Annotated in this window: 51 protein-coding genes (1 of these 51 only partly in view); 37 read left to right on the forward strand and 14 right to left on the reverse strand. The window is 71.1% G+C overall.

Annotated elements, in window-relative coordinates; genetic code table 11:
* The first annotated feature begins 184 nt into the window (after positions 1–184).
* Positions 185–586: a hypothetical protein gene (locus ABGB18_RS42775; protein WP_347701419.1), complete on the forward strand. Its 402-nt coding sequence runs from the start codon at positions 185–187 to the stop codon at positions 584–586.
* Between the two features lie 76 nt (positions 587–662).
* The gene (locus ABGB18_RS42780) at positions 663–932 is read left to right on the forward strand and encodes a transposase (protein WP_347701489.1); all 270 of its coding nucleotides are present in this window, start codon (positions 663–665) and stop codon (positions 930–932) included.
* A 517-nt stretch (positions 933–1,449) separates the two neighbouring features.
* On the opposite strand, the gene ABGB18_RS42785 is transcribed toward ABGB18_RS42780, so the two are convergent.
* Positions 1,450–2,016: a helix-turn-helix domain-containing protein gene (locus ABGB18_RS42785; RefSeq protein ID WP_347701420.1), complete on the reverse strand. Its 567-nt coding sequence runs from the start codon at positions 2,014–2,016 to the stop codon at positions 1,450–1,452.
* A 556-nt stretch (positions 2,017–2,572) separates the two neighbouring features.
* Between ABGB18_RS42785 and ABGB18_RS42790 the strand changes: the two genes are divergently transcribed.
* The 5 genes from ABGB18_RS42790 to ABGB18_RS42810 all read left to right on the forward strand — a co-directional run bounded on the left by ABGB18_RS42790 (position 2,573) and on the right by ABGB18_RS42810 (position 6,321).
* Complete coding sequence (locus ABGB18_RS42790) at positions 2,573–3,190, forward strand: helix-turn-helix domain-containing protein (RefSeq protein ID WP_347701421.1); 618 nt, start codon at positions 2,573–2,575, stop codon at positions 3,188–3,190.
* Positions 3,187–3,387: a ferredoxin gene (locus tag ABGB18_RS42795; protein ID WP_347701422.1), complete on the forward strand. Its 201-nt coding sequence runs from the start codon at positions 3,187–3,189 to the stop codon at positions 3,385–3,387. The genes ABGB18_RS42790 and ABGB18_RS42795 overlap by 4 nt, the downstream gene beginning before the upstream one ends.
* 1 nt (position 3,388) lies before the next feature.
* Positions 3,389–4,660, forward strand: coding sequence for a cytochrome P450 (locus ABGB18_RS42800; protein WP_347701423.1), 1,272 nt, complete (start codon positions 3,389–3,391; stop codon positions 4,658–4,660).
* A 17-nt stretch (positions 4,661–4,677) separates the two neighbouring features.
* Positions 4,678–5,388: a ThuA domain-containing protein gene (locus ABGB18_RS42805; RefSeq protein ID WP_347701424.1), complete on the forward strand. Its 711-nt coding sequence runs from the start codon at positions 4,678–4,680 to the stop codon at positions 5,386–5,388.
* 192 nt (positions 5,389–5,580) lie between these two features.
* A complete protein-coding gene (locus tag ABGB18_RS42810) occupies positions 5,581–6,321 on the forward strand; it encodes a maleylpyruvate isomerase family mycothiol-dependent enzyme (RefSeq protein WP_347701425.1) in 741 nt (246 codons plus the stop codon).
* Positions 6,322–6,365: 44 nt separating this feature from the next.
* On the opposite strand, the gene ABGB18_RS42815 is transcribed toward ABGB18_RS42810, so the two are convergent.
* The gene (locus ABGB18_RS42815; protein WP_347701426.1) at positions 6,366–6,491 is read right to left on the reverse strand and encodes a hypothetical protein; all 126 of its coding nucleotides are present in this window, start codon (positions 6,489–6,491) and stop codon (positions 6,366–6,368) included.
* 74 nt (positions 6,492–6,565) lie between these two features.
* Here ABGB18_RS42815 and ABGB18_RS42820 point away from each other — a divergent pair, with 74 nt between their 5' ends.
* The 4 genes from ABGB18_RS42820 to ABGB18_RS42835 all read left to right on the forward strand — a co-directional run bounded on the left by ABGB18_RS42820 (position 6,566) and on the right by ABGB18_RS42835 (position 11,189).
* Complete coding sequence (locus ABGB18_RS42820) at positions 6,566–7,792, forward strand: cytochrome P450 (RefSeq protein WP_347701427.1); 1,227 nt, start codon at positions 6,566–6,568, stop codon at positions 7,790–7,792.
* A 40-nt stretch (positions 7,793–7,832) separates the two neighbouring features.
* Entirely contained in the window at positions 7,833–9,308 is a 1,476-nt protein-coding gene (locus tag ABGB18_RS42825; protein WP_347701428.1) for an MFS transporter, read from the forward strand.
* Positions 9,305–9,973 carry a helix-turn-helix domain-containing protein gene (locus ABGB18_RS42830; protein WP_347701429.1) on the forward strand — a complete coding sequence of 223 codons (669 nt, stop codon included), beginning with the start codon at positions 9,305–9,307 and terminating at the stop codon, positions 9,971–9,973. Before ABGB18_RS42825 ends, ABGB18_RS42830 begins: the two co-directional genes overlap by 4 nt.
* Positions 9,974–10,070: 97 nt before the next feature.
* Positions 10,071–11,189, forward strand: a complete 1,119-nt coding sequence (locus ABGB18_RS42835; RefSeq protein ID WP_347701430.1) for a serine hydrolase domain-containing protein — start codon at positions 10,071–10,073, stop codon at positions 11,187–11,189.
* A 9-nt stretch (positions 11,190–11,198) separates the two neighbouring features.
* Here ABGB18_RS42835 and ABGB18_RS42840 read toward each other — a convergent pair whose 3' ends face one another.
* A complete protein-coding gene (locus tag ABGB18_RS42840; RefSeq protein WP_347701431.1) occupies positions 11,199–11,519 on the reverse strand; it encodes a peptidoglycan-binding protein in 321 nt (106 codons plus the stop codon).
* Positions 11,520–11,761: 242 nt separating this feature from the next.
* On the opposite strand from ABGB18_RS42840, the gene dnaK reads away from it, so the two are divergent.
* From dnaK to ABGB18_RS42880, 8 genes are all read left to right on the forward strand, one after another.
* Entirely contained in the window at positions 11,762–13,648 is a 1,887-nt protein-coding gene (gene dnaK / locus ABGB18_RS42845; protein WP_347701432.1) for a molecular chaperone DnaK, read from the forward strand.
* Position 13,649: 1 nt separating this feature from the next.
* On the forward strand, positions 13,650–14,219 hold the full coding sequence (locus ABGB18_RS42850) for a nucleotide exchange factor GrpE (RefSeq protein WP_347701433.1): 570 nt from the start codon (positions 13,650–13,652) through the stop codon (positions 14,217–14,219).
* Positions 14,220–14,221: 2 nt separating this feature from the next.
* Positions 14,222–15,136 carry a DnaJ C-terminal domain-containing protein gene (locus ABGB18_RS42855; RefSeq protein ID WP_347701434.1) on the forward strand — a complete coding sequence of 305 codons (915 nt, stop codon included), beginning with the start codon at positions 14,222–14,224 and terminating at the stop codon, positions 15,134–15,136.
* The gene (locus ABGB18_RS42860; RefSeq protein WP_347701435.1) at positions 15,136–15,423 is read left to right on the forward strand and encodes a chaperone modulator CbpM; all 288 of its coding nucleotides are present in this window, start codon (positions 15,136–15,138) and stop codon (positions 15,421–15,423) included. Before ABGB18_RS42855 ends, ABGB18_RS42860 begins: the two co-directional genes overlap by 1 nt.
* Before the next feature lie 16 nt (positions 15,424–15,439).
* The gene (gene clpB / locus ABGB18_RS42865; RefSeq protein WP_347701436.1) at positions 15,440–18,064 is read left to right on the forward strand and encodes an ATP-dependent chaperone ClpB; all 2,625 of its coding nucleotides are present in this window, start codon (positions 15,440–15,442) and stop codon (positions 18,062–18,064) included.
* Positions 18,065–18,120: 56 nt separating this feature from the next.
* Positions 18,121–18,723 carry a DinB family protein gene (locus ABGB18_RS42870; RefSeq protein WP_347701437.1) on the forward strand — a complete coding sequence of 201 codons (603 nt, stop codon included), beginning with the start codon at positions 18,121–18,123 and terminating at the stop codon, positions 18,721–18,723.
* 184 nt (positions 18,724–18,907) lie between these two features.
* Positions 18,908–19,459, forward strand: a complete 552-nt coding sequence (locus ABGB18_RS42875) for an RNA polymerase sigma factor (RefSeq protein ID WP_347701438.1) — start codon at positions 18,908–18,910, stop codon at positions 19,457–19,459.
* The gene (locus ABGB18_RS42880) at positions 19,452–20,615 is read left to right on the forward strand and encodes a hypothetical protein (protein ID WP_347701439.1); all 1,164 of its coding nucleotides are present in this window, start codon (positions 19,452–19,454) and stop codon (positions 20,613–20,615) included. The genes ABGB18_RS42875 and ABGB18_RS42880 overlap by 8 nt, the downstream gene beginning before the upstream one ends.
* A 92-nt stretch (positions 20,616–20,707) precedes the next feature.
* On the opposite strand, the gene ABGB18_RS42885 is transcribed toward ABGB18_RS42880, so the two are convergent.
* The 4 genes from ABGB18_RS42885 to ABGB18_RS42900 form a co-directional block, all read right to left on the reverse strand.
* Entirely contained in the window at positions 20,708–21,178 is a 471-nt protein-coding gene (locus ABGB18_RS42885; RefSeq protein ID WP_347701440.1) for a luciferase family protein, read from the reverse strand.
* A 31-nt stretch (positions 21,179–21,209) separates the two neighbouring features.
* Entirely contained in the window at positions 21,210–22,487 is a 1,278-nt protein-coding gene (locus tag ABGB18_RS42890; protein WP_347701441.1) for a flavin-dependent oxidoreductase, read from the reverse strand.
* Between the two features lie 251 nt (positions 22,488–22,738).
* Positions 22,739–24,844: a M64 family metallopeptidase gene (locus ABGB18_RS42895; RefSeq protein ID WP_347701442.1), complete on the reverse strand. Its 2,106-nt coding sequence runs from the start codon at positions 24,842–24,844 to the stop codon at positions 22,739–22,741.
* Positions 24,845–25,019: 175 nt separating this feature from the next.
* Positions 25,020–26,264 (reverse strand): MFS transporter, encoded by a 1,245-nt coding sequence (locus tag ABGB18_RS42900; RefSeq protein ID WP_347701443.1) that lies wholly within the window; start codon positions 26,262–26,264, stop codon positions 25,020–25,022.
* Between the two features lie 301 nt (positions 26,265–26,565).
* On the opposite strand from ABGB18_RS42900, the gene ABGB18_RS42905 reads away from it, so the two are divergent.
* The 8 genes from ABGB18_RS42905 to ABGB18_RS42940 all read left to right on the forward strand — a co-directional run bounded on the left by ABGB18_RS42905 (position 26,566) and on the right by ABGB18_RS42940 (position 37,983).
* Positions 26,566–28,497, forward strand: a complete 1,932-nt coding sequence (locus tag ABGB18_RS42905; protein ID WP_347701444.1) for a S9 family peptidase — start codon at positions 26,566–26,568, stop codon at positions 28,495–28,497.
* Complete coding sequence (locus ABGB18_RS42910) at positions 28,461–29,774, forward strand: serine hydrolase domain-containing protein (protein ID WP_347701445.1); 1,314 nt, start codon at positions 28,461–28,463, stop codon at positions 29,772–29,774. The genes ABGB18_RS42905 and ABGB18_RS42910 overlap by 37 nt, the downstream gene beginning before the upstream one ends.
* A gap of 10 nt (positions 29,775–29,784) precedes the next feature.
* Positions 29,785–31,098 carry a serine hydrolase domain-containing protein gene (locus ABGB18_RS42915; protein ID WP_347701446.1) on the forward strand — a complete coding sequence of 438 codons (1,314 nt, stop codon included), beginning with the start codon at positions 29,785–29,787 and terminating at the stop codon, positions 31,096–31,098.
* A 78-nt stretch (positions 31,099–31,176) separates the two neighbouring features.
* On the forward strand, positions 31,177–32,766 hold the full coding sequence (locus tag ABGB18_RS42920; protein WP_347701447.1) for a helix-turn-helix domain-containing protein: 1,590 nt from the start codon (positions 31,177–31,179) through the stop codon (positions 32,764–32,766).
* Positions 32,767–32,862: 96 nt separating this feature from the next.
* The gene (locus ABGB18_RS42925) at positions 32,863–34,446 is read left to right on the forward strand and encodes an ABC transporter substrate-binding protein (RefSeq protein ID WP_347701448.1); all 1,584 of its coding nucleotides are present in this window, start codon (positions 32,863–32,865) and stop codon (positions 34,444–34,446) included.
* On the forward strand, positions 34,443–35,435 hold the full coding sequence (locus tag ABGB18_RS42930; RefSeq protein WP_347701449.1) for an ABC transporter permease: 993 nt from the start codon (positions 34,443–34,445) through the stop codon (positions 35,433–35,435). Before ABGB18_RS42925 ends, ABGB18_RS42930 begins: the two co-directional genes overlap by 4 nt.
* The gene (locus ABGB18_RS42935; RefSeq protein WP_347701450.1) at positions 35,435–37,309 is read left to right on the forward strand and encodes a dipeptide/oligopeptide/nickel ABC transporter permease/ATP-binding protein; all 1,875 of its coding nucleotides are present in this window, start codon (positions 35,435–35,437) and stop codon (positions 37,307–37,309) included. Before ABGB18_RS42930 ends, ABGB18_RS42935 begins: the two co-directional genes overlap by 1 nt.
* Positions 37,306–37,983: an ATP-binding cassette domain-containing protein gene (locus tag ABGB18_RS42940; protein ID WP_347701451.1), complete on the forward strand. Its 678-nt coding sequence runs from the start codon at positions 37,306–37,308 to the stop codon at positions 37,981–37,983. Before ABGB18_RS42935 ends, ABGB18_RS42940 begins: the two co-directional genes overlap by 4 nt.
* Here the strand turns inward: ABGB18_RS42940 and menC are convergent.
* Positions 37,973–39,073, reverse strand: a complete 1,101-nt coding sequence (gene menC, locus ABGB18_RS42945; RefSeq protein ID WP_347701452.1) for an o-succinylbenzoate synthase — start codon at positions 39,071–39,073, stop codon at positions 37,973–37,975. The genes ABGB18_RS42940 and menC overlap by 11 nt on opposite strands.
* Positions 39,074–39,182: 109 nt before the next feature.
* On the opposite strand from menC, the gene ABGB18_RS42950 reads away from it, so the two are divergent.
* Positions 39,183–40,379, forward strand: coding sequence for a transposase (locus ABGB18_RS42950; RefSeq protein ID WP_347701487.1), 1,197 nt, complete (start codon positions 39,183–39,185; stop codon positions 40,377–40,379).
* 43 nt (positions 40,380–40,422) lie between these two features.
* On the opposite strand, the gene ABGB18_RS42955 is transcribed toward ABGB18_RS42950, so the two are convergent.
* Positions 40,423–41,187 (reverse strand): GNAT family N-acetyltransferase, encoded by a 765-nt coding sequence (locus ABGB18_RS42955; protein WP_347701453.1) that lies wholly within the window; start codon positions 41,185–41,187, stop codon positions 40,423–40,425.
* A gap of 389 nt (positions 41,188–41,576) precedes the next feature.
* Positions 41,577–42,725, reverse strand: a complete 1,149-nt coding sequence (locus ABGB18_RS42960; RefSeq protein ID WP_347701454.1) for a serine hydrolase domain-containing protein — start codon at positions 42,723–42,725, stop codon at positions 41,577–41,579.
* A gap of 123 nt (positions 42,726–42,848) precedes the next feature.
* Between ABGB18_RS42960 and ABGB18_RS42965 the strand changes: the two genes are divergently transcribed.
* The 3 genes from ABGB18_RS42965 (at position 42,849) to ABGB18_RS42975 (ending at position 48,405) form a co-directional block, all read left to right on the forward strand.
* Positions 42,849–45,977, forward strand: a complete 3,129-nt coding sequence (locus ABGB18_RS42965) for a BTAD domain-containing putative transcriptional regulator (protein WP_347701455.1) — start codon at positions 42,849–42,851, stop codon at positions 45,975–45,977.
* A gap of 475 nt (positions 45,978–46,452) precedes the next feature.
* A complete protein-coding gene (locus ABGB18_RS42970) occupies positions 46,453–47,697 on the forward strand; it encodes an MFS transporter (RefSeq protein ID WP_347701456.1) in 1,245 nt (414 codons plus the stop codon).
* Between the two features lie 81 nt (positions 47,698–47,778).
* Positions 47,779–48,405 carry a helix-turn-helix domain-containing protein gene (locus ABGB18_RS42975; protein WP_347701457.1) on the forward strand — a complete coding sequence of 209 codons (627 nt, stop codon included), beginning with the start codon at positions 47,779–47,781 and terminating at the stop codon, positions 48,403–48,405.
* Positions 48,406–48,424: 19 nt separating this feature from the next.
* On the opposite strand, the gene ABGB18_RS42980 is transcribed toward ABGB18_RS42975, so the two are convergent.
* The gene (locus ABGB18_RS42980; protein ID WP_347701458.1) at positions 48,425–49,402 is read right to left on the reverse strand and encodes a helix-turn-helix domain-containing protein; all 978 of its coding nucleotides are present in this window, start codon (positions 49,400–49,402) and stop codon (positions 48,425–48,427) included.
* A gap of 554 nt (positions 49,403–49,956) precedes the next feature.
* Between ABGB18_RS42980 and ABGB18_RS42985 the strand changes: the two genes are divergently transcribed.
* The gene (locus ABGB18_RS42985) at positions 49,957–50,442 is read left to right on the forward strand and encodes a carboxymuconolactone decarboxylase family protein (protein WP_347701459.1); all 486 of its coding nucleotides are present in this window, start codon (positions 49,957–49,959) and stop codon (positions 50,440–50,442) included.
* Between the two features lie 107 nt (positions 50,443–50,549).
* Here ABGB18_RS42985 and ABGB18_RS42990 read toward each other — a convergent pair whose 3' ends face one another.
* Complete coding sequence (locus ABGB18_RS42990) at positions 50,550–51,149, reverse strand: TetR/AcrR family transcriptional regulator (protein WP_347701460.1); 600 nt, start codon at positions 51,147–51,149, stop codon at positions 50,550–50,552.
* Between the two features lie 78 nt (positions 51,150–51,227).
* Here ABGB18_RS42990 and ABGB18_RS42995 point away from each other — a divergent pair, with 78 nt between their 5' ends.
* From ABGB18_RS42995 to ABGB18_RS43005, 3 genes are read left to right on the forward strand one after another with little or no spacing between them, the layout of a single operon-like run.
* On the forward strand, positions 51,228–52,058 hold the full coding sequence (locus tag ABGB18_RS42995; RefSeq protein WP_347701461.1) for an alpha/beta fold hydrolase: 831 nt from the start codon (positions 51,228–51,230) through the stop codon (positions 52,056–52,058).
* Positions 52,055–52,306, forward strand: coding sequence for a helix-turn-helix transcriptional regulator (locus ABGB18_RS43000; protein WP_347701462.1), 252 nt, complete (start codon positions 52,055–52,057; stop codon positions 52,304–52,306). Before ABGB18_RS42995 ends, ABGB18_RS43000 begins: the two co-directional genes overlap by 4 nt.
* A 2-nt stretch (positions 52,307–52,308) precedes the next feature.
* On the forward strand, positions 52,309–53,190 hold the full coding sequence (locus tag ABGB18_RS43005) for an alpha/beta fold hydrolase (protein ID WP_347701463.1): 882 nt from the start codon (positions 52,309–52,311) through the stop codon (positions 53,188–53,190).
* Between the two features lie 84 nt (positions 53,191–53,274).
* On the opposite strand, the gene ABGB18_RS43010 is transcribed toward ABGB18_RS43005, so the two are convergent.
* Positions 53,275–53,658, reverse strand: a complete 384-nt coding sequence (locus tag ABGB18_RS43010) for an ArsR family transcriptional regulator (RefSeq protein ID WP_347701488.1) — start codon at positions 53,656–53,658, stop codon at positions 53,275–53,277.
* 103 nt (positions 53,659–53,761) lie between these two features.
* On the opposite strand from ABGB18_RS43010, the gene ABGB18_RS43015 reads away from it, so the two are divergent.
* Complete coding sequence (locus ABGB18_RS43015) at positions 53,762–55,012, forward strand: MFS transporter (protein ID WP_347701464.1); 1,251 nt, start codon at positions 53,762–53,764, stop codon at positions 55,010–55,012.
* Between the two features lie 232 nt (positions 55,013–55,244).
* On the opposite strand, the gene ABGB18_RS43020 is transcribed toward ABGB18_RS43015, so the two are convergent.
* Positions 55,245–56,171 (reverse strand): aldolase/citrate lyase family protein, encoded by a 927-nt coding sequence (locus ABGB18_RS43020; protein WP_347701465.1) that lies wholly within the window; start codon positions 56,169–56,171, stop codon positions 55,245–55,247.
* A gap of 331 nt (positions 56,172–56,502) precedes the next feature.
* On the opposite strand from ABGB18_RS43020, the gene ABGB18_RS43025 reads away from it, so the two are divergent.
* Positions 56,503–56,622, forward strand: the 5' portion of a protein-coding gene (locus ABGB18_RS43025; protein ID WP_347701466.1) for a family 20 glycosylhydrolase. It continues 2,838 nt past the right edge of the window; the window shows 120 of its 2,958 coding nt (coding positions 1–120); it begins with the start codon at positions 56,503–56,505; the stop codon falls past the right edge of the window.

Here is a 56,622-nt window from a genome sequence, read left to right on the forward strand (position 1 = left end):
AGCACGGATGGTCGCACATCCGCTTCTATCGAGGGCTCCATGCTCTTGTCAGGCGATCGACGACACCTCCACATCCATGGTCATCCGATCGCTATCACCCGGTTTGCCTGCTGAGAAAACTTCAGTGAATATAAATTTAGGGACCTTAAATTGGTCCGTCGCCACGAGTAAGGAAAGGTGCGTCATGCGCCGGCTCATCAATACCTGCGTCGTAGCCATGGTAACCGCCACACCTATTCTAGGCTTCTCCAGTGCGGCATCGGCCACAAGCTGTATTACTCAACGCATCCCGCAAGACGGCGATCTCGGCGGCGTGTCTGGTAAGATTTTCTATGCCTACGGCTCCCATCCCACCGAAGGGCGGCAAGTCAATGCCACGTTCATGGCAAGGGGTGAAACGCTAAGCGCTGACGTTCGGCTAGAGAAATACGAGTATGTAGTACTACTTGAGGCAGATGGGACAATTATAGAGCAGCTCGAAAAGGGGCAGAAGTATAAGAATCTAGACTTGCCAGAGAATATGAATGTATATCTAGAATTCAAGGGCGGTATCCCTACGTGTAAACGGAAGAAGCTCCGCACATAATGCAGGGCCCGGCGTTGATTCGCTCTGTCCGAGTCCGTCCTGTTGATCAGATGTTGTAGACGCCACGACCACCTCGATGATCATGCCCGTCATGCGCGCGACGCCGGCGAAGTGGAGTTGGACTGGTTTGGTGGACACCTGGTCTCTGGGGAACCCCGGTTCCCGGAAGAAGGCGTTTGCTGTGCCGGACAACTATCCGCCGGAGTTTCGCCGCCAGATGGTGGAGTTGGTGCGTGCGAGACGGACGCCGCAGGAACTGGCCAAGGAGTTCCAGCCCTCCGCGCAGTCGATCCGTGTCTGGGTGCGTCAGGCCGACCTCGATGGTGGCCGCCGCCAGGACGGCTGACCAGCGTCGGCCATCAGGAGACATCGCCTCCAGCCGCGGCAGAGCCTCCGGCACCTCTAGACGGACCAGCATCACCACCGCCTTCAAGGCCGCGAACCACTGCCTGGCACTCGCTGTCTGGACGCAGCGAAGATGACAATTGGACCTGCTCCCGACCTGGGCACCGTCACTTCGATGGGCGTCGAAATATCGGCGCTCGCGTCATCGAAGTTGACAGTATTCGGCCGAAGATCGCTAGCTTCAGCCCGTGCAGGGAGCATGCGACGGTCAGATGCCCTCGGCTGGGCCGGCCGGGGCATCTCGGCGTCGATGGGCCAGCTGGCGACCTCAGGACTATCAGGCAGGTTCGAGGTGATCGGCGAGGCGGCGGAGAGCGATTGCGAACCGACCGCGGAGGCGCGGAAGAACACGTCGGCGCGAGCGCGGCGGGATCATGCGTAATCGTGCGGCCTCGGCTCGCTGTTCATCGAGGTAGGCGCGGCCCCACTCCTCATGCATGAAATACATGGAAGGTTCCTCAGGGGTCTTCGGGGAATGCGTGGTAGAAGATGAAGACCGGGCGTGTATCCGGCGGAGCCTCGCTCGATTCGACGCGCGACTTGGCCAGCTCGCGCCACGGCTGCAACACGGCATAGAGCTGCTCGGCGAGCTGCGTCAACTCATCCTTGGTGAGCCGTAGGTGGTGGCTGCCTCCAAAGGCCGCGTCCTGCCAGTCCTCGGGAAGCGTCATGTGAGTGCGTTCGAAGTCGCGCAGCCGCTCGAACTGGTCGATCACCCACTGTGAATTCCACGCCCGCACCACGGCTCTGGCTTCCGGGGTTTTGAGATCCACCACTGCCCACCCGCCCATAGCCGCCCGCACCCAACGTTCCCGGCTGTCCCGGGCGAGCTCCGGCACGTCCTCGATCCATCCATGTTTCTGTATTTGCCGCAGGTGGTAGCTCACCTGGCCGGGGTCGGCATCCATCCGTCTGGCGAGCTCGCTAACTGTGACCGGGCCAATCTGGGAGAGGAGGCTGAAGAGCTTCATCCGAAACCGGCTGGTCATGACCTTGAGCACGTCCGGGTCATCGATCTGTCGCATGGCCACGACGGTAAGACCGGCAGGTGAGGATGCTCAACACGTCTACTGGATCTTGAAACCGCGCGTTGGTGGCGTAGCCGAGCGAGATCCTCCTGGATGCGCAGCAGCCGCTCGCTTCCGACCGGCTGGCAGGGGAGCCGGGCGAGTTGCTGCCGGCAGTTGCGGGCGCCGACGATGCGCCCCTGCGGGCCGCACGGTCCGTTGCATTCGCGCCGGTAGCGTGGGGTGTCGCCGACGCTGATCCGGGTGTGGCAGCTCGGACACCAGCCGGTCAGATAGACGCGATGCTGGGGGCAGACCACACAGGGCAGCAGATGCCAGGAGATGCGCCAGATCGGGTCGGGTCCGGCCAGACAGCGGGGGCAGATGGCGGCGGTGTCGGCGCACCAGGGCCAGGGCCGGGTGCGGGTGTTGCCGGTCCAACTGTAGGTGATGAACTGGCCGCCCTGGCTCATCAGCGCCATGCGGCGCATCATGGCGCGGGCGCGCAGACCGGTGGCGCCAAAGCCAGGAAGGTTTCCTTGACCAATCAAATGAATGCGTTTTTAATTCCGACATGGGTCGTATTGCGGGCGTAACGGCTGCCGAGACGCGGGAGCGGTTGTTGCGGGCCGCCGCTGACATCTTCGCGCAGCGTGGATACGACGGCACCCGCGTGGCCGACATCGCCGCGACCGCGGGCGTGAGCAACGGCGCGCTCTACGCGCACTTCGGGTCGAAGGCCGAGTTGCTCGTGGCCGCGCTGCGGGCGCACGGGCGGCGGTTGCTCGCCGACCTGTTCGCCGACGATCCCGACCGGTCCGTGGCCGAGTCGCTGGTGGCGGCCGGCCGCCGGTTGCCCCGCCGGCGCGACGCCCGTGGCCACCTGCTCGTCGAGGCGCTCGTGGCGGCCCGGCGCGACGCGGACGTGGCCGGGCCGATGCGTGACTACGTGGGTGAGCGCGCCGGCCACATCGCCCAGCTCGTACGCGCCGCGCAAGCCGGAGGAGAGCTGGACCGCGCGCTCTCGCCCGACGCGTTCGCCCACTTCTGCCTCCTGCTGGCGATGGGCAGCGCGCTCGTCACCCCGGACCTGCACCCGGTCGACGACGAGGAGTGGACCGCGTTGCTCACCCGCGTCGTGACCTCCCTCGCCCCCACCGACCTCACCTCACCCCAGGAGACCACTCAGTGAAAGTTCGGATCGACCCGGAGCGGTGCCAGGGGCATGGCCGCTGCTACACCCTGGCGCCGGAGGTGTTCGGGGAGGACGAGGAAGGTTACGGGCAGGTCGCCGGCGACGGCGTCGTGCCGTCCGCCGGGGAGCGCGCGGCGCGCCTGGCGGTGTCCAACTGCCCGGAGAGGGCGATCGACCTCATCGAGGAGGCATGACATGAGCGTTGATGATCGCTTCGCCGAGGGCTTCCGGCGGGGGGAAGGAGAGTTGCCTCCCGGCACGCGCAGCGAGATCATCACCGGCCCGGTGACGGACTGGGCGACCGACTTCTCGCATGTCGAGCCCGAATGGGCGGCCGACCCGTACTCCATCCAGGACGACCTGCGGCAACGCTGCCCGATCGCGCGCACCGAGCGGTTCGGCGGCGGGTGGCTGCCGACGCGCTACGAGGACGTCGCGGCCATCGCCTACGACACCGAGCACTTCTCGTCCCGGTCGATCGTCATGAGCAACTTCCGGCCGCCCCGCGACCTTGCCCCCGTGGGCAGCACGCCGCCGATCTCCTCCGACCCGCCGTTCCACCGGGACGCGCGTAAGCTGCTGCTCCCGGCGTTCACCAAGACCGCGGTCGCGCGGCGGGCGGCGGCGACGCGGGACTACTGCCACTCGCTGATCGACGCGTTCGAGGGCCGGGGCGTCGTCGATGGCGCCCGCGACTACGCGCAACACATCCCGATCAGGGTCATCGCCGACATGCTGGGCTTCCCGCCCGAGGACGGGCCGCGGTTCGGCGAGTTCATCGAGAACGTGCTGGAGGGCATCAACCTCCCGTCGGAAGAGCGCCAGGCCCGGATGGCGACGCTGTTCGACTACCTGCTCGCGCAGATACGCGACCACGTGGACCAGCCACGTGACGACCTCACGACGTATCTGATCGACGCCGAGCTCTACGGCCGCAAGCTGGAGCCGACGCACGTGGCCGGCACGATGGCCCTGCTGCTCATCGCCGGTATCGACACGACGTGGAGCGCGATCGGCGCGTCGTTGTGGCACCTCGCCAAGACCCCGGCCGACCGCGAGCGGCTGGTCGCCGAGCCCGGCCTGCTGCCGACCGCGATGGAGGAGTTCCTGCGGATGTACGCGCCGGTCACGATGGCGCGGCTGGTGAAGGACGACATGAGCTGGAACGGCGTCGACATGAAGGCCGACGACTGGGTCCTGCTGTCGTTCCCGGCGGCCAACCGCGACCCGGCGCAGTTCGACCGGGCGGGGGAGGTGGTCATCGATCGGGAGGTCAACCGGCACGCCGCGTTCGGCCTGGGCATCCACCGGTGCGTAGGCTCGCACCTGGCGCGCATGGAGCTGCAGGCCGCCCTGGAGGTGTGGCTGGAGCGGATCCCGAGGTTCGGCCTCGCCGAGCCGGCGGCGGTGACCTGGGCTCTGGGCCAGGTACGCGGGCCGCGTACCCTCCCGTTGAGCATTGGGTGAGCGATTGGGGATGGCGCATGGCAAGTGACAACGGGCGTAGAGCCCTTGTGGTGCGGGGCGGCTGGGAAGGGCATGTGCCGGTGGAGGCCACCGAGCTCTTCGTTCCCTTCCTTGAGAAGGAGGGGTTCGAGGTGGTCCGGGCGGATTCGCCGGCGCCGTACGCGGACGCCGCGTTCATGTCCGGGGTCGATCTGGTCGTGCAGTGCTACACCATGGGCACGATCGAGAGCGCGGAGCTGCGCGGGCTGGAGGCGGCGATCCGCGCCGGCACCGGGATGGCGGGCTGGCACGGCGGCATCGCCGACTCCTTCCGCAACTCTTCCGACTACCTGCACCTCATCGGCGGCCAGTTCGCCTGCCATCCGGGCAAGGATCCGGCCGAGTGGTACGAGGGGTCGCCTGACCACAACTTCGTGCCCTACACCGTGAACATGCTGCCCGCGGCGAGCTCCCATCCCATCACGGCGGGCATCGCGGACTTCGACCTGGTCACCGAGCAGTACTGGGTGCTGGTGGACGACTACATCGACGTGCTGGCGACGACGACGCAGCGGGTCCGCCCGTGGGACCCCTGGCACCGGGAGGTCACCTCCCCGGCCGTCTGGACCCGGAACTGGGGGGACGGGCGGATCTTCGTCACGACCCCCGGGCACAGCCTCGACGTCCTGCGGAACGACAGCGTGCGCACCATCATCGAGCGAGGGATGTTGTGGGCGGCGCGGCGGTGACACATGAGTGAGCCCCGGCGGCGCTGCCGGGGCCCCTCGTACGTTGGCGCTCCAGTCGTGTGCCGACTGGAGCGATGTCGAGATTATTCCTTTTAGTCCATTTTGTATAGGTTTTTCGGGCGAGGAATTGACATGCGCCTCGACTGCGGTGCGATTCCGAGATGACCGAATATTATTCGGTATGGTGGAGGGATGACGGATGTCTTTGACGATCTCGCCGCCGAATATCGCCAGTTGGACGCGGTGCTGGCCGCTCTGACGCCGGATCAGTGGTCGAGGCCGTCCGCCGCCGCGGGGTGGACCGTCGCCGATGTCGTCCTGCACCTCGCCCAGACCGAGGAGGCGATCGGCACCCGGCCGGCCGAGGAGGCCAGGGCCTTCCTCGACGCGTCCGCCGAGGTCACCGTTGACGGGCTGGCCGACGAGATGGTCGCCGCCGAGCGGGGGATGCCGGCGGAGGAGTTGCTGGCGCGCTGGCGCAGGGCCGCCTTCGCCACTCCCGGCACGCTGCGCGCCTGCCCCGCGGGCCACCGGCTCGCCTGGGTGCGCACCTCGCTGTCCCCGCGTACGCTGGCCACGACCAGGATCGCCGAGCACTGGGCGCACGCCCAGGACATCACCGTGCCGCTGGGCATCGACTATCCCGACGCGGCCCGGTTGCGTCACGTGGCCTGGCTGGCCCACCGTACGCTGCCCTACGCCTTCGCCGTCGCCGGGCTCGCGGACGCCCCGGTCGTCTTCTGCGAGCTGACCGCACCGGACGGGACCCGGTGGACCTTCGGCGACCCCACCGCCCCGGCCCGGATCACCGGCTCCGCGGCGGAGTTCTGCCGGGTCGGCGCCCGCCGCCTCACACCCGGGCAGACCGGCCTCATCGCCGAGGGGCCGCACGCCGCCGACGCCCTGCGCCTCCTGCGGAACTACGCCGCCTGAGCCGGAGGCCGGAGCTGCCCCGGCTGGGCGGGACGTGTCCTGTCTCAAGCGCTCATCGGCGTCGTGGCCGGGTCGGGCGGGGTGACGAAGGCCGCGGTCAGGGCCAGCGCCCCGGCCAGGGCGAAGGCGGTGACGAATCCGGCATCCGTACCATCTCGGCTGCTTGACACCTTGCGTGACGATTGCCGCACTAAGGCGGTCGCCTTATATTCGGAAAGTCGGGCTGCCGAGCTGGAGGACAAAGATGACTGCTGACGCGGCGATTCCAGATTTCCCCTTCGACCGACCCACGGCCCTGGAGCCGCCACCGCAGTTCGCGGAGCTGCGCGAGAAATGCCCGGTGGCCCACGTACGGCTGCCGAGCGGTGACACCGCCACCGTGGTGACCAGGTACGACGACGCCCGCGCCGTGCTGGCGGACCCCCGGTTCAGCCGCAACCTCGCCAGAGAGGGCGCCGCCCGGTTGTCCACGACCGAGGACGGCGGGCTGTTCAGCCGGCGCAGGGAGGGCTCCGCGAGCATCGGCGAGGGGCAGGACCACATGCGCTGGCGCCGGTTGCTCAGCGGCTGGTTCACGGCGCGGAAGATGGAGGTGTGGCGGCCCAGGGTCCAGGCGATGACCGACGGCCTGCTGGACGCCATGCTGGCCAAGGGATCCCCGGGAAACCTGTCGGCCGGGCTCGGCCTGCCGCTCCCGGTGCGCGTCATCTGCGCGCTGATCGGCGCGCCGAGCGAGGACCAGGACAAGTTCGCGCACTGGTCCCGCGTCATGCTGACGCTGACGCGCTACACGCAGGACGAGGTCGACCAGGCCTACCGCGAGTTCACCGCGTACGTGTCGGACCTGGTCGACCGTAACCGGGCCGACCCGGGCGACGACCTGCTCAGCGAGCTGACCCAGATCACCGACGCCGAGGACGGCCGGCTCAGCCAGGCCGAACTCATCGCCACCGTGCGCGGGCTGCTGCTGGCCGGCCACGAGACGACCTCCAACATGATCGCCATCATGGTCGCGATGCTGCTCGCGGACCGCGAGCGCTACGAGGCCGTGATCGACGACCCCGAGCTGATCCAGGGCACCGTCGAGGAGGTGCTGCGGCTGGACAGCACGCTGTCGGCGATCGGCGGGGTGCCCAGGTTCCTGACCGAGGACATCGAGCTCAGCGGGACCAAGTGCCCGGCCGGCAGCACCATGATCCCGATCGTCCCCGCCGCCAACCGCGACCCGGACAAGTTCGCCGACCCCGACCGCTTCGACCCGCGCCGGGGCAACAGCGCCCAGCACCTCACCTTCGGCGCGGGGAAGCACTACTGCCTCGGACAGCCGCTGGCCAGAGTGGAGCTCCAGGTCGTCCTGGGCACCCTGATCAGGCGGCTGCCCGGCCTGCGACTGCGGGATCCCGCGGACCGCCTGAAACTGCGTACCGGCGGGATGTCCGGCGGGCTCCAGGACGTATGGGTCACCTGGTGACTCCGGGACACCATCGGCGGCCGCTCCGCGAAGGGCGTCGATGACGACAGCGGTCCCCGGCGCCGCGAAACCGGCGCCGGGCGGCGGCATGACCGTGGCGGTGCTGGCCCTGGCCGGCATCATGGTGGCGCTCATGCAGACGCTGGTGATCCCGCTGGTCCCGCAGTTGCCGGCGCTGCTGCACGCCTCGCCCTCGGACACCTCGTGGGCCATCACCGCGACCCTGCTGGCGGGCGCGGTGGCCACCCCGGTGTTCGGGCGTCTGGGCGACATGTACGGCAAGCGGAGGATCCTGCTGATCTGCCTGTGCCTGCTGGTGGCCGGGTCGGTCGTCTGCGCCGTCAGCGGCTCGCTGATCCCGATGATCGTGGGCCGTACGCTGCAGGGCGCGGCGGCCGGGGTGATCCCGCTGGGCATCAGCATCATGCGGGACGAGCTGCCCGCCGACCGGCTCGGCTCGGCCATGGGGCTGATGAGCTCCTCCCTGGGCGTGGGCAGCGCGCTGGGCCTGCCCGGGGCCGCGGTGCTGGCCGAGATCGCCGACTGGCACGCGTTGTTCTGGGTCTCGGCGGGGTTCGGGGCGGTGGTGGCCGTCGTCGTGCTGATCGTGGTGCCGGAATCGCGGGTGCGCACCGGCGGCAGGTTCGACGTGGCCGGCGCCGCCGGGTTGTCGGCCGGGCTGGTCTGCCTGCTGCTGGCGATCTCCAAGGGCGGCGACTGGGGTTGGACGAGCCCCACCACCTCGGGGCTGTTCGCCGCCGCCGCGGTGATCCTGCTGGTGTGGGGCTGGTGGGAGCTGCGCTCGCCACGGCCGCTTGTGGACCTGCGGATCTCCGCGCGCCGCCGGGTGCTGCTGACGAACGTCGCCTCCGTCATGCTGGGCTTCGCGATGTTCGCCATGTCGCTGGTGCTGCCGCAACTGCTCGCGCTGCCGACCGCCACGGGGTACGGTCTCGGCCAGTCGTTACTGGTGATCGGCCTGTGCCTGGCTCCCGGCGGGCTGGTGATGATGGCGATGTCGCCGCTGTCGGCGCGGCTGTCGGCCGGGTGGGGGCCGAAGGTGTCGCTGATGGCCGGGGCCGTCGTGATCGCCGCGGGCTACGGCCTGGGCACGGTGCTGATGGGCGGCGTCTGGCAGATCGTCGTGTTCGGGTGCGTCGTCAGTGCCGGGGTGGGCATCACCTACTCCGCGATGCCCGCGCTGATCATGTCGTCGGTGCCGAGGTCGGAGACCGGCGCGGCCAACGGCCTGAACGCTCTCATGCGCTCCATCGGCACCTCGACCTCCAGCGCCGTGGTCTCCGTCGTGCTGGCCGACATGGTCGTCCGGTTCGGGGCCGGGACCGTGACCTCCTTCGACGGGTTCCGGGCCGCGCTCCTCATCGGTGGTGGCGCGGCGCTGGTCTCGTTTCTGATCGCGGTTTTCATTCCGGGCCGGCGGGGAGCGTACGGTGGGGATGTGCCGCCCGGCGAGGCCGGCGCGGCGCGGAAAGACGAGATCAAGGATCGTTCATGAAAGCCAGCGCGGCGATCGCCACGCCGTCCACCCGCTCGACGCGCGCCAGGGACAAGCTGATGCACACAGCGGAGCGGCTCTACGCTGAACACGGGTTCGCGAACGTCTCGATCAGGATGATCGGCGAGGCGGCGGGCCAGCGCAACAAATCCGCCGTGCAATACCACTTCAGCACCCGCGACGAGCTGATCCAGGCCATTTTGACGCGCCACGCGGACGCGATCGAGCGGCACCGCGCCCCGATGGCGGCCGACCTGGAGGCGTCGGGTGAGGTCTCGCTGCGCGACTGGATCGCCTGCGTCATCGTGCCGAGCATCGAGCACCACATCGAGCTCGGCACCCCCTCCTGGTACGGGCGGTTCCTCGCCCAGGCGGTGGTGGAGCCGTCGCTGCGCGAATACGTGATCCAGGCGCATCTGCGCACGCCCTCGTTCCGCCGCCTGGAACAGCTCCGGCCGCCACGCGGGCAGGACCGCGACCCCGAGCTCGCCGCCCGCAACGCGGCCATGACCCGCCTGCTCATCGTGCACATGAGCGCCGAGCTGGAGGCCGACCTGGCCGCCGGGCGGATCGCGGCGGCCGACGCCGAGCAGTCCTGGCGCCGGCTGGGCGATACCCTGATCACCGCCATCTGCGGGCTGAGCTCCGCTCTCCTGGAGACCTAGGGGGACCCTGCACCTCTCGCGCCGGTAGGGATAACCCCACCACGAGAGGCATGCATGCGTGACTGACCTTGGAAGAGCTTCCCGTCAGATTTGAGACATGACGAAATTGCTCGCCGCCGCAGTCGCCGGCACCCTGGTCATCGCCCCTGTCGCTCCCGCCTTCGCCGCCGCCGCGACGCCGCCGCCGTCCAGCCTTGACCGCCTCACCGCCGGACCGCAGACCCGCCTTGAGCGTCTCACCGCCGGGGACGGCATGGCGGGCGCGTTGAGCCAGGTGCGGACCCCGGGCGGCGCGACCCTGACCCTGCGCTCCGGCACCGCGGAGCGGGGCACCGGGCAGCCGATGATCGGCCCCGAGGGCCGGTTCAGGATCGCCAGCATGAGCAAGCCGATCATGGCAGCCGTCGTGCTGCGGCTGATCGATCAGGGGAAGATCGACCTGAACGCGCCGGTGGAGCGTTATTTGCCAGGTGTGCTGCGCGGAAAGGGGGACGGCGCCGGGATCGACGGGCGGAAGATCACTGTCCGGATGTTGCTGCAGCAGACCAGCGGCCTGCCCGAGTTCGTCAACGCGATCGCGTGGAAGGAGCCGTTCCCCGACTATCTGCAGGTGGCGCTGAGGCTCAAGCCCACGACCCGTGGCTCGTTCGCCTACGCCAACACCAACTACCTGGTTCTCGGCATGATCGTGACCAAGGTGACCGGCAAGGACTTCCGGCAGGCCAGCCGGGACCTGATCCTTCAGCCGTACGGGATGCGGGACACGTACTGGCCGGCCAAGGGCGACCTCGGCATCCACGGCCCGCACGCGCACACCTACGGGGTGATCCCGGGCCGCCCGCGGGACCGCGAGACGGACCTGACCGACCGGTTGCCCACCTATGAGTTCGGGTCCAGCGGCGGCCTGGTCTCCACCCCCGAGGACCTCAACCGGTTCTGGCGCGAGGCCCCGCTGGGCAAGATGACCGCCACGATGGTGCCGGTCAAGCAGGCAGGCTGGCCCGAGGGCGCCCGTTACGGCTACGGGGTGGCCTGGATGGAGTCGGGCTGCGGCCAGGCCTACTTCGGCGCCGGTGACATGCCGGGCGCCTCGGTGTTCAGCGGGCAGGACCAGGCCGGGCGCACCGGCACCGTCTACGTCACCGGCGTTGCCGACACCCCCGAGAAGCGGCAGCACCTGATCGACGCCTTCATCGCGGGGATGTGCGACCGCTGAGGCCCCCGGTCACACCCGTAGCAACGGCGGCCAGGTCTTCGGCCCGACGATGCCGTCCTCGCCGAGGCCCTCGGCCCGCTGGAAGGTGCGTACCAGCTCGATGAGGCCGGGGTCGCAGACGGTGGACTCCAGCCAGCCCGCCAGGCCGGTCTCGGTCGCCGCGTAGGCGGCCGGCGGGACACGCCCGCGCGCGAACAGACAACCCCTGACGGTCTTGACGTCGTGGCTGTCGTCACCGGGCCGGATCATCGGCAGTGGCGGTGATGACCGGGGCCGGGACCGCTGGGCGACCGTCACATCGAGATCAGGTCCTTCGGCGATCTCCAGCATGCCTCATTCGCGGATGGGGCATGCCCAAAACGGTGGAAATGTCGTCCGTAATGCACCCCCACGGTGTCTGCAAAACCTGCTTGACCAGGGGAAAGATATTTGTCCGAGTGGGTTCGCCCTACATCGTCCGGGTTAGCGGGTCAGAGAGAGGCGGCTAGGGACGTAGGGACGCGAAGCAGGGGTGGAGTCACGTCCACGCGAGCCCCGGCGCCTCGCCATGCGAACCGGTAGGGGGCGGAGCAATGGCCAAGGCAGTCGGCATCGATCTGGGCACCACCAACTCGGTGATCGCCGCCACGGAGGACGGCCACCCCACCGTGCTGCCCAACGCGGAGGGATCGCGCACGACACCGTCGGTGGTGGCCTTCACCGACCAGGGGGAACGGCTGGTGGGTCAGCTCGCGCGGCGCCAGGCCATCCTCAACCCCAAGGGCACGATCTATTCCGCCAAGCGCTTCATCGGCCGGCGCTACGACGAGGTCGCCAGCGAGATCCACGCCGTCTCCTTCGACGTGGTGGAGGGGCCGCAGGGAGCCGTCCGGTTCCAGGTCGGCGACAAGCAGTACGCGCCGGAGGAGGTCTCGGCCCTCGTGCTGCGCAAGCTCGTCGCGGACGCGGCCAAGCACCTCGGCGAGAAGGTGACCGAGGCGGTCATCACCGTGCCCGCCTACTTCAACGACGCCCAGCGCCAGGCCACCAAGGACGCGGGGCGCATCGCGGGGCTGGAGGTTCTGCGGATCATCAACGAGCCCACCGCCGCCGCGCTGGCGTACGGGCTGGACAAGAAGGCCAACGAGACCGTACTGGTCTTCGACCTGGGCGGCGGCACGTTCGACGTCAGCATCCTGGACATCGGCGAGGGGGTCGTGGAGGTCCGCGCCACCTCCGGGGACGGGCACCTGGGCGGCGACGACTTCGACCGCAGGATCGTCGACCACCTGGCCGAGGAGTTCCAGCGGCAGCAGGGCATCGACCTGCGCAACGACCCGCAGGCCCTGCAGCGGCTGTTCGAGGCGGCCGAGAAGGCTAAGACGGAGCTCTCGGCGGTGACCCAGACCACGATCAGCCTGCCGTTCATCACGGCGGACGCGGCCGGGCCGAAGCATCTCAACACCACGCTCATGCGCTCCACGTTCGAGCAGATCACGGCCGACCTGGTGGAGCGCTGCACGGCGCCCGTCAAGCAGGCGCTGGAGGACGCCAAGCTCAGACCGGCGGACATCGACGAGGTGATCCTCGTCGGCGGCTCGACCCGGATGCCGGCCGTACAGAACCTCGTACGCAGGCTCACCGACGGCAAGGACCCGAACATGACGGTGAACCCGGACGAGGTGGTCGCCATCGGCGCGGCGGCCCAGGCCGCCATCATCAAGGGCGAGGTGCAGGACGTCGTGCTGCTCGACGTCACGCCGCTCTCGCTGGGCGTCGAGACCCTCGGCGGGCTTATGACCAAGGTCATCGAGCGGAACACCACGATCCCGGCCCGCCGTACGGAGGTCTTCAGCACGGCCGAGGACAACCAGGGCGCCGTGGACATCGTCGTCCTGCAGGGCGAGCGGGAGCGCGCCGCCGACAACCGGGTGCTGGGACGCTTCCGGCTGGAGAACATCCGGCCCGCGCCGCGCGGAGCGCCGCAGATCGAGGTCACCTTCGACATCGACGCCAACGGCATACTGAACGTCTCGGCCCGGGACAAGGACACCGGCGCCGAGCAGCGGATCACCATCAGCGAGAGCTCCAACCTGGACAAGCCGGAGATCGAGCGGATGGTCGCCGACGCCGAGCGGCACCGTGACGAGGACGCCGGGCTGCGCGCGGCCATCGACGCGCGCAACGAGCTGGACTCCGTCGCCTACCAGGTGGAACGCCGCCTGGACGAGCTCGGTGAGGCGGTCCCGGTGCACGAGAAGGCCCGGGCCGGGCAGCTCGCCGAGGACGCCAGGCAGGCGATCGAGGAAGAGGCGCCGGTCGACCGGCTGCGCGCGCTCAGCGGCGAGCTGCAGCAGGTCTATCACGCGCTCGGAGCCGCCGGCGGGCCCAGCGTGCCGCCGCAGGGCAGGAAGGAAGGCGCCCCGGGCGGTGCGGACGACGTGATCGACGCCGAGTTCACCACGTCGGAGCCCGAGTGACATGAACGAGAACGCACCCGAACCTCCGGTGGAGCCGCCCCAGGCCGAAACCGCGGAGCCGGTGTCCCCGAAACCCGCTTCCCCAGGACCCGCCCCCGCGGGGCGTGCCGCGCCCGCGGCTCCCGCGTCCGTGGAGACGGATGCGAAGCTGGCGGAGCTTGAGGATCGCTGGTTGCGCGCCGTCGCGGACCTGGACAACCTTCGCAAGCGCATCGCCCGGGAGTCCGAGCGGGTCAGGGCCGAGGAGCGGGCCGCGGTGGCCGCCGAATGGCTGCCCGTCCTGGACAACCTGGAGCTCGCGCTGAGCCACGCGCCGGACGGCGCGGACGCCGTCCTCGACGGGGTACGCGCGGTGCGGGACCAGGCCGTCAACGTCCTGGCCAGGCTCGGCTACCCCCGCCACGACGAGACGGGCGTGCCCTTCGACCCCAGCCGCCACGACGCGGTGATGACCGTCGAACTGGCCGACGCCGAGCCGGGCACCGTCGTGGAGGTGCTCCGGCCCGGTTACGGCGACGCCGAGCGGCAGCTCCGGCCGGCGACCGTGGCGGTCGCGAAGAAGGTGGAGTAGCGATGGCCGCCCGCCGGGACTTCTACGAGGTGCTCGGCGTCGGCAGGAATGCCGGCGCCGACGAGATCCAGCGGGCGTACCGCAAGCTCGTGCGGGCCTACCATCCCGACGTCAACAAGGACCCCGGCGCGGAGGACCGGTTCAAGGAGATCGCGGAGGCGTACTCCGTGCTGTCCGACCCCGAGGCGCGGCGCCGCTACGACGCGTTCGGGCCCGACTTCCGCCAGGTGCCGCCCGACGTCGATCCCGCCGAGTGGGCGCGGGCCGGCGCGGGAGCGGGGACGAGTGGAGGACGGCGGCCGGCGCGGCCGGAGGACTACGGCTTCGGCCCGGGAATCGACGTGGAGGACCTGTTCGGCGGCATGTTCGGCGGACGGCGGTGGGGTCCCGTGCCCGGCGCCGACCAGGAGGCGGAGCTGACGCTGACGGTCGAGGAGGCCTACCACGGCGGGCGCCGCGGCCTCACGCTCCCCGGCGGCCGGCGGCTGGACGTGACGATCCCGGCCGGGGTCACGAACGGGCAGCGCATCAGGCTGGCCGGCCAGGGCGGGCACGGGAGCCAGGGGGCGCGGCCGGGCGACCTCCATCTGATCGTCCGGATCGCCGGCCATCCCCGCTACCGCGTGGAGGGGCGCGACCTCCACGCCGCCCTGCCGCTCACCCCCTGGGAGGCGGCGCTGGGGGCCACGGTCGCGGTCGGCACGCCGGGCGGCGAGGCGAAGGTCAAGGTGCCGCCGGGTACCTCCACGGGCCGCCGCCTGCGCTTGAGAGGGCGCGGTATGCCCAACCCCCGCGGGGCCGCCGGCGACTTCTTCGCCGAGGTCCGCATCGTGGTGCCGGCCGGGCTGACGGAGGAGGAGCGGCGCCTGTTCCAGCGGCTCGCCGGCGAGTCGCACTTCGACCCGAGGGGGCGCTGATGACGTACGCGCTCGTCCGCGTGGAACGGCTCGACCTCGACTCCTACGCCCGCGTCACCGGCCTGCACCCGCAGGCCGTCCGCCGGCTGGTGGCGCTCGGCCTGCTGGACCCGGGCACGGACGCCAGGGGCGAGTGGCGCTTCGCCCCTTCTCAGGTGGCGGCGGCGGCCCGCATCCAGCGCCTGCACGAGGGCCTGGCGCTCAACTACGCCGCGATCGGCGTGGTGATCGACCTACTCGACCGGATCGACGAGCTGGAGGCCGCGCTGCGCGACCTCGCACGATGAGGCCAGGGGGCTGGACGTGGACCCGAACAGGATGACGCAGAAGACGCAGGAAGCCCTGCACGACGCCCAGACCAGGGCGCTGCGCCACGGGCACACCGAGGTGGACGGCGAGCACCTCCTGCTGGCCCTGCTCGAACAGCCGGAAGGGCTGATCCCCCGGCTGCTGGAACAGGCGGGCGCCGACCCGGGGGGACTGCGCGACGACCTGGAACAGGAGCTGGCGCGCCGGCCCAAAGTGAGCGGCCCCGGCGCCGCGCCCGGCCAGGTGTTCCTCACCCAGCGCCTGTCGCGGCTGCTCGACGCCGCCGACCGGGAGGCGCGCCGGCTGAAGGACGAGTACGTCTCGGTCGAGCACCTGCTGCTGGCCCTGATCGAGGAGGGGCCCACGACCGGATCCGGGCGGCTGCTGCACGGCCGGGGGCTGACCAGGGACCGGTTCCTGCAGGCGCTCACCGCCGTACGCGGCCACCAGCGCGTCACCTCGGCCATGCCCGAGGTGGCCTACGAGGCGCTGGAGAAGTACGGGCGCGACCTGGTGGCCGACGCCCGGGCGGACCGGCTGGACCCGGTGGTCGGGCGTGACACGGAGATCCGGCGGGTGATCCAGATCCTCTCCCGCAAGACCAAGAACAACCCCGTCCTGGTCGGCGATCCCGGCGTCGGCAAGACGGCCGTGGTCGAGGGGCTCGCGCAGCGGATCGCACACGGCGACGTGCCCGAGGGGCTACGTGACAAGAGCGTCTTCAGCCTGGACCTGGGCGCCCTGGTGGCGGGCGCCAAGTATCGGGGGGAGTTCGAGGAGCGGCTCAAGGCCGTGCTGAACGAGGTGGCCGCGGCGGAGGGGCGGATCCTGCTGTTCGTGGACGAGCTGCACAACGTGGTCGGGGCCGGGGCGACCGAGGGCGCCATGGACGCCGGCAACATGCTCAAGCCGATGCTCGCCCGGGGCGAGCTGCACATGATCGGCGCGACCACGCTGGAGGAGTACCGCAAGCGCATCGAGAAGGACGCCGCCCTGGAGCGGCGGTTCCAGCCGGTGCTGATCGACGAGCCCTCGGTCGAGGACACCGTGTCGATCCTGCGTGGCCTGCGCGAGCGGCTGGAGGTCTTCCACGGCGTGAAGATCCAGGACGGCGCCCTCGTCGCGGCGGTGCGGCTGAGCCACCGTTACATCTCCGACCGGTTCCTCCCGGACAAGGCGATCGACCTGGTCGACGAGGCGTGCGCGATGGTGCGTACCGAGATCGACTCCATGCCGGCCGAGCTCGACGAGCTGACCAGGAGGGTACGGCGGCTGGAGATCGAGGAGGCCGCGCTGGCCAAGGAGGACGACCCGGCCGGGCGTTCCCGTCTCGCCGAGCTGCGCGAGGAGCTGGCCGCGCTGCGCACGCAGGCCGAGGCGATGCGGGCCCAGTGGGAGGCCGAGCGCTCGGCCCTGCGCAAGGTCCAGGGCCTGCGCCGGCGACTGGAGAGCGTACGGCGGGAGGCCGAGCAGGCCGAGCGCGACTACGACCTCAACCTGGCGGCCGAGCTGCGGCACGGCAGGATCCCCGAGCTGGAGCGCCGGCTGCGGGGCGAGGAGGAGCGGCTGGGCACCCGGCAGAACGGTCACCGGCTGCTGCGCGAGGTGGTGACCGAGAACGAGATCGCCGACATCGTCTCCCGCTGGACCGGCATCCCCGTGGCCCGGCTGCAGCAGGGAGAGCGCGACAAGCTGCTCAAACTCGACGAGATCCTGCACGAGCGCGTCGTCGGCCAGGAGGAGGCGGTGCGGCTCGTGGCCGACGCCATCATCCGCGCCCGCTCCGGCATCAAGGACCCGCGCCGCCCCATCGGGTCGTTCCTCTTCCTCGGGCCGACCGGGGTGGGGAAGACCGAGCTCGCCAGGTCCCTGGCGGAGGCGCTGTTCGACACCGAGGACAACATGGTGCGCATCGACATGAGCGAGTACCAGGAGCGGCACACGGTCAGCCGGCTCGTCGGCGCGCCGCCCGGTTACGTCGGCTACGAGGAGGGCGGCCAGCTCACCGAGGCCGTGCGGCGCAAGCCGTACTCGGTGGTGCTGTTCGACGAGATCGAGAAGGCGCACGCGGACGTGTTCAACACACTGCTGCAGGTGCTCGACGACGGGCGGCTGACCGACGCGCAGGGCCGTACGGTCGACTTCCGCAACACCGTGATCATCATGACCTCGAACATCGGCTCGCACCACCTGCTCGACGGGATCACCGCCGACGGGGAGATCAAGCCCGCGGCGCGCGAGGGGGTCATGGGGGAGCTGCGCCGGCACTTCCGGCCCGAGTTCCTCAACAGGATCGACGACATCGTGCTGTTCAAGCCGCTGACCGAGCCGGAGATCGAGCGGATCGTGGACCTGATGTTCGCCGACATCCGGCGGCGCCTGGCCGACCGGCGGCTCACCCTGGACGTCTCGGAGGAGGCGCGCCGGCTCATCGCCAACGAGGGCTACGACCCGGTCTACGGCGCCCGGCCGCTGCGCCGGTTCATCTCGCGCGAGGTCGAGACCAGGATCGGCCGCGCCCTGCTGGCGGGCGACGTGCCCGACGGCTCGACGATCGTCGTCGGCGCCGACAAGGGCGAGCTGAACGTCACCTTCTACCCGCCGCGCGAAGGGGCCTGATCCCGCCGGGCTTTATTCCGTGTCGCGTTGTCGGACCGTGATGCGAGGATGTCCGCATGATGACATGGGACGCGAAATCGGTTCTGCGACATTACCTGCGGCAGGCCAGGGAAGCGCTGCTGTGGAAGCTCGAAGGGCTGTCGGAATACGACGTCCGCCGCCCGCTGACGCCCACCGGCACCAACCTGCTGGGCCTGGTGAAACACATGTCGGGAGTGGAGGCCGGCTACTTCGGCGAGGTCTTCGGCCGGCCGTTCGCCGAGCCGCGGCCGTGGATGGGCATGGACGCCGAGCCCAACTCCGACATGTGGGCGACCGCCGACGAGTCCCGGGAGGACATCGTCGGGTTCTACCGCCGGGTGTGGGCGCACGCGGACGCGACGATCGACGAGCTGGAGCTGGACACCATCGGCGAGGTGCAGTGGTGGTCGCCGGAGCGGCGCCAGGTCCCCCTCCACCTGATCGTGGTGCACGTGATCGCCGAGCTCAACCGGCACGCCGGCCACGCCGACATCGTCAGGGAGCTCATCGACGGGGCCGCCGGGCTGCGGCGGGACAACGACAACCTGCCGCAGGGCGACCAGGAGTGGTGGGCCGACTACCGGAGCCGCCTGGAAGCAGCGGCCCACAAAGCCGCCCAGAGCCCCTCCCACCCCTGACCTGGTGGGCTGAGGCGCCCGGCCGCCCCGGCTACAGGCCGCCCACCAACTGCCCGACCCCCCAAGATCGACGCCCGCCTCTCGCCTTCCAGCCCCGGGTGGGTTCGGTGGAGTGGGATGGAGCGATGGATGAGAATCCGGAGGAAGAGCGGTAATTTGTGGCCGTTCGGAGGGACTACTGGGTGTGGACGATCCCGAAGAGCGCTTCACCGACCTCTACGACCGGCACTACCGCAGCGTGCTGGGCTACGCGTTGCTGCGGGCAGAGCGGGACGTGGCCGAGGACGTGTCCAGTGAGACGTTCCTGGTGGCGTGGCGGCGGTTGGCGGAACTACCCGAGCCGCCGCTGCCGTGGCTGCTGGGGGTGGCACGCAACCTGCTGGCCAAGCAGCGAGCCTCGCGCCACCGCCGTCAGGCCCTGGTCGATCGGATCGCGGCTCTGACCACCGCTCGCGACCAGGCCGGCTGGGATGTGGCCGAGCACGTCGTCGACCGGGAGGCAGCCCTGGCCGCGCTCGCGGCACTGCCCGAGCGGGACGTGGAGGCGCTGGTCTTCGCCACCTGGTACGGCCTGCCGCCCGAGCAGGCCGCCACCGTCATGGGCTGTTCGGTCCGCACGTACAACGTCCGGCTGCACCGCGCCCGCAAGCGCCTCGGCCAGGCGCTCCGCCTGGGTGACGGGCCCCGCCCGCGGCCGCGACTCCTGACCACACCCTTGGAGGACTCTCATGACTGACCGGCTCTTCGCCCAGCTCAGGCCGGGCGAGCTGGACGACCTGGCCGACGACGGCTACCGGCGGCGCCGCTCGGCCGACCTGGCCCGCGCCTTCGCCACGCCCCAGGTCACGCCCCGTTCGCGGCGGCGGCCGTACCTGCTGATGGCGGGCACGGCGGTGGGCACGGCGGTGGCCGGTCTCGCGGCCGCCGCCGTGGTCGTCGTCTCCGGCGAGCCCGCACAGCCACCGGCCCGCCCGCCGGCCGCCGCCGTGCCCGCGGACGCCCGCTCGTTCCTGCTCGCGGCGGCCTCGACGGCGCTGCGCGAGCCGGCCGCGACGGGCCGCTACTGGTACGTCCGCGAGCGCACGTACATGAGGGTGCACACCGCGCCGGGCGAGTACGCGGCCAGGATCAAGGCCCTCGTCGACGCGCAGAAGCGGACGGAGGAGCAGCTCAAAGGCGACCCGGGACGGCTGGCCGCGGCCCAGGAGGAGTTCCGGCGGAAGGTCACGGAGCTGAAGATGAATGAGCTGCCCTACACGGCGTTCAGCGCCGACACCCGCGAGACCTGGCGCCCGATGCGAGCCGGTGAGGTCGCCCGTACGGTGAGCAACCAGGACGTCGAGGTCACCTTCGGCTCCCCGCAGGACGAGGCCGCCTGGCGCGCGGCCGGTTCCCCCGAGCTGGCGGACCGGAACCAGAAGACCCGCGACGACGCGGAGGAGCGGATCCTGTCGATCGACAACCCGAGCCTGAACCTGCGGAACCTGAAGGACCTGCCCACCGAGGCGGACGAGCTGGGCCGCCGCCTGGACGAGCTCTGGCGGCAGAGCCCGAAGGAGTCCGGCGCCGACAAGGCCGGTTACCTCTGGCAGACCGGCGTGGACCTGATGACCGCGCCGCTCAGGCCGGGCACCCGTGCGGCGCTCTTCCGGGTGCTGGCCGACCAGCCGGTCATGAAGCTGGAAGGGCGGGTCTCCGACTCGCTGGGCCGTACCGGGATCGCGCTTTCCGCGCCGACGCAGCACTCGTTCACGGTGCGGCTGGTCGTGGACGAGAGCACGGCCGAGCTGCTGCAGTATGAACTGGCTGTGGACGGGGGCAAGGTGGGGTTGCGGGTGACGCTGGAGGACCTGGGCTGGACCGGCTCACTCGACGACCGCCCAGCCAGCTGACACGCCGGACCGGCCGGCATCAGGACCTTGACCGACGCCCGGACACCGATCACATCACCGCCTCGGCGTCCGGGGTCAGCCCGGGGTCCCCGTCACATGGTTCTGCCGGTGGCGTAGCGGTAACAGGCGGCAATCACGGTCTTGGCGATGTCGAGCTCGTCGGGGGTGCGGGGCGCGTACAGCATGACCTCGTGGTTGTCCTGGCCGTAGAGGGGATGGCGTTCGCCCCAGCCCTGGTCCAGGAGCTTCTGCTGGTCGGCGAGTGCCAGGCACAGGTGCAGACTGCCGTCGGCGTGGACGTGGGCGTACTCGGCGGTGTAGCGCGGCGGCATGAGTACGGCTCCGGTCGCCGGGCGCACGTGGGGCCGCAGGAAGTAGGCGACGGTGCCGGGCACGGAGATCTCGCTTGATCCGCTCATGGTGTCCGGCAGGTGGTCTCCCATCCATCGGGTCAGGCGCTCGCGTATCTCGTCCGGGCTGGGCTGGTCGAGCTGCAGGTGCGGGGGCACGCGCTGGGTCATGGGCCGCTCGCCCGCACGCGCGGGCAGGGTCAGCTCGGTCATGGCGCCGCTCCTCGCAACGGCCGGGGCTTGGTCATGCCACGCTCCAGGACGGGCGCTCGTTGAGCGTTCTGACGTCCATGTCGGCGACGCTCTGGTGGGCCCGGGTCATCGCGTGCAACTCCTGCGCGCTGAGCACCTCGCCGATGTCGGTGAAGCCGCCGGGCGCGCGCCGGTCGACGAGCTTGATCGTCTCGTCCACCGGGAAACGCCGGCTGGTCAGTACGAGGTCGCCGGTCTGGCGTCGCCGCTCGCTCTCGTACGCGGCCAGCCCCGCCACCGGGTCCGTCGCGGACGCCAGCGCCATGGCCAGGAACCGCGCGTCCAGCACCGCCTGGGACCCGCCGTTGGAGCCGACCGGGTACATCGGGTGCGCGGCGTCGCCGAGCAGGGTCACCCGCCCCTCGCCCCAGCGCGGCAGCGGAGCCTTGTCCACCATCGGGTACTCCAGGATTCGCCCGGCCCCGGAGATCAGCCCGGGCACGTCCAGGAACGGCAGGACCCACCCGTCGAAATGCGGCAGGACCTCTTCCAGCCGCCCCTCGCGGTGCCAGTCGGCCTCGGAGACGGGCGGCCCCGGCGGAGCCATGCGTACCTCGGCCACCCAGTTCACCAGCGCCCTGCCGCGCACGCGGGTCTGGGCGCACATCGGGTAGGCCACGATCTTGGCCCCCTCGTCGGTGCCGGCGACCACCATGGAGGCGCCGTCGAGGTACGGCTCGCTCTCGGTGACGCCGCGCCACATCGTGATGCCGCTCCATCGCAGCTCGTCGTGGTGCGGGTGCAGCCGGGCCCGGACCGTCGAGTGCAGCCCGTCGGCCCCGACCACGACCTCGGCCGCCTCCACCACGGCCTGACCGGTACGCATGTCGCGCAGCCGTACCAGCACCGGATCCGTGGCGGCCGGGTCCTGGCCGGGCTCGAAGTCCTCGAAGGCCAGGCCGAGGCGGACGGCCTCGGGCCCGAGGCGGTCCAGCACCGCGTCCAGCAGGATCATCTGCAGCCGGCCGCGGTGCACGGACCACTGCGGCCACCGGTATCCGGCCGCGCGCCCGCGCGGCACCGAGAGGATCACGTTGCCGTGCCGGTTGGCATAGATGAGGGCGCTCGTCGGTATCGCGGTCCGGGTCAGCGCCTCTCCCAGACCGAGCTCCATCAGCTCGCGTACGGCGTGTGGTTGCAGGTTGATGCCCACGCCGAGGGGCTTCAGCTTTGTGGCCGTCTCGACGAGCGTGCAGCCGATCCCGGCCGCGTGCAGGCTCAACGCCGTGGTCAGTCCCCCGATCCCGGCGCCGGCGACCAGTACGCGCATGCCACCTTCGATGCCCTGGGCGCACGCGGGCATGCCAGGCCTTACCCATTCAGCACCCGCTTTTGACGTGGTCGTCCGTGGCATCGCCGGCGACCGTGCCGCACTCCACCGAGAGCGCATCCGCCCTCCCGGACAGCCTGACCCGGATGGAACCGGGCCGCGCGGGGACGGATGAAGACGGATCGCCGGACGGGGGCGACTCCCGTCCGGCGATCCGCTCCGGGGCGTACGGCCGGCTGAGACGGGCGGTGTCAGTCGACGACGATGGCGCCCGGAGGCAGCGGGGTCGCGCCGTTGGTGTCGAGGACGTTCACCGTGAACTTCTTGGGAGCGCTGATGTTGCCGGCGGCGTCAATGGCCCGGTACGAGATCTCGTGGCGGCCGTAGCCGGGCTTGAAGTCCGGGTAGGACTGCTCGAAGGGCGCCTTGGTGAGGCCGCCGCTGCCGAGGTTGCCGTAGGCGATCTCCTTGATGACCGTGCCGGACGGGGTGAACCGGTAAGGAGTGCCCTCGGGCGCGTCCGGCCAGCCGTGATAGTTGAACCAGCCGTCACCGTCGAGCTGGAACTCGATGACGACATGGCCCTCCTGGTCGTCGGTGGCCTTCAGCCCCATCTCGAACCACTCGCGGAACGTGTACTGAGCCGGGCGGGAACGGGTGCCGGGGACCGAGGAGACCGCCTGCGACAGCTCGAAGGTCGCCTCGGGCGCGACGTTGTCCACGGTCCAGGTGAGCGTGTCGGCCACGGTGCGGGGCGCCGCCGGGTCGGACAGCGTCGCCTTGAGCTCGTAGGTGCCGGGCCGCAGCCGCAGCTTGCTGAGGTCGAGGTTGCGGCTGTTGTGCTGGTTGGACAGCTTCTTGCCGTTGAGGGACCAGGTGACGTTCAGGACGCGGTCGCGCGGGTGGGTGGTCTCGACGTAGACGACGTCCTGGCCGCCGACGGGATGGGTGGTCAGCGTGGAGGAGGTGAACTCCGCGGCGGGCGAGGTGGCCGCGGCGGCGGACGGGGCGGACGGCTTCTCGGCGATCGTCCACTGGCGGGTCTGGGTGAGCGCGCCGCTGTTGGCCACGGCGGGGTCACGCACGTCCGGGGTGTCGTCGGACACCGTGACGGTGACGGTGTCCCCGGCCCGTACGCGGTGCGCGCCGAGGTCGAAGTTCCGGCTGTTCCCGGTCTTCCTGATGGTCTTGCCGTTGACCGCCCAGGTGACGGTGAGCTCGTGGTACAGCGGGTGCATCGTCTCGACCCAGAGCACGTCATCCGGGTACACCGGCGCGTCGGTCGGCGTGGAGTGCAGGGCGAGCTGCGCGACGTCGCGCCGCCCGGAGATCCGCTCGATCATCCGCTCCCGGCCGATCTGGTCGAAGTGGTAGCCGATCCAGCGCATGATCGAGTGCTCGCTCGGCCGCCACACGTTCTCCGAGCGGCTCTGGCCGCTCTCGTACCGGTCGATGACGCCGCCGGACAGGCTCTCCTCGCCCAGCCAGCGGTACCACTTGGCCTGCTGCCGGCGCATCTCCTCGGTGGTCAGCCGGGTGTGGTGGATCGACGTCGGCTCGGTGTCCGGATACCGGCCGCCGGGGACGTTACGGGTGCTGTAGGGGTATTCGTCCTGTAGGCCGCCCAGCGAGTGGCCCAGCTCGTGCGGGCTGACCAGCGGGCCCTGCGGCGCCTGCCCGGTCGTCGTGGCGTTGCGGCCGCCGATGCCGCCGTACGTGCTGGTGTTCGCCAGGGTCAGGGTCTGCCGGTTCTGCGGGGTCACCCCCGGGATCATGGAGACGTACTGCTCCAGGGCCTCCTGGCCGCCGGGGCCGAAGGTGACGCCGCGGGCGTTCGCGTCGGCCGGGCAGGTCGAGGCGTACTGGAGTTTCAGCGGGGTGTCGCGGCGGACGTTGCCGTCGTCGGGGTCACAGCTGATGCCGGAGACCCCCGACACGACCTCGATCATGTACACGTTGAAGTAGTCGCGGTAGCTGCGGAACGGCTCGATGCTCCACTGGACGTTGAGGTGCTTGTCCACGTCGTCGCGGAACTGCTGCATCTCCTCGGCCGTGTAGCCGTCGCCTAAGATGATCAGGTTCAGCCGGTCCTCTGGCGGGCCGGTCACCTGCAGCGGCACCACCGTCGCAGATCCGGCTTCTACCGCCTGCCGGGCGACGGCACTATCCGCCTGCCGGGCGACGGCACTATCCGCCTGCCGGGCGACGGCACTATCCGCCTGCCGGGCGACGGCACTATCCGCCTGCCGGGCGACGGCACTACCCGCTGCCGCCTGGGCCGGCGGGACCGCTCCGGTCAGCAACGTGCTCACCAGCCCGGCGGTCCCCACGGCGGCCGCGATCCTCCGCTTGGCCATGGTCACCTCATCCCTCACTTCGGGAGACGGCCAGCCGCGCGGTAGCGCGAGCGTCGGTCCCCCACGGGACGCTAACGACGATGCATCCGGACATCACCGAACAGGTGACGGATCTTCGGGTGCCCTTTTCCGTTGTCTGTAGGAAGGGGGAGGTCTGTGGGTCCGGTGCTTCGGATCACGTGGCCGGGGCGCGTTCGGCGTGGCGCTGCCGTACCGGTGTGAGCAGCGCGACCAGCGCGAGCACCAGGCAGGACGCGCCGGCGAGGGCGAAGACCGCCGTGGCGCCGTAACGCGCGGCGGCCCAGCCCAGGACGGCCGCGCCCACCGGCCCGAGCGAGAAGTGGATCGTCCAGAACGCCGAGGTCACGCGGCCCAGCAGGTGCTCGGGCGTCACCTGCTGCCGCAGTGACATGGAACAGATGCCGGCCACGCTGACGCACGCCAGGTAGAGGGCCATGATGGCGGCCACGCCCCACACGTTGCCGGCCAGCCCGAGGCAGAGGATGGCCAGCCCCGACAGGACCTGCGCCCCGATCCACGACGGCCCGAACCCGAGGGCGCGCCGCACCCGGGCCACCAGCATCGAGCCGATCATCGTGCCGGCCGCCCCGACGCCCAGCACGACGCCCACCACGGAGTCCGTCTGGCCGAGGTCGTGCTTGAGCCGGTAGATCACGATGTCGGTCAGCCCGAGGGTCATGAAGACGAAGAACGACAACAGGATCGTCAGGGTACGCAGCACCGGGTGCCGGACCAGGAACTCCGCCCCGGCCAGCAGCTCCCGCCACGGACGTCCCTTGGGGGCGGGCGCCGCCACCGCCTCGACGGCGTACCGGGAGGGGCGGGTGAGCAGGACGCCGACCGCGGACAGCCCGAAGCTGGCGGCGTTGATGGCGATCGCGGCGGTCGGGCCCAGGTGGCCGGAGACCACTCCGGCGAGGCTGGGGCCGAGGATGCCCGCCGCGGCGGCCGTGGCGTACAGCATGCCGTTGGCCTCGGTGACGCGGGTCTCGCCGGCCAGCCCGCGGACCGCGGTCACGTACGTGACCTGGAAGACCATGCCCACGGCCGCGGCCAGCGGCAGCACGCCGAAGAGCAGCCAGACGTGCTCGCCGAAGGCCCACACCACCGGGATCGCCGTGAACAGGACGAGCCTGATGACGTCGCAGGCGATGAGCAGCCGGCGCCGGTCGAAGCGGTCGGCGAGCACCCCCGCGAAGATCCCGGCCGCCACCGACGCCGCCCCCGACACGCCGGTGAGCAGGCCCATCTGGGCGACGGAGCCGGTGACGTTCAGGACGAGGAGGGGCACCGCGATGAGCGCGAACGAGTCACCCGCGACCGACATGGTCTGCGCGCACCAGAAGGTCAGGAAGTCGCGATCCCGCCACAGCGATGGGGCCCGGGTGCCGGCCCTCATCGGCGGGGGCGTCGGCGGCAGGGGCTGGGCAGATCTGGGAGGAGCTGATCCGGAGAGTGCACGCAGGGAGCCTAGCCCGCCCGATCCGTGGCCCGCCGCCCGATTTCTCGGCCTTTGAGACGGCCTGACCACCCGACCGCGTGGGATGCCGCCCGATTTCTCGGCCTTTGAAAGGCCCCGGGCGCAGGACGCGCTCGCCACGGTGGTGGATCCCGCGTGTTGGGCTTCCGCACAAGCCGGGCCGTGTCGTTCGTCGCGAGGACCGAAGATCCCCGGGCGGCGGGGGCCTACGGTTTCGTTCATGCCGCATCTCGCGCTCGACGACCTCTACCGCCTCGCGGCCCCCTCCGATCCTCAGGTGCGCCCCGACGGGGGAGCGGTGGCGTACACGCTGACGACCGCCGTCCGGGACGCCGACGAGAACCGTACCGAGATCTGGCTGGCCGCGCCCGGTGCCGAGCCCAGGCGGCTGGCGGCCGGGAGCGCCGCGCGGTGGTCGCCGGACGGCCGGACGCTGGCGTTCCTGCGGCCGGTGGACGGCAGGCCGCAGATCCACCTGCTGCCGATGGACGGCGGCGAGCCCGCGCCGGTGACCTCCGCGAAGCTCGGCGCCGGCCCGGCCGTCTGGTCCCCGGACGGCACCCGCATCGCCTTCGCCGCGCTCGCCGGCACGGGCGAGGACGGCGCGGCGCCCGACCCGGACGCCCCCGTCGTGGCCGCCCGGCTCGACCACAAGGCCGACGGCGCCGGGCTGCTGAACGGCATGACCAGGCACCTGTTCGTCACGGAGGTGGCCACCGGCGAAACCTTCCCGGTCACCGCGGGCGACTTCCACGCGGGCGAGCCGTCGTGGTCGCCCGACGGCCTGCGTCTGGTGTTCGCCGCCGACCTGGGCACCGACCGGGACCTGGAGCCGGGCGGGGCGGCGTACGCCGTCGACGCGGCCAAGGGGGCCGTGCCCGAGCGGCTGACGGAGCCCGACCTCATCTGCGGCGGCGTCTGGTGGCTCGGGGACCGGCTGGTCGCGGCGGGGCTGAAGGGCGGCCTGATCGGACATACGCGGCTGTTCACGCTCGGCTCCGGCGGGTGGGCCGAGGTGGAGACGGGCCTCGACCGGAACGTCATGACCGGCGCCCCCGGCTACCCGGGCGGCACCCCGGCGCTGCTCGGCGCGGACCTGCTGTTCTGCGCGCGTGACGGCGGCTCGACGCACCTCTACCGGCTCGCCGACGGCGCGCCCGGCGAGCGGCTGGTGCCCGGCGAGGTCAACATCGCGGGGATCAGCACGGCGGCGGGCGTGGTCGCGTATGTGGCGGCGACGCAGCACAGCGCGGGAGACATCTACGTGATGACCCCAGGACCGACAAAAGTAACGCCAGGCGAAATGTCGGATATATCTGGCGCGTCAGCGCCGGATATATCCAGACTCACCGACTACAGCCTCGACGACGTCGAGCTGTTCACCGCCCGCCGCCGCATGTTCACCGCCCCCGACGGCACCCGGGTCGAGGGTTTCGTGCTGCGCGACGAGAGCGCGCCGGCCCCCGGCCCGCTGCTGCTCGATGTGCACGGCGGCCCGCACAACGCCTGGTCGCCCGTCACCGACGGTTTCCACCTCTACCACCAGCTCCTCGCCGCCCGCGGCTGGACCGTCCTGACCGTCAACCCGCGCGCCAGCGACGGGTACGGCGAGGACTTCTACACCGCCGCCCTCGGCGAATGGGGCCTGGCCGACGCCCAGGACCTGCTCGCCCCCGTCGACGCCCTGATCGCCGAGGGCATCGCCGATCCCGAGCGGCTGGCCGTGACCGGCTACAGCTACGGCGGCTACATGAGCTGCTGGCTGTCGGCCACGACCGGCAGGTTCAGGGCCGCGATCCCCGGCGGCTGCGTGAGCGACCTGACGAGCCTGAGCGGCACCTCCGACCTCGGCCATCTGATGAAGGTGCACGAATACCGCGGGGACCTGGCCGCCCAGTCGCCCATCACGCACGTCGCGGGCGTCACCGCCCCGACGCTGCTCCTGCACGGCCAGGACGACGACCGCTGCCCCGTCGGCCAGGCCGAGCAGTGGTTCACCGCCCTGCGCGAGCGGCGGGTGCCGGTCGAGCTGGTGCGCTATCCCGGCGCGAGCCATCTGTTCATCCTGGGCGGGCGCCCCTCGCACAGGTACGACTACAACGAAAGGATCATCGCGTGGCTGGAGCAATGGGTGAGCGGCTCGCCGAGCTGATCGCCGAGTACGAGGTTCCCGGCTCGGCGCTGGCGTACTGGCACCGGGGCGGGCCGCACGAGTTCGCGGCCGGCACGCTGAACCTCGACACCGGCGTCGAGGCGACCACCGACGCGCTCTACCAGATCGGCTCGGTCACCAAGGTGTGGACCGCGACGCTGATCATGCAGCAGGTCGAGCAGGGCCGGCTGACACTGGACACGCCGGTCATCGAGGTGCTGCCCGAGTTCAAGGTGGCCGATCCCGAGGCCACCAAGAACGCGACGATCAGGCACCTGCTCACCCACACCAGCGGCATCGACGGCGACCAGTTCATCGACACCGGCCGCGGCGACGACTGCGTGGAGAAGTACGTGGCGGCCTGCGCGACCCTGGCGCAGAACCATCCGCTCGGCGTCACCCACTCCTACTGCAACTCCGGGTTCGTCGTCGCGGGCCGGGTGCTGGAGCGGCTGACCGGCAAGCGCTGGGACGACGTCCTGCGCGAGGGCATCTGCGAGCCGCTCGGCCTCAGCCACACCTGGACGCTGCCGGAGGACGTGCTGCGCTTCCGAGCCGCGATGGGCCACGAGGACGGCAAGACCACCCCGGTGTGGGGGCTCATGCGGGCGATGGGCCCGGCCGGGCTGATCTGCGCCCGGCCGGCCGACGTGGTCGCCTTCGGCCGGGCGCACCTGGAGGGCGGCCTGCTGCGGGACCCCAGGGTCATGTGGGAGCCGCAGGTCGACATCCCCAACCCGTACACGCTGGGCAAGCAGTGGGGCATCGGCTGGATCCTCGACGAGTGGAGCGGCCACCAGGTCATCTCCCACGGCGGCAACACCATCGGCCAGCACGCCATGCTGTGGGCCGTGCCCGACACCGGGACCGTCGTCTGCGTGACCGCCAACGGCGGCCAGAGCGGCGCGTTCACCCGGGCCGTGGCCACCGAGCTGTTCGCCGAGCTCGACGGCCTGACCGTGCCGCCCCCGCCGTCGCCGCCGGAGACGCCGGCCGACGTGGACGTGACGCCGTACGCGGGCGTCTACGAGCGGGCCGGCTCCCGGATCACGCTGAGCGTGCTCGACGACGGCGGGGCCCGCCTGCGCCTGGAGGCCACCGGCGAGCTGGCCGCGCTGCACGAGCCGCAGGAGGCCGACTTCGTGCCGGTCGAGGAGGACCTGTTCCTGTTCCGGCTGCCGGGTGCCCGCGACTGGATGGCCGCCGTGTTCTTCGACCTGGCCGACGGCACCAGGTACATGCACATGGGTGCCCGCGCCACCCCCAAGGTGAGCTGAGGAGGCCGACATGGACCTGCGGGATCGCCTCGCCGAGGCGGCACGCGAGCACTGCGTGCCCGGCGCGGCCGTCGCCGTGTGGCACGACGGCGAGCTGCACGAGGCCGCCACCGGCGTGCTGAACACGACCACCGGCGTGGAGGTCACGACGGACAGCGTGTTCCAGGTCGGTTCCACCACCAAGGTGTGGACGGCGGCGCTGGTCATGCAGCTCGTCGCGGACGGGCTGGTCAAGCTGGACAAGCCGGTGGGGACGTACCTGCCGGACTTCGCGTTCGGCGGCGTCACCATCCGGCAGTTGCTGGCGCACATCGCCGGCTTCGACGGCGACGTGTTCGAGGACACCGGGCGCGGTGACGACTGCCTGGAGAGGTTCCTGGGCCATCTGCGCACCGCCGGGCACGTGCACGAGCCCGGCGAGCTGTTCTCCTACTGCAACGCCGGCTACTGCGTGCTCGGCGCGCTGGTGGCCCGGCTGCGCGGCGGCACGTGGGAGCAGGCGGTGCGCGAGCGCCTGCTCGACCCGCTGGGAGCCACGCACGCGGCGATGTTCGCCGACGAGGCCGTGCTCTTCCGTGCCTCCGCGGGCCACATCGGGCCGGATGCCACCGTCTACCCCCGCTGGCAGATGCCCCGCTCCAACGCCCCGGCCGGTTCCACCATGTGCCTGGCGCCACGCGAACTGGTCATGTTCGGCCGTACGCTGGCGGCCGGCGGCCTGGCGCCGAACGGCGAGCGGCTGCTGCCGGAGGAGTCGGTGGCCGCGATGCTCACGGCGCAGGTGCACGTGCCCGGCGGCGGTGGCGCGCTGGCCGAGCGGTGGGGGCTCGGCGTGGAGCTGTTCGGCTGGGGCGCGTACGGGCACGACGGCAACACGCCCGGGCAGAGCACGTACTGGCGGATCGTGCCCGAGGCGGGCCTCGTCATCGCGATGAGCGGGAACGGCGGCGCGTTCGGCGGTCTGACGGCCGACGTGGCACGGCCGGTCATCGAGGAGGCGACCGGGCTGACGGTGCCCGCGCCGCCCCTGCCGCCGCGAACTCCCCGACCCGTGGACGGCACCCCGTACGCGGGCCGCTACCAGGGCCCGCAACTCGGTTACGAGGTCGCCGCCGCCGTGGACGGCCTGGACGTCACGCTCATTCCCGGCCCGTTGATGGAGAGCATGGGCGCCACCCGCACGACCACCCGGTACGCGCACCTCGGCGGCGAGTCGTTCATCGCCGTCGAGCCCGACGAGGGCCGGCACGCCGTGGTCACGTTCGTGATGCGTGACGGGCGGGCCGCCTACCTGCACAACGGCCGTGCGGTGGCCCGTGCCTGACCCGCCGGCCGCGTACCGCGGCGCCGGCCGTGCGGGCGAATCGCCCCGCTGATGTCGGTTTTCGTGGATTATGGGCGAATGAGGAACCGTCCCCGCGCCAGCCTCGGACGGATCCTGCAGGACCTCGGCACCACCGTCCTCGATGTGGCGGCCTCAACCGGTGACCTCGACGCCGAGGTCACCGGCGTGCACATCTTCGACCCGCTCGACGAGCTGATCGTCCCCCCGGGCGGGATCGTGCTCGGGGTGGGCGTGCGCGGCGCCGCGGAGATCTGCTTCCTCATCGAGCACGCCCCCGCCGCCGCGGGCATCGTCGTGAAGCTGCCCGTGGACGTGGACGAGCAGGTCCGCGCCGCCGTGCTGGAGACCGGCGTGGCCGTGCTCGGCCTCACCCGGGGCGCCTCCTGGGCCCAGGTCGCCGCGCTGCTGCGCTCCCTGCTGGCCGAGGCCGACCTGACCGAGCCAGGGCAGGAACCGCAGGGCGACCTGTTCGCGCTGGCCAACGCCGTGTGCGCGCTGCTCGACGCGCCCGTCACCATCGAGGACCGCTCCTCGCGGGTGCTCGCCTTCTCCGGCCGGCAGGACGAGGCCGACGCGGGCCGGGTGGAGACCGTGCTCGGCCGCCAGGTGCCCGAGCGCTACCTGCGGATGCTCGACGAGCGCGGCTTCTTCAAGCGGCTCTACCAGAGCCGCGACCCCATCTACATGGAGCTCGCGGAGGAGGACACGATCAACCGCGCCGCCGTGGCCGTACGCAGCGGCGACGAGATCCTCGGCTCCATCTGGGTGGCCGTCCGCGAGCCGCTCAGCGAGCAGCGGCAACACGCGCTCGCCGACGCCGCCAAGATCGTCGCGCTGCAACTGTTACGCGAGCGCGCCGGGGCCGACACCCAGCGGCGCCTGCGGGCCGACCTGCTCTCCACCGTGCTGGCCGGCGGCGCCGACGCTCCCGAGGCGGCCGGGCGGCTGGGCATCGCCACCACCCGGCTCTGCGTGCTGGCCGCCCAGCTCGTCCCCGACGGCGCCGCCGCCGACACCGCCCGCGGCGAGAGCGACCGGCAGCGGTTCTGCGACGCGCTGGCGCTGCACGTCGCCGCCATCCACCCCAAGTCCGCCGCCGCGCTCGTCGGCTCCGTCGCGTACGCGGTGCTGCCGCTGCACTCGGTGGGCGACGAGGAGGCGCGGGCCGTACGCGTGGCCGAGAGCTTCCTGGCCAGGGTCGGGCCCCGGCACGCCGCCAACATCGGCGTGGGCCGCCTGGCCGGCAACCTCTCCCAGGTGGCCAGGTCGCGCGCGGACGCCGACCGGGCGCTGCGCGTGCTGCGCGCCCGCGGCACCAGCGGCCAGGCCGCCGACTACCCGGCCGTGCACTTCGAGTCGCTGCTGCTGCAGGTCGCCGACGTGGCCGCGGCCGAGGAGCAGACGCCCACCGGCCCCTACCAGCGGCTGCTCGACCATGACGCCGAGCACGGCACCGAGCTCGCCGCCACCCTGCGGGCCTATCTCGACGAGTTCGGCGACGTCAACGCGGCCAGCACCCGGGTGCACGTGCACGCCAACACCTTCCGCTACCGGCTCAAGCGCCTGGTCGAGATCAGCGGTCTCGACCTTTCCGACCCCGACGCCAGACTCACCGTGATGCTGCAGATGCGAATCTTCGGTCGCTAGCACGAGCCGTCCCGGCTTTTTCGTGTTCGGGCACATAGAACCGGGTCTGCGCAGGCAGGAAGGTTGTGGCGACCCCCACGCCTGTCTGGAGTCACCATGACGAAAACAGCAGTCGCGGCCCTGGCCGGGCTCGCCCTGCTGCTCACGGCCGCGTGCGGAGGCACGACGAGCGGCCCGGAGCAACAGGGCGAGCCGGTCACGGGCGGTACTTTCACGTTCGCGATCCCGGCCGACCCAGGCGCCCTCGACCCCGCCCAGGGCGTGCTGTCCGTCACCAACAACGTGCTGTCCATCGCCTACGACACGCTCGTCGCCGTCGACGGTTCAGGGAAGATCGTCCCCGAACTGGCCGAGAAGTGGGACGTCAGGCCCGACTCGGTCACCTTCACCCTGCGCAAGGGCGTCACCTGCTCGGACGGCTCCGCGCTGACCCCCTCGAACGTGGCCGACAACATCAACCACATCGCCGACCCCGCCACCAAGTCGGCCGTCTACGGGGTGATGGTGCCCGTGGGCATGAAAGCGAAGGCCGACGACGCCGCCGGCACGGTGACGCTGTCCATGCCGCAGCCGTTCAGCTTCATCCTGGAGAGCACCCGGTGGATCTTCGTCGTCTGCGGCAAGGGGGTGAAGGACCGCGCCTCGATCGCCCGGGCCACCTCCGGCAGCGGGCCGTACCAGCTCACCGAGGCGGTCCCCGGCGACCACTACACGTTCAAGGTCCGCCGCGACTACACCTGGGGTCCCGCCGGCGCCACCGCCAAGGACCTGCCGGAGACGCTGGTGATGAAGGTCGTGCCGAACGAGCAGACCGCCGCCAACCTGCTCATCGCCGGCTCCCTCAACGGTGCCCTCTTCCTCGGCCCCGACCGGTCCCGCCTCGCGGCCTCCCCCGGCGTCACCAAGCGGGAGCTCAGGACCAACACCGGGCAGTTCTTCTACCACCAGGGCGAGGACCGGCCGGGCCACGACCCGGAGGTCCGCAAGGCCCTCACACAGGCGCTCAATCTGCGGGAGCTGGCCGGCATCGCCTCCGGCGGCACCGGCAAACCGGCCACCGGCCTGGTCCTGGAGCCCCGCCCCTGCCAGGGCGACTCCGTCACCGGGCACGTGCCCGGCTACGACGCCGCGGCCGCCGCGGCCGGGCTCGACGCGGCCGGCTGGAAGCTCGGCGCCGACGGGTTCAGGGCCAAGGACGGCAAGCGGCTCAGCCTGCGTTACATGTACGCCACCACCCGCGGCTCCAACTACCAGGCCTCCGCCGAGTACATGGCCGAGGTGTGGAAGAAACTCGGCGTCGAGGTGAAGCTGAACGGCGTCATCGACACCAAGGTGTCGGAGTCGCTCAACGCCACCCAGGACTGGGACGTCGTGTGGCTGCCGATCGGCGTCGCCCTGCCCAGCCAGCTCGTCGGCTTCCTGTCGGGGCCGTCCGCCCCCGAGGGCGCGAACTTCGCCCACCTGGACAACAAGCGCTATGAGGACCTCGTCGCCCAGGCCGCCCGGCTTCCGGCCGCCGAAGCCTGCCCGAAGTGGCTGGAGTCGGAGTCGGCCCTGTTCGAGACGGCCGACCTGGTGCCCGTGGTGGACTACACGATGTCGGTGGCCGCCAAGGACGCCACCTTCCGCACCAACGCCAGCAGCCTCGTAGCCACCTCGATCCGGCTGGGAGCACGGTGAGCGACCGGCCCCAGGAACGCCCGGGGAGACCGGCCGTCCGCAGGACGCTGCGCACGGCCGCGCGCCGGATCGTGCGGTTCGCCGTGTCGATGGCCGTGCTGCTCGTGGCGTCGTTCACGATGACCCACCTCATCCCGGGCGACCCGGTCCGCGCCTCGCTCGGGCCGGCCGCCCCGATCGAGCTGGTCCAGGCCCGTACGGCCGCGCTCGGCCTCGACCGGCCCCTGCCCAAGCAGTTCATCACGTACGTCGGCAACGTCCTGACCGGCCACTTCGGCACGTCCTTCCTGACGGGGGAGGACGTGGGCGACATCATCGCCGCCCGCCTGCCGAACACCCTGACCCTGGCCCTCCTGGCCACCGCCATGGCGCTGGTCGTGGCGGTGCCGCTCGGCATGTGGGCCGCCGTACGCACGGAGAACGGCCGCAACCGCGGCACCGAGCTGGCCTTCGGCACGGCGACCGGCACCGCCGTGGCCGTGCCCGAGTTCCTGTACTCGATCGCGTTGGTGGCCGTGCTCGCCGTCGGCCTCGGCTGGTTCCCGCCCGCCGGCAAGGCGGGGCCGCTCACGTACGTGCTGCCCATCGCTGCCCTGTCGGTCGGGCCGATCGCCATGATCGCCCGGATCACCCGGGTCGAGACCCTGCGCGAGCTGGGCACCGACTACGTTCGCCTGGCCCGCGCCAAGCGGCTGCCCGCGGCCAGGCTGCACCTGCGGCACGTGCTGCCGAACACGCTGACGGCCACCCTGACCATGGGCGGCCTGCTGCTGACCTCGCTGATCGCCGGCAGCGTCCTGGTCGAGTACGTCTTCGCCTGGCCCGGACTCGGCTTGAAGATCGTCGAGTCGATCACGCAGAAGGACTACCCGGTCGCGCAGGCCGTGATCCTCGTGTACGGCGCCATCGTGCTGGTCGTGAACCTCGTCGTGGACCTGGTGCTCGGCGCGCTCGACCCCACCTCGGAGATCAAGGAGGTCGCCGCCTGATGCGGGCCGATCCAGCCGCGGACGGCGGCGCGGAGCGGGACAGGTCGCGGCCTGGGCCACGCGGCGGGGTGTGGCGCAGCGCGCCGGCGCTGATCGGCGGCGTGCTGGTGCTGCTCATGGCGGTGCTGGCCGTGGTCGGGCCGATCGTCTGGGGCGAGGCCGCCGAGCGCATCGACGCCGGCGCCATCCTCCAGGGCGCCTCAGCCGAGCACCCGCTCGGCACCGACAACCTGGGCCGCGACCTGCTCGCCCGGGTGCTGGTGGCGGGCCGTTACTCGCTGGCCCTGGCGTTGGCGGCCACGCTCATCGGCGCCGCCGCGGGCATCCTGCTCGGCGCGCTCCCGTCCGTGCTGCCCCGGCGGCCCGCCCGGCTGGTCACCGGCGCGGTCAACGCCCTGGTCGCCTTCCCGGGCCTGCTGCTGGCCATGTTCACGGCGGTGGTCACCGGGCTCGGCGCGCGCGGCGCGGTGCTCGGCATCGGCGTGGCCATCGCGCCCGGGTTCGCCAGGCTCACTCAGACCCTGGCCGCCTCGGTCGCCGGCGCCGACTACGTGTCGGCGGCCCGCATGCTCGGCGTGCCCCGCCGCCGCATCCTGGCCCGGCACATCCTGCCCAACATCGCCGAACCGCTCATCCTCAACCTCGCCCAGTCGCTCGGCGGCGCACTGCTCGGCCTGGCCGGCATGTCGTTCCTGGGCCTCGGCGTGCAGCCGCCGGACTTCGACTGGGGCCGCCTGCTGTTCGACGGGTTCGCCCGCATCTACGTCACCCCCGTGGTGGCGCTGGGTCCGGCGGCCGCAGTCGCGCTGGCCGGCATCGGCTTCAACCTGCTGGGCGACACCCTGGCCAGGGCCGCCGCCCGGTCCTCGGCCGGGCAGCGCGACACCGCCCCCGCCGAGTCGCCGGAGCACGCCGGCGAGCCCGATCCGGACACCGTCCTGGAGGTCCGCGACCTGACCGTGTCCTTCCCCGGCGGCTCGACGCCCGTCCGCGGCCTGTCGCTGAGCATCGCCCCCGGGCAGATCGTCGGCCTGGTGGGCGAGTCCGGCAGCGGCAAGAGCCTGACCGCCGCCGCCATCGGCGACCTCGTCCCCTATCCGGGCACCGTGACGTACGGCCGGCTGCGCCTCGCCGGCGGCGATGTCGCCACCATGTCGGGCAAGGACCTGGGCACCGCGCTCGCCATGGTGTTCCAGGACCCGATGGCCTCGCTCAACCCCGCGCTGAAGGTCGGCGGCCAGCTCGCCGAGGTGGCCGTCGTCCACCAGGGCGCGAGCCGCGCGGAGGCCCGCCGCCGCGCCGTCGACCGGCTCGGCCACGTCCGGCTGCCCGACCCCGCCAAGCACGCCGCCCAGCATCCGCACGAGCTGTCCGGAGGCATGCGCCAGCGCGCGGTCATCGCGATGGGCCTCATGGGCACGCCGCGCCTGATCGTCGCCGACGAGCCCACGACCGCCCTCGACGTGACCGTGCAGCGGCAGATCCTGCGGCTGCTGCGCGAGGTCGTCGAGCAGACGGGCGCGGCGCTGCTGTTCATCTCCCACGACATCGCCGTCGTCGGCGAGCTCTGCGACCGCGTCGTCGTCATGTACGCCGGGCGCGTGGTCGAGGAGCTGCCCGCCGACCGGCTCGCGGGCGGCGCGGCCCACCCCTACACCAGGGCGCTCGTCGCCTCCCTGCCCGACCTCGACACCGACCGGAGTCGCCCGCTGGCCGGCATCCCGGGCACCCAGCCGTCCCCGGCGCAGGTCGGCGCGGGCTGCGCGTTCGCCGGGCGGTGCGCGCTCGCCACCGATCTCTGCCGTACGGAACGTCCCGAACTCGTCGTCCACGGCCCGCGGCACCGGGTCGCCTGCTGGGAGGTCACCTCATGAGGATCGAAGGGCTGACCGTGCGCTACGGCGGCTTCACCGCGGTCGACGACGTCACCCTGGAGATCCCCGACGGGCACGCCGTGGGGCTCGTGGGCGAGTCGGGTTCGGGCAAGTCGTCGCTGGCCAGGGCCGTGAGCGGGCTCGTCCCCTACACCGGCGGGATTGAGGGCGCGGGGCGGATCCAGATGGTGTTCCAGGACCCGTACGCGTCGCTGGACCCGCGCATGACGATCGGTGAGACGGTCGGAGAGGGCATCAGGAAGCGGCGCCGCGCCACGGAGGTGCCGCGGCTGCTCGGCCTCGTCCAGCTCCCCGCCGAGCTGGCCGGGCGCTACCCGCGCGAGCTGTCGGGCGGCCAGCGGCAGCGGGTGGCGATCGCCCGCGCGCTGGGCGGCGACCCCACGCTGCTGATCGCCGACGAGATCACCGGCTCTCTCGACGTGTCGGTCCAGGGAACGGTGCTCAACCTGGTCCGCGGGCTGCGCGACGAGCTCGGCCTGTCGATGCTGTTCATCTCGCACAACCTGGCCGTCGTCCGGTACGTCGCCGACACGATCGCGGTCATGCGCCACGGCCGGATCGTCGAGCGCGGGCCCGCCGAGCAGGTCGTCGGCGAGCCCGCGCACGACTACACACGCGCGCTCCTGGCGGCGGTCCCGCGCCTCAGAGGGTGATCCACTCGGTTGAGGTGGTCACCTCGTCGAGCACCTCCGGGAGGGGCGTGACCCCGAGCCCGGGGCCGTTTGGCACTTCCAGATGCCCGTCCACCAGCTCGAACGGCTCGGTGATGTCGGTGGCGTAGTAGCGGCGCGAGCCCGAGGTGTCGCCCGGCAGGCTGAACCCCGGCAGCGCCGCGAGCGCCACGTTGGCGGCCCGGCCGAGCCCGGTCTCCAGCATGCCGCCGCACCAGACGGCGATCCCGTTGGCCCGGCACAGGTCGTGCACGCGGCGCGCTTCGAGGTAGCCGCCCAGCCGGCCCGGCTTGATGTTGACGATCGAGCAGGAGCCGAGGGCGATCGCCGCCGCCGCGTGCTCGGCCGACTCGATCGACTCGTCCAGGCAGATCGGCGTCCTGAGCCGCTGGGCCAGCTTGGCGTGCTGGACCAGGTCGTCGTTGGCCAGCGGCTGCTCGATGAGCAGCAGGTCGAACGCGTCCAGCCGGGCCAGCCCGGGAGCGTCGGCGAGGGTGTAGGCGGCGTTGGCGTCCACCTGGAGCAGCACGTCGTCACCGAACCGCGCGCGTACCGCGCCCACCGGCTCGACGTCCCAGCCCGGCTCGATCTTCAGCTTGATGCGGACGTAGCCCTCGTCGAGATAGCCCGCGACCGCGTCGAGGAGCTGCGGCACGGAGTCCATGATCCCCACCGACACCCCGCACGGCACCCGGTCCTTCGCCGCGCCGAGGAAACGCCCGAACGACTCGCCGGACGCCCGCAACCGCGCGTCCAGCACGGCCGTCTCCAGCGCGGCCTTGGCCATGCGGTGACCCTTGATCGGCGCCAGGGCGGGGCCGACGTCGTTGACGCCGAGCGTCCTGGGCAGGGCCGGCAGCAGGAAGCGGCGGATGACGTCGGCGGCGCCGTCGGCGTACTCGGAGGAGTAGAGGGGCTCGGTCATGGCCACGCATTCGCCCCAGCCCTCGCCGTCCGGCGTCACGACCCGGACCAGCAGGATGTCGCGGGTGGTCTCCGTACCGAACGAGGTGCGGAACGGTGCCACCAGGGGCATCGCGATCCGCCGCAGCTCCACTCCAGTGATCTTCATCGGGCACCTACAGTGTGGAGGCCCTGTCCTTGAGGGCGGGCAGGAAAGGTGGAACGGTGGGGCATGCGGGCCTCCCGGTTTGTCGGTGACGGTCGGTAGTTTGATCGGCGTGTCCCGCTACCGGCTCCAGCCCACGCCTGCCCAGGAGGCAGCGCTGCTGGAGCATTGCGGGCATGCCCGCTTTGTGTGGAATCTGGCCGTGGCGCAGCACGCGCATTGGAAGCCGGGGCGTAAGTGTGCGCCGGGGTTCGCCGAGCAGTGCCGCCAGTTGACGGAGGCGCGAGCAGAGTTCGCGTGGCTGCGCGCGGGATCGATCGTCGTGCAGCAGCAGGCGCTCAAGGACTTCGCCCAGGCCATGGCCAACTTCTTCGGCAAAACGCACCGCAAGCCAACCTGGCGCAAGCGGGGGCGAGGCGAGGGGTTCCGGATCGTCGCCGTCAAGGCGAGCGATGTCCGCCGCGTGTCCCGCAATGTCGGCGAGGTGCGGGTGCCCAAAGTCGGCTGGATCCGCTTCCGGTGGTCGCGCGTCGTCCCCGAGGGTGTCAAGTCCTACCGGATCACCCGAGATAAGGCTGGACGCTGGCATGTGGCGTTCGCCGCGATCCCCGAACCAGTGCCCGCGCCGGGGACGGGCGAGATCGTCGGTGTGGACCGGGGTGTGGCCGTGTCGGCGGCGCTGTCCACTGGGGAGATGCTGGCCGCGCCCGGCCTGCGCGCCACCGAGAAGGCGCGCCTGTTGCGGTTGCTGCGCAAGCTGGCCCGCGCCGAGCGTGGCTCCAACCGCAGGGGCACGGTCAAATCCGCGATCGCCAGGCTGAAGGCGCGCGAGGCCGACCGGCGCAGGGACTGGGTGGAGAAGATCAGCACCGACCTGGCGCGCCGGTTCGACGTGATCGCCGTTGAAGATCTGAAGGTCTCCGCCATGACCCGGTCGGCGCGCGGCACCATCGCAGCGCCCGGCCGGAATGTCCGTCAGAAGGCCGGGTTGAATCGGGGCATCCTCGCCGCGGGGTGGGGCCGGCTCGTGACGCGCTTGGAGCAGAAGGCTCCCGGCCGCGTCGAGAGGATCGATCCGCGTTTGACGTCGCAGACCTGTAACGCCTGCGGGCACATCGCCCGGGAGAGCCGCGAGAGCCAAGCCCTCTTCGGGTGCGTGGCCTGCGGGCATCAGGACAACGCCGACGTGAACGCGGCCAGGAACGTCAGGGACACGGCGGCAGGGCATGCCGTTGCTGCGCGGGGAGGCTCGCCGTCGGGCGGGCTGGTGAACCGCGAACCTCAACGCGACCTCCTCCAAGTGGAGTAGTTGTTGCTGTTGGAATCCCCCATCCTCCAGGTGGGGGAGGATGTCAAACTCTCTCCACTACATAGAAGGACTTCTCGCAGAACCCGGTCACCTGGCAGCCCTCGGCCATCAGGCCCCCGAGCACGTCGCGGACGGCGTGCCGCCACGCCTTCGCCGTGCCCGGTTCGGTCCGCCGTAACGCCTCGATGTCGGCGGGCAGGCCGACCAGCAGCCGCGCCGCGTCGCCGCGTCCGGCGACGGGCCGCCCGCCCTCGTCCGCGAGCGCCACGACGGCGTCCTGCGGCACCGGCGTGGCGTACGGCGCGCGGCGCGCGAGCGCTTCGACGTGGGGCGCGGTGAGCGACCAGGAGGCGAACAGGCGGTCGGTCTCGTCGCCCTGGTTGATGGCGTCGTCCATGACGCCGTAGAAGCAGGGCAGGTACTCCTGGGGGCGGGCGCCGAGTTTGGCCAGGTTGAAGTGGGCGTTGCGGCGTACGAGGGGATCGAAGGTCCAGGTGACGCGGTCCAGGCCGCGTTCCAGGGCCCAGTGCCGCTGGTGCAGCTTCAGCTCCAGCCCGACGCCTCCTCGCGGCGCCGCGCCGGTGATGTGGGAGTGCAGCGCGCCGTCCGCGGCGAAGAACCCGACCGACCCGCCGACGAGCCGGTCTCCGTCGAAGGCCCCCGCCACGTAGTTGCGGGCGTGCGCGAACGCGCACATCAGTTCCAGCGTGACGGGCGGGTCGCCGGGTTCGAAGTGCCAGATCTCGTCGTACAGCCCGAGGACCCGCTCGAACTCCGCGACCTCATGGAGCTCCCTGACCGCGATCAACTTGCCGCCTTTCCTCCTGGACGTTCCCTGGCGACGGTATGCCATGGTGCGGTCGGCGTATTCGTGCCGGACTACCAAGGAGAAGCCACGCGTTAGTCGAAGCGCACCGGTGTTCCTGCCCGATCTGGACGATCTGCGGGAGTTCGTCGCCGAGCTGGGGGTGACCCAGCGGGTCGAGCAGATCCACCGGGCGACCTGGTGCAAGCCCGCCCAAGTGATCACGCTCCAGCCTGGCCCCGCGCCACCCCGTCCCCCGAAAACAAGACCAACAGAAACTCGCCGCCTGAGAAGAACCCGCAGACCGGAGATTGAATAGGACGCTGAGAGAGTGTTGTTGAACTGGCAGGGGCAGCCGGGCGAACATATGCCCTGCTGCCCGATCCTGGTGCTTACGCGCCGATCGTGATGCCGAGTTCCGCTTCAGCGAGCTTGAAGAGGAGGCCAAAGCTGCTCTCGGCCTCGGTGTTGGTGTGGAAGGCGATGGTGTGCTCGCCGTCGGGGGTGCCCAGCACGCAGAACATGTGTCCCCAGTAGCTGCCGGCCGCACCGCGCACGGTACGCCCGCCCGTCGCCGCCTTGTCGAGCTCGAACAGGCCGAGGCCGTAGCGGGTGTGCGGCAGCCAGCCGACGCCTTCGGTGGAGACCGTGGTCCACATTTTGCGGTGCTGCGCGGGTGGCAGCAGGCCGCCGCCGGCCACGGCGTTGATGAAGCGGATCATGTCGCTGGTGGTCGAGACGAGGTTTCCGGGCATCCAGGAGGTGTTGAACTCGGTGACATCGAGGGGCTGGAGTCCGGGTTCCTCCATCATCGACTCCCAGTTCTCCGGGGTGACGTCTGCCGGGTCGACGCCGTCCTTGTAGAACTGGGTGGAGTACGCGCTCGGGTGCGGGCCGCGGTATCCCGTGTCCCCTTCAGGGCGTACGTAGGTGGCGGTCAGGCCGAGCGGCTCGATGACCGTGCGCTCGACCTCGCTGGCGTAGGTGTTGCCGGTGACCTTCTCGATGATCGCGTGAGCGAGGTAGAAGCCGCCGTTGGCGTAGACGAAGCGCTCGCCGGGCTGTCCGACCGGCGGCTGGGACACCGTCAGCTTCAGCAGGTCCTCGAGGGTCCAGACGTCGAAGCGGTGCTCGGCGAATCGGGATCGGCTGGCGTAGCCGGACACCAGTTCCGGCGCGAGACCTGTGGCGAACAGGCCGGCGGTGTTGCTGAGCAGGTGCCTGATGGTGATCCTGTCGCCGTCGTAGCCGCCCGCGTTCAGCACGCCGGGCAGCCACTTGTTCACCGGGTCCTCGATGTCCAGCCGGCCCTCGGCCTCCAGGGTGAGGATCGTGGCGGTGGTGAAGGCCTTGCCGCCGCTGCCGATGGGCAGGTACTCGCCCGGCTCGCGCCTTGCCCGAGTGGTGAGGTCGGCTACTCCGGCGGTGCCGAACCAGGTGCCGTCGGCGTCCTTGACCTCGGCGACGATGCCGGGGATCTCGAGTTCGGCCACCGCCCACTCGAGCAGCTGCTGCGTCTTGTCGTGCCCGTTGCCTGTCATGTCGTGCCTTTCACAGAGCTGTCGTTGATGGTCTCGACGATGCCGGTCGGCGATGACAGCGCTCTTACAGCGCTACGACAGGCGGCGCGGTCGCTGTAAGCGGGTCCTCATAGCCTGGTGGCCATGCGGATTGAGGTGCTGGGGCCGGTGCGGGCCTACGGCGGTGGTGGGGCGTCGATCGACGTCGGCGGGGTCAGGGTTCGTGCGCTGCTGGCCAGGCTGACGCTGGCCGGCGGGGAGGTGGTGGCGGTCGATTCGCTCATCGACGGGCTGTGGGGCGATCGCCCGCCGCGGGAGAGCGTCAGAGCGCTGCACGCGCTGGTGTACCGGCTGCGGCGGGCGCTGGGCGAGGGCGAGGTCGTCGAGCTGGCCTCCGGTGGATACCGTCTGCACGTACGCGCCGAGGACGTCGACGCCTACCGCTTTGAGAAGCTGGCCAAGCAGGGCCGTGGCGAACTGGCCGCCGGTGCCGGACGGGAGGCGGCCGCGCTGCTGGGTGAGGCGCTGGCGCTGTGGCGGGGCGACGCGCTGGCCGACGTGCTCGACGCCCCTTTCGCCGGTACAGTTGCCGCCCACCTGGAGGAGCTGCGTGCCGCTGCCACCGAGGACCGGTTCGAGGCGGAGCTGCTGCTGGGCAACCACGGCGAGATCCTGGCCGATCTGCAGGCGGAGACCGTGGCGAATCCGCTGCGCGAACGGCTGGCCGTACTGACGATGCGGGCGTTGCACGCGGCCGGCCGCCAGTTCGAGGCGCTGGCCCTGTACGAGGAGGTGCGCCGCACGCTCGCCGAGGAACTGGGCGTCGACCCCTCCGAAAAGCTGCGCAGGACGCACCTGGCGGTGTTGCGCGGTGAGAGCGAGCGCTCGGAGCGCTCCCGGGCCGCCCCGGGTCGTCTGCCGGCCCCGCTGACCGGCTTCGTCGGCCGGCAGGGGGAGCTGAAGCTGCTCGCCGGCATGTTGGAGAGCTCGCGGCTGGTCACTGTCGTAGGTCCGGGAGGAGTGGGCAAGACCCGCCTGGCAGTGGAGGCGGCGAGCCGGCATCGGGCCCATCGGCGCGGCCGCGTCTGGCTCGTCCCGCTGGCCGGGGTGGACACACCGGCCGGGTTGCCCAGGGTGGTGCTAGGCACGATCACCACGACAGAGGCCCTGCCGCCGGGGACGCCGCTCGATCGATCGGTCGCCCTGCTCGCCGGTGGCGAGGGCGTGCTCATACTGGACAACTGCGAACAGATCTCCGAAGCGGTGGCCGAGTTCGCCTGGCATCTCCTCGAGCGCCTGCCGAACCTGACCATCCTGACCACCAGCAGGGAGCCGCTGGAGGCCATGGGCGAAGCGTTGTGCCGGCTGGCCCCACTCGCCCTGCCCCCGGCACACGCGGATCCCGTCCGCGCCGCGCAGGCGAGCGCGGTACGGCTGTTCCTCGATCGGGCAGTCGCTGTACGGCCCGGCTTCGCGCTGGACGAATCGACGGCGGGCCCGGTGGTGGACATCGTGCGCCGGCTGGACGGCCTGCCGCTCGCCCTGGAACTGGCCGCGGCGCGGCTGCGTACGATGAACGCCGACGAGCTCTCCCGACGGCTGGATGATCGCTTCCGGCTGCTCAGCACCGGCAACAGGACGGCGCAGCCGCGGCAGCAGACGCTCCGAGCGGTCATCGACTGGAGCTGGGACCTCCTCACCGATCAAGAGCGGACACTCACCCGCCGGATGTCGATGTTTCCGGCCAAGGCCGGACTCGGCCCGATCGCGGCGGTGTGTTCGGATGACTCCGTGGAAGACGTCGCCCATCTGCTGGATTGCCTGGTCGACAAATCCATCGTGGAGCGGGCCGGCGACGGCTACCGGATGCTGGAGACCATCCGGGCCTACGCGGCCGACAAGTTCCTGCCTGCCGGGGAACGCGAAGCCGTACGGCACGAGCTCACGCGCCACTACGCCGGCCTGGCCGAGCGACACGAGCCGCTGCTGCGCTCGCACCAGCAGGTGGAGTCGCTGCGGGTGTTCGACTTCGAGTACGACAACCTCGTGTACGCCCTCCAGACGGCCATCGACGATGGCGACGCCGAGACGGCGGCCCGGATCCTCGGCCCGCTGTACTGGTACTGGGACACGCTGCGTTATGACGGCCGGGCCGATGCCTACGTGGCGAGGATGCTGGAGTACGGGGATGTGCTGCCCCCGGCGGCCAGGGCCGCGTTCACCACGATCCACCTGCTGGCCGGTGGAGGTGACGCCGAGCGGTTGCGGGCGGCGGTCGAGGACTGTGCGCGGACGGGCGCGCTGCTGCGCTATCCGATGCTGCTGACCATGACGCTGACGGCGGCCTTCATGGCCGGCCTGGACGACCTGGTCGATCGGGAGATCACCCGGGTCCGGGACGGCTCGGACGGTTGGGCCATCGCGCACACCCACCTGGTCGAGGCGGTGCGCAGCCGTACCCGCGGAGACTGGACGGGCGCAGCGAGCGCGGCGGCCAGCGCGTTGCGCGCGTTCGAGGGGGTGGGTGACCGGTGGTGGACCGCGATGATGCTGAACGGCACGGCGCAGATCCATGCCATCGAGGGCCGGCACGACGAAGCGGTCGCCGACTTCGAGCGCAGCATCTCGATCAGCACCGGCCTCGCCTGGCAGGAGGAGATCTCATCCCGGCTCGGGCTCGCCACGCAGCGCATGCGCGCCGGCGACCTGAAGGGCGCCGTGCACGACCTCGAAACCGCGGAACAGGCTGCCTGGGACCGCGGTCAGCCCATGCTGGAGATCCAGGTCCATGCGTGCTCGGCAGAGCTGTACCGCCGCCGCGGCGAAATCGACCGAGCCGATCGAGAACTCGACCGGCTGGAGAGGCTCGCCCGCCAGCTGTCCCTTCCCACCGAGACGAGCCAGAGTCTCCTGCTGCCCGCCAGGACAGCGAACCTCCTTACCGCCGGTGACGCCACACGCGCGCGCGAGCTGCTGCCCGGCGCCGTCCAGGCGGCACAGGTGAACATGGACCTTCCGCTGGCCGCCCAGCTCCTGGCCCGGCTGCTGTCGCTAGAGGGCGATCCGGCAGGTGCGGCCACCGTCCTCGGCATGAGCGAGGTCATCCGCGGCACTTTCGACCGTGGCGATCTGGAGCTGAGCGCGCTCGTGGCCACCCTCGTGGACCGGCTCGGCCACAACGGCTATGCCAGGGCCTATCAGCGGGGCGCCGGCATGGCCTGGCAGGAAGCGATCGACAACCTGATCAACACCCGCGTGGAGTCACCGAGTTGATCGACTGGTTGGCATGTGCGGCTGACGTCTACTCCCGGCCATATAGCGCCGAAATCCTCGACCATTTACCGACGCGAGCGGGACGTGTCCGGCCGGCTCACCGACTCCGGCTCCGACCGCTACGCGTGGCCTGGCTCGCCGCGGTCGTCCACCTGGCCGCCACGGAACGCGCCCTCATCCTGGCAGCCCAGCGAGTAACCCCGATCCAGCCCATCGAGCCCGATCCGCCCGCTGGGTCCGGTCCGTCCCCGCCGGGCCCACCTCGGTGCCCTGTCCTCGTCGCCGGAGCAGCCGAACGGACCGGAGCCGCCCCGAGCCCGCGGAGAAGGCCCGTACAGCCACGGCCTCCTCGCCTGCCCGCACAACTTCCCGTTGTACGGGCCGGCGAATCGGTTGTTTGATCCCAGGTCCACGAGTCGCTTGGATTCCCATGGCCGACAGGTGGTTGGTCGGAACGGGGAAGGGCGGGTGGCGCATGGCGGGTCGGCGGGCGCTGGGGCGGCGGTTCGGGTGGTTGTGGGCGTCGTATGCGGTCAGCGCGTACGGCACGAGTCTCGGGCTGGGGGCGTTCCCCTTGATCGCGGTCCTCGTGCTGCACGCCGGGCCCGCCCAGGTCTCGGCGCTGTCGGCCGCCGGGCTGGCGGTGGGCGCCGTACTCGCGGTGCCGTTCGGACCATGGGTGGAGTTTCGCCGCAAGCGGCCGGTGATGGTGGCGATGGATCTGACCCGGTTCGCGGCGTTGTTGAGCATCCCCGTCGCGTACGCGCTCGACCAGCTCAGCTTCGCCCAACTCCTTGTCGTCTCGATCGTCGTCGCCGCGGCCAAGATCGCCTTCAACGCGGCCAGTGGCGCGTACCTGAAGGCGCTCGTGCCCCCGGCGGACCTGCTCGTCGCCAACAGCCGGTTCGAGTCCACGACATGGATCGCGACCTTGGCCGGGCCGCCGCTCGGCGGGGCGGCGATCGGGATGTTCGGCCCGGTGACGACGGTGCTGGCCGACGCGGTCAGCTACCTGCTGTCGGCCCTGGGCATCCGCGCGATCGGCGGCAGCGAGCCGCGCCCCGCGCGAACCGGCGCACCGCGGTCGCGCGCCGGTGATCTGCTCGAAGGGTGGCGCTGCATCCTGGCCCACCGGGCGCTGCGCCGGCTCTTCTGCAACGCGATCCTGGTCAACGGGCTGATCATGGCGACCGAGCCGCTGTGCACCATACTTTTGCTGGGTGACCTTGGGTTCGCGCCCTGGCAGTACGGTCTCGCGTTCGCGGTCCCCTGCGTCGGCGCCCTCGTCGGGGCGCGGCTGGCGAGCCGGCTCGTGGCGCGGTTCGGGCAGCGGAAGGTGCTGCTCACCGCCGGAGCGCTGCGGGCGTGCTGGCCTGTCGGGCTGGCGTTCGCGCAGCCCGGCGTCGCCGGGGTCGTGCTCGTCATCGCGGTGCAACTCGGGCTGATGACCTGTCTGGGGGTGTTCAACCCGGTGCTGGCCACGTACCGGCTCGATCACACCGCCCCTGACCGGGTCGCCCGAGCTTTGTCCGCGTGGTCGGTCAGCGGCAGCCTCACCATCGCGGCGTTGACCGCCGTGTGGGGGCTGCTGGCCGCCGTCACCGGTGTGCGCGCTGCGATCGGGATCGCCGGAGTCGTCCTCCTGGCCACCCCGTTGTTGCTGCCGCGCCGCCAGGACGCGCCGCGGGCCGCGGAGGAGCCGGCCGCCAGCCGACCATGACGCGGTTGTGGCCGGGGCTCGTCGATGACGTACCCTGGACCGAATTGGAAAGCCGTTCCGGATAAGCAGCGAAGGAGACTCGTGACGGAGTACAGGGCGCCGACCGGCTCCGCGGATCCGGGCGCGCTCGCCGGCGCGCCGCGCCGGCTGCGCGCCGACGCGCAACGCAACCTCGACTCCCTGCTCGAAGCGGCGAAGACCGTCTTCGGCACCTCAGGCGTGGACGCGCCCGCCAAGCAGATCGCCGACCTGGCCGGCGTCGGCGTGGGAACGCTCTACCGGCACTTCCCGCAGCGCTCCGACCTGGTCAAGGCCGTGTTCCACCGCGAGGTGGACGCCTGCGCCGACGCCGCCCCGGCGCTGGCCGCGGCGCACGCGCCGGCCGTGGCGCTCGCGACGTGGCTGCACCGCTACACCGAGTTCCTGGCTACCAAACGCGGGCTGGCCGCCGCCCTGCACTCCGGCGATCCGGCGTTCGACGCCCTGCCCGGCTACTTCATGCAGCGCCTCGGCCCGGCCCTCGGGTCCCTGCTCGACGCCGCGACCGAGAGCGGCGAGATCCGCGCCGGCATCAGCCCCAAGGACCTCCTGTACGCCATCGCCCACCTGTGCCTGCCCGTGGAGGGCGAGGGCGTCGCCTACAGCCGGCGCATGGTCGCGCTCCTCATCGACGGCCTGCGCTACGGCGCCGGTACGCCTGCGCCCTGAAGCGTACGGGGGCAGGGCCTCATTCCGCCGCGGGCACGCCGGCCGTCGCCGGTGGGAGCTGCTGGGCCCGGTATTCCTGCGGGCTCATCCCGTACGCGGAGTGGAAGGCGCGCGTGAAGACGGCCGCCTCGGAGAACCCCCAGCGGGTGGCGATGGCGTGGATCGGCTGCCGCTCGGCGGCGGGTTTCATCAGGTCACGGCGGCAGCGTTCCAGCCGCTGCTGGCGGATCCACCTGGCGACGGTCACGTTCTCGGAGGCGAACAGCCGGTGCAGGGTGCGTACGGAGATGTTGTGCGCGGCCGCGATCGTCGAGGGGGACAGCCGGTGGTCCCCCAGGTGCTCCTGGATGTGGGCGTGGATGCGCAGTAGCAGGGCACGCTGTCCCGTCTCGGGAGGCAGGTCCGCGTCGAGATGATGGCCGAGAAGCATGGCGACCATGTCGGTCAGCGTGATGCCGAGCCGCACCAGGTCGGCCGTCGAGTAGGAGCTCTCGTCGGCGGCCAGGCCGCCGAGGAAACGCGCGACCAGACCGCCGACGCCATGACCTCCAGGCAGCACCCTGGCGATGCTCTGCTCCACCGCGCGCCTGGGTAAGGGCAGCAGGCCGCCCGGGAACGACACCAGCAGCGCCTGCCCCCCGCCCGTCCTGACGTGGAACGGGTGCGAAGTGTGATAAAGAGCCATGTCGAAGCCCCCCAGCGTGATGTGCTTCCTGTCCTGTGTGAGGCCGATCGGGGTGCCCCGGCTGCAGATGAGGTAGTAGACCTCCGGGTCGGACTGGCGGATCAGCCGGGTCGTACGGGAGGCGTCGCAGTCGTCGATGACATGGGAGGAGACCTGTACGGCTCCCAGGTCCAACGCCTCGATCCTGCCGTGGAACCGGTCCCGGTTGTCCGTGTTGAACCACACCGGCGCCACGAGCTGCGACATGTGTTCCAGCCAGCCGTCGAACCGCTCACCAGGAGGAAGCTCGTTGGTGGACATGATGAGTTGCACGGAATCCCCCTTGCGACCGTCTTGCGCTTCCCCCTGTGATCTGGTCGCGCCGGACGGAACCACTCACAAAATGCAGACCCCACCTTTTCACGAACGTTTCGGCTGTTCCTCCGGAATTGCTGTCGCCTGACCGCGGGGGCCTGGCTACTCGTGACAGTCGACCACCGTGAGCTCCTCGTCCCCGGGGACGGGATCGAGCAGGCTCCAGAACGTGCCGGCCCAGCGCAGCGACGTCTCACTCCACACGTTGTCGCGGTGCAGCAACGCGCCCTCGAACCGGCCACCCTCCTCGTTGTAGTAGCCGAAGCGCGCGTCAGGGTTGGTCTCCTGCTCGATGACGTACTCGTCCGGCCCGAGCTCAGCGAAGCGTCGCGGATGCCAGCGGCACCGGTGTCGCCCACCCGGACCAGCATCGTCTCGATCCCGACCGCACCGGTGACGTACGTAACATGGCCTGTGCTGTCACAAAGGTCGGGTCACCGGCATCTCTTGTTCGCCAACGCCGCGCGGACGATCCGAGCGGCACGCACGTGTACGAATGAGGATACGAAGCCATGGAACCCCGTTTCGACCTGATGGCCAACGAACTCGGCGCCAAGATCGCCAAGAGGGTCTACAACGTCGCCCTGGCGATCCAGCAGTCGCCGCTGCCACAGAGCACCCAGGACCTGGTGATGCTGCGGGCCAGCCAGATCAACGGCTGCGGTTTCTGCGTCGATTACCACACCAAGGATGCCGCGGCCGCCGGGGAAACCGCGGTCCGGCTGCACCTGGTCGCCGCCTGGCGTGAATCCACGGTGTTCACCGAGGCCGAACGGGCCGCGCTGGCGCTCACTGAGGAGGGCACTCGGCTCGCCGACGCCCACCACGGTGTGTCGGATGAGACCTGGGCCGCGGTGCGCGAACACTACGACGACGACCAGGTCGCCGCGCTGGTGTCCTTGGTCGCCATGATCAACGCCAACAACCGGCTCAACGTGATCGTGCGCAACCCGGGCGGCTCGTACGAGCCCGGCATGTTCGCCAGTATGTCGAGTTGACCGACAGGAGGCCTGCCCGCCGGCCGAGGTAACGCGGGGCGTGGGCCGCGGTGTCGCGGTGGTGAGCGAGGTCTTCCGCACTCCCGCCCGCGGCTGAATCCACCGCCTCAGCCGCGGGTGCTGGTCCGGGCGGCGGCGGACAGCAGGGTGAGCGCCGCCCGGCGGGCCTGCTCGCCCGCGCCGGCCGCATCGCGATGAGCGGCGACGACGGTCGCGCCCTCGACCAGCATGAGCAGTTGCCGGCCGAGGAGGTGGGGATCGGTGGCTCCGGCGCGGCGGGCAATGCCGGTCAAGAGGTCCAGGTGGCGGTCGAGATGGCGCGCGGTGATGGCGCGTACGGCCTCGACATGGTGCTGGGCGGCCGCGTTGAGCAGGGCGCAGCCGCGGAAGACCGGATCGCCGTACCACTGCTGAAGGGCGTCGAACACCGCGGCGAGCTGGTCATGGGGGTCGTGCCCGGCGGCCGCGGCGACCCCGGCCAGCCACCGCGTCACGCGCTCGCTGCGCTCGTGGAGCACAGCCTCTATCAGCCCTTCCTTGCTGCCGAAGTGCCGGTAGAGGGTCTCCTTGGATATGCCGAGGCGGGTGCAGAGCTCGGCGACGCCTATGCCGTCGAGTCCGCGCTCGTACAGCACCGGGATGGCCGCTTCGGTGATGGCGGCGCGGGTGCGGGCGGGGTCGATCGTCGAACCTCTGGCGACGGGCACGCCTCAGATGGTACCGATCGGTTCGATCGGCTGCTAGCGTCACGGATCGTACCGATCGGTTCGATCTTGGAGGCTTCGATGGCAGACCCGCTCGCCGCCGACCCGCCGCGCGACCCCGGCTTCCCGGCCACCACACCCGCGCTGACCTTTCACAGCGGCGGCGCGACCCTGCTGGGCGTGCTGCACGTGCCGGCCGGCCGGGGGCCGCATCCTGTCGTCGTGCTCCTGCACGGCTTCCCGGGGAACGAGCGCAACTTCGATCTCGCTCAGGTGCTGCGCCGTGCGGGCTACGCGTCGTTGGTGTTCCACTATCGCGGCTCGTGGGGCGTCGGCGGTTCGTGGTCGTGGGGCCACGTGCTCGAGGACGCGGCGGCAGTCGTGGCCGGGCTGCGCGACCGGGACCTCGCGGCCGCCCACCGGCTTGATCCGCGGCGGTTGGCGTTGATCGGCCACAGCCTCGGCGGCTTCGCCGCGCTGATGACCGCGGCGGCGGATCCGTCCATCGCCGCGGTGGCCTCGGTGGCCGGGTTCGACTTCGGTACGGTGGCGGCGCTCTGTCGTGCCGACCCGAGCGTACGGGAGAGCTATGTCGAGGCCTTCAACGGCGAGCTGGCCCCCCTCCGGGGCACCGGTGGGGAGGCGCTCGTCGAAGAGATGGAGGCGGCCGGCGAATCGTGGCGGCTGGCCGGGCTCGCGCCGCTGCTGGCGGACCGCCCGGTGCTGCTCGTCGGCACCAGCCTCGACACCGTCACCCCCCACGACGTCCATCACGAACGGGTCGTCGCGGCCTACGGGGCACAGCCCGTCAAGCACCTCGAACACCACGTCTTCCCCACCGACCACGCGCTGTCGGACCACCGCGTGACCCTGGCACGCACGATCCTGGACTTTCTGGCACGACACTCGTGAAGGGCGCACAGGCAGGCGCGCCGACGCGGGTGACGCTCACCTGGACGGCGTTGGGGCGATCGCCGGAAGCGACTGGTTGCGACGGCCTGTCCAGCAAGGAGATCGCCGCCCAGCTCTTCCTCGGCCCCCGTACGGTCGAGTACCACCTGTACAAGATCTATCCGAAGCTGGGCATCGGCACCCGTGCTGAACTGGCGCGGCTGGTAGTTCTACTGAAGGCACCCGTAGCCGCACAGGGCATGCTTTAGGAATGCAAAACGACATCTGGAGTGAAGAGTTCGGCGCCGCCGCTGATGAGCCGATCGTGCTGATCATGGGCTCGATGTCGCAGGGGATCCTGTGGCCGGACGAGTTCGTGGGCAGGCTGGCCGCCGGCGGGCGGCGGGTGATCCGGTACGACCACCGCGACACCGGCAGGTCCCGGACCGTGGATTTCGAGCAGGAGCCGTACACCTGGAACGACATCAAGGACGACGTGCTGCGGGTGATGGACCGGCACGGCCTGGAGAGCGCCCATCTGGTCTGCCATTCGGCGGGCGGGCTGCTCGGGCAGATGATCGCGGTGGAGCGGCCGGAGCGCGTGCGGACGCTCACGGTCATCGGCTCCTCGCCGCTCGGCGAGCGTGAGGGCATGGTGCTCATGCGCGCGCTGATGGGCCGGCCGCAGCCGGAGGGCAGCCTGCCGGAGCCGACACCGGAGTTCGTGGCCCACTACCGCGGGCTGATGGCCGCCCCGCCACCGGCCGGCCGGCGCGAGCGCATCGAGGCGATGATCGCCGAGCAGCGCGTGCTGCACGGCACCGCGCTGCCGTTCGACGAGGACGCCGCCCGCCGCCTGCAGGAGCGCGTCTACGACCGGGCCCGCGACCTGGACGCCGTGACGAACCACCGGCTGGCCGCCATGGCTGCCCCGGACTTCGAGCCGATGGGCGTGCTGCCCCAGGTCAAGGCGCCAACCCTGGTCATCGAGGGCACCCACGAACCGGCCAAGCCGGGCCACGGCGCGATCATCGCCGAGCGGATCCCGGGGGCGCGGCTGATGATGGTCGAGGGCCTGGGACACACGCTGCCACCGGACGTACACGAGGAACTGGCCCGCGCCATCCTCACGCACACCGCCGCGCCGCACTGATCTGGCGCTGGCGAACGCCCCGCACGCCGCACCTGGAGAGGTCTGATCGACAGCCTGAAGCGAACCGGCTGACCTTCCCGCGATCTAGCGCGTGAAGGTCTCGCCCGGGGCCGGCGCCCAGGCCGCGACGAGGTCGAGCAGGCCGGGGAAGCGGGCGTCGAGGTCGTCGATGCGTACCTCACTGCGGCGCTCCATGCCGTACTGGCGCTGCCGGATGACGCCCGCCTCGCGCAGCGCCCGGAAGTGGTGGGTGAGCGAGGACTTCGGCCGGCCCAGCCCGAACCAGCCGCAGGTGTGGTCGAACTCCTCCCGCTCCAGCAGCAGTTTGCGCACGATGTAGAGCCTCAGGGGGCCGCTCAGCGCGCTCAGCACCGTTTCCAGCCTCAGGTCCTCGACGTCCGGCTCCGGCAGCGGGTCCGGCAGCCCGTCCGGCTCCGGCAGCCGCCTGATGTCGTACGCCGTCGGCATCGATGACACGAGCACTCCCTCCACGACCCTCCCCTGTACGAATCTAATCGTACTGCATGTTAAGTTCGATTCGATTCGTACAGGCTCCATGTAGGGAGAACTCATGTCATTGAGCCGAACCACCGAGAAGCGGCACCGGCGGCGGCCGGCCGGGGAGGTCGTCTCGACGCCCATCCGGTGGGTGTGGCTGGCGGCCTGGCCGGTGACAGCGACCTTCGTCCTGTCGAACGCGGCGACCCCGCTCTACGCCCTGTGGCAGCGCGACATCGGCTTCTCCAAGGGCACGCTGACCGTGATCTTCGCCTTCTACATCATCGGGCTGCTGGGATCCCTGCTGGTCTCGGGCGTGGTCTCGGATCGGCTGGGGCGCAAGCCGGTCCTGCTGCCCGCGCTCGCACTGGCCCTGGCGGCCTGCGCGATCTTCGCGACCGCCTCGACGGTGACCGCGCTGATCCTGGCCCGGCTGTTCACCGGCATCGCGGTCGGAGCGGTCGTCTCCGCCGGCATGGCCGCGGTGAGCGACGTGGCCGGTCCACAGCGTGCCCGGCTGGCGGCCCTGCTGGCGTCGTGTGCGATGGTCTTCGGCGCGGGGTTCGGTCCGTTCCTCGCGGGCGTCGTGTCCGAGGCGCTCCCGGCGCCCACCACCACCGTCTTCGTGGTGGAGGCGGCGCTGCTGGTGACCGCGGTAGCGGTCGTGTGGCGGATGCCAGTCCACCATGCCGCCCCGACCGCCGGGAGCGCCGGGGGCGCCTGGATCCGGTTGCCCGGGGTCCCCCAGGGCGACGGCATGCGACTCCTCCTCGGCATCGCCGTCTTCGCACCGGGCATCACCGCGACATCCTTCGTCCTGTCGCTCGGCCCCTCGCTGCTCTCCGACCTGCTGGGCACCACCAGCCGGGTGGTCGCCGGGGCCATGGCGTTCGTGATGTTCGCCGCCGCCACCGGCGTGCAGTTCGCCGTCCAGCGGCTACGCAGGCACACCATCCTGCGTGCGGGCGCCGTGAGCACGACGCTCGCGCTGATCGCCCTCGTCGCCGCCGTGTACACGAGGTCGGTCCCGCTCCTCGTCACCTCCGCCGTGCTCGCCGGCGCCGGCCAGGGCATGGGCCAGCTCGGCGGCCTGTCCCTGCTCAACGCCGCCGTCCCGGCGCGGCGACTGGCCGAGGCCAACGCGGCCCTCAACGTCGGCGGGTACGTCCTGGCCGGGATCCTGCCGGTGTCGGCCGGCTACCTCAGCGACGCCCTCGGCCTGACCACCGGTACGACCGTCTTCGCCGTGATCCTCGCAGCACTGGCCATCGCCGGCGGCCTCACCGTCCTCACCGGCCACCGCCGCGCCCCAGAACCGGCCTAGCTTGCGTGGTCAGCGGAGGGCGAGCCGGTTGGGAGCCGTCGTTCCGTCCAACAAGCCTCGGGGAGACGCGATGATGGGCGATCTGCATCCCCCTCCAGTCAGGCGATCGAGCAGCCCGGCGCCCTGGACCGCGTACGGTCCGTTCCGCGGAGTCCCGGGGAACGCGGGGATCACGCCATGCGGCGGGCCGTGGCCGCTCGTTTCCTCTGAGCCGCCACGGCCGCATCACAGCTCAGTACGAAGCGCGCGCCCCATCGTCCGGATCGTGGATGAAGGTGGTCGCGAGGGCCTCGGAGGCACGTGCGACGAGGGCGACGTCGGCGCCGACGAGCACGAAGCGCGCCCCGGCGTCCACGTACGCCCGTGCCGCCCGCGGGTCGAAGGCGTTGACGCCGGCGGGCTTCCCCGCCGTCGCGACGCCGTCGAAGGCGCGGTGGACGGCGGCGACGACGTCCGGGTGCGTCTGCTGCCCCAGGACGCCCATGGAGGCCGCGAGGTCGCTCGGGCCGACGAAGACGCCGTCGATGCCGGGGGTCGCCGCGATCGGCTCCGCGGCCGCGGCGCCCTCGGCCGTCTCGATCTGCACGAACACGGAGACGTGGTCGGCGGCGTTCTGGAGGTAGCCGTCGACGCGGTTCCAGCGGGCGGAGCGGGCGAGGGCGCTCCCGACGCCGTGTCCTCCGTGACGCGGAACCCGAGGTCCTGGTAGTGGCGGACGGCCTTGGGCACGTCGGGCGTGACCTGGTTGAAGTGGTCGAGGCGACGAGGGCGCCGGGCGTGTAGAGGTCGTAACGCCAGGCGAGGCGCTCGACGTGCTCGACGGCGTAGAAGAACTCGTACGGGAACCCGAGTGGGTCCTCCACGCGTACGGAGTCACCGATGCCCTTGACGAACCCTCTTCCCGGCGCTCGACGCGGCAGCCCAGCTCCGTGTAGAAGGCGACGGCCTTGTCGAGGTACTCGGGGGTGCGGACCCGATACGAGAACGCCGCGACGGCGGCGACGGGCCCCTTGCGCAACACGAGGTTGTGGTGGATGAACTCCTCCACCACCGCGCACGGCCGCGAGCCCCGCCGCCGGGCCCCGCTGTCGGCGTTGGTCGTCTTCGCGGCTGCTACGCGACACCCGGCCTCCCGGTATAGACCGGTTGGCGGGCCCACGCTCCTCGTCGTTGCCAATCCGATACTCGGCGGTATAGACCGAATCGCGCTGCCTGTTTAAGCTGACCGAAGATCCCTATAAAAGGGATATATCCGCCGTCCTGGCCACCAACCGGTACAGACCAGTCGCCCCCCAAGGACAAGGAGGCGGTAATCGAGTCGAGCGAGCGGACCGCCGGGACGGTCGCCCTCCAGGCCGCGTTGCACCCCCCAGCACCGATCTGACACCTGCACGGACGCTCCCACCTCGAGCGGGTGGACCGGACATGCCAACCAATGCCCGAATGCGACCTGTGCTGGAGGTATGCGGCACCCCGATGTAAGGAGTGACGTGCAGTTCTCGTTCTTATCGCCGAAACGCGAGCGGAAGCATGGCGGAGGCCATCGGCCCCGCGCGGTCTCCGCTCTGACGATCGGCACGCTTCTGGCCACCTTTCTCGTCCCGCTGACG

The organism is Nonomuraea sp. B12E4 (genome assembly GCF_039871825.1).
Lineage (GTDB): Bacteria > Actinomycetota > Actinomycetes > Streptosporangiales > Streptosporangiaceae > Nonomuraea.

Bases quoted from the DNA above. Each gene is read 5' to 3' on its own strand.
- ABGB18_RS42775 (WP_347701419.1), top strand. From the start codon at position 185: ATGCGCCGGCTCATCAATACCTGCGTCGTAGCCATGGTAACCGCCACA.
- ABGB18_RS42780 (WP_347701489.1), top strand. From the start codon at position 663: ATGATCATGCCCGTCATGCGCGCGACGCCGGCGAAGTGGAGTTGGACT.
- ABGB18_RS42785 (WP_347701420.1), bottom strand. From the start codon at position 2,016: ATGCGACAGATCGATGACCCGGACGTGCTCAAGGTCATGACCAGCCGG.
- ABGB18_RS42790 (WP_347701421.1), top strand. From the start codon at position 2,573: ATGGGTCGTATTGCGGGCGTAACGGCTGCCGAGACGCGGGAGCGGTTG.
- ABGB18_RS42800 (WP_347701423.1), top strand. From the start codon at position 3,389: ATGAGCGTTGATGATCGCTTCGCCGAGGGCTTCCGGCGGGGGGAAGGA.
- ABGB18_RS42805 (WP_347701424.1), top strand. From the start codon at position 4,678: ATGGCAAGTGACAACGGGCGTAGAGCCCTTGTGGTGCGGGGCGGCTGG.
- ABGB18_RS42810 (WP_347701425.1), top strand. From the start codon at position 5,581: ATGACGGATGTCTTTGACGATCTCGCCGCCGAATATCGCCAGTTGGAC.
- ABGB18_RS42820 (WP_347701427.1), top strand. From the start codon at position 6,566: ATGACTGCTGACGCGGCGATTCCAGATTTCCCCTTCGACCGACCCACG.
- ABGB18_RS42825 (WP_347701428.1), top strand. From the start codon at position 7,833: ATGACGACAGCGGTCCCCGGCGCCGCGAAACCGGCGCCGGGCGGCGGC.
- ABGB18_RS42830 (WP_347701429.1), top strand. From the start codon at position 9,305: ATGAAAGCCAGCGCGGCGATCGCCACGCCGTCCACCCGCTCGACGCGC.
- ABGB18_RS42835 (WP_347701430.1), top strand. From the start codon at position 10,071: ATGACGAAATTGCTCGCCGCCGCAGTCGCCGGCACCCTGGTCATCGCC.
- ABGB18_RS42840 (WP_347701431.1), bottom strand. From the start codon at position 11,519: ATGCTGGAGATCGCCGAAGGACCTGATCTCGATGTGACGGTCGCCCAG.
- dnaK (WP_347701432.1), top strand. From the start codon at position 11,762: ATGGCCAAGGCAGTCGGCATCGATCTGGGCACCACCAACTCGGTGATC.
- ABGB18_RS42850 (WP_347701433.1), top strand. From the start codon at position 13,650: ATGAACGAGAACGCACCCGAACCTCCGGTGGAGCCGCCCCAGGCCGAA.
- ABGB18_RS42855 (WP_347701434.1), top strand. From the start codon at position 14,222: ATGGCCGCCCGCCGGGACTTCTACGAGGTGCTCGGCGTCGGCAGGAAT.
- ABGB18_RS42860 (WP_347701435.1), top strand. From the start codon at position 15,136: ATGACGTACGCGCTCGTCCGCGTGGAACGGCTCGACCTCGACTCCTAC.
- ABGB18_RS42870 (WP_347701437.1), top strand. From the start codon at position 18,121: ATGATGACATGGGACGCGAAATCGGTTCTGCGACATTACCTGCGGCAG.
- ABGB18_RS42880 (WP_347701439.1), top strand. From the start codon at position 19,452: ATGACTGACCGGCTCTTCGCCCAGCTCAGGCCGGGCGAGCTGGACGAC.
- ABGB18_RS42885 (WP_347701440.1), bottom strand. From the start codon at position 21,178: ATGACCGAGCTGACCCTGCCCGCGCGTGCGGGCGAGCGGCCCATGACC.
- ABGB18_RS42890 (WP_347701441.1), bottom strand. From the start codon at position 22,487: ATGCGCGTACTGGTCGCCGGCGCCGGGATCGGGGGACTGACCACGGCG.
- ABGB18_RS42895 (WP_347701442.1), bottom strand. From the start codon at position 24,844: ATGGCCAAGCGGAGGATCGCGGCCGCCGTGGGGACCGCCGGGCTGGTG.
- ABGB18_RS42900 (WP_347701443.1), bottom strand. From the start codon at position 26,264: ATGAGGGCCGGCACCCGGGCCCCATCGCTGTGGCGGGATCGCGACTTC.
- ABGB18_RS42905 (WP_347701444.1), top strand. From the start codon at position 26,566: ATGCCGCATCTCGCGCTCGACGACCTCTACCGCCTCGCGGCCCCCTCC.
- ABGB18_RS42915 (WP_347701446.1), top strand. From the start codon at position 29,785: ATGGACCTGCGGGATCGCCTCGCCGAGGCGGCACGCGAGCACTGCGTG.
- ABGB18_RS42920 (WP_347701447.1), top strand. From the start codon at position 31,177: ATGAGGAACCGTCCCCGCGCCAGCCTCGGACGGATCCTGCAGGACCTC.
- ABGB18_RS42925 (WP_347701448.1), top strand. From the start codon at position 32,863: ATGACGAAAACAGCAGTCGCGGCCCTGGCCGGGCTCGCCCTGCTGCTC.
- ABGB18_RS42935 (WP_347701450.1), top strand. From the start codon at position 35,435: ATGCGGGCCGATCCAGCCGCGGACGGCGGCGCGGAGCGGGACAGGTCG.
- ABGB18_RS42940 (WP_347701451.1), top strand. From the start codon at position 37,306: ATGAGGATCGAAGGGCTGACCGTGCGCTACGGCGGCTTCACCGCGGTC.
- menC (WP_347701452.1), bottom strand. From the start codon at position 39,073: ATGAAGATCACTGGAGTGGAGCTGCGGCGGATCGCGATGCCCCTGGTG.
- ABGB18_RS42960 (WP_347701454.1), bottom strand. From the start codon at position 42,725: ATGACAGGCAACGGGCACGACAAGACGCAGCAGCTGCTCGAGTGGGCG.
- ABGB18_RS42965 (WP_347701455.1), top strand. From the start codon at position 42,849: ATGCGGATTGAGGTGCTGGGGCCGGTGCGGGCCTACGGCGGTGGTGGG.
- ABGB18_RS42970 (WP_347701456.1), top strand. From the start codon at position 46,453: ATGGCGGGTCGGCGGGCGCTGGGGCGGCGGTTCGGGTGGTTGTGGGCG.
- ABGB18_RS42985 (WP_347701459.1), top strand. From the start codon at position 49,957: ATGGAACCCCGTTTCGACCTGATGGCCAACGAACTCGGCGCCAAGATC.
- ABGB18_RS42995 (WP_347701461.1), top strand. From the start codon at position 51,228: ATGGCAGACCCGCTCGCCGCCGACCCGCCGCGCGACCCCGGCTTCCCG.
- ABGB18_RS43005 (WP_347701463.1), top strand. From the start codon at position 52,309: ATGCAAAACGACATCTGGAGTGAAGAGTTCGGCGCCGCCGCTGATGAG.
- ABGB18_RS43010 (WP_347701488.1), bottom strand. From the start codon at position 53,658: ATGCCGACGGCGTACGACATCAGGCGGCTGCCGGAGCCGGACGGGCTG.
- ABGB18_RS43015 (WP_347701464.1), top strand. From the start codon at position 53,762: ATGTCATTGAGCCGAACCACCGAGAAGCGGCACCGGCGGCGGCCGGCC.